General features: G+C 63.8%; 51 protein-coding genes, 3 tRNA genes and 2 rRNA genes (1 of these 56 running past the window's edge). 24 read left to right on the top strand and 32 right to left on the bottom strand.

What is annotated here, in order from left to right; all coding sequences use genetic code 11:
• The first annotated feature begins 523 nt into the window (after positions 1 to 523).
• The gene (locus BLT42_RS13250; RefSeq protein ID WP_091771566.1) at positions 524 to 1,624 is read left to right on the top strand and encodes an NADH:flavin oxidoreductase; all 1,101 of its coding nucleotides are present in this window, start codon (positions 524 to 526) and stop codon (positions 1,622 to 1,624) included.
• A gap of 165 nt (positions 1,625 to 1,789) precedes the next feature.
• On the top strand, positions 1,790 to 3,895 hold the full coding sequence (locus BLT42_RS13245; protein ID WP_091771564.1) for an ATP-binding protein: 2,106 nt from the start codon (positions 1,790 to 1,792) through the stop codon (positions 3,893 to 3,895).
• 172 nt (positions 3,896 to 4,067) lie between these two features.
• Here the strand turns inward: BLT42_RS13245 and BLT42_RS13240 are convergent.
• From BLT42_RS13240 to murA, 9 genes are all read right to left on the bottom strand, one after another.
• Positions 4,068 to 4,143: transfer RNA gene (locus tag BLT42_RS13240), tRNA-Phe, on the bottom strand.
• A gap of 126 nt (positions 4,144 to 4,269) precedes the next feature.
• Positions 4,270 to 4,455, bottom strand: a complete 186-nt coding sequence (locus BLT42_RS13235; RefSeq protein WP_091771578.1) for a DNA gyrase inhibitor YacG — start codon at positions 4,453 to 4,455, stop codon at positions 4,270 to 4,272.
• The gene (locus tag BLT42_RS13230) at positions 4,452 to 5,522 is read right to left on the bottom strand and encodes a ribonuclease E/G (RefSeq protein ID WP_091771563.1); all 1,071 of its coding nucleotides are present in this window, start codon (positions 5,520 to 5,522) and stop codon (positions 4,452 to 4,454) included. The genes BLT42_RS13235 and BLT42_RS13230 overlap by 4 nt, the downstream gene beginning before the upstream one ends.
• Entirely contained in the window at positions 5,519 to 6,127 is a 609-nt protein-coding gene (locus tag BLT42_RS13225; RefSeq protein WP_091771576.1) for a Maf family nucleotide pyrophosphatase, read from the bottom strand. The genes BLT42_RS13230 and BLT42_RS13225 overlap by 4 nt, the downstream gene beginning before the upstream one ends.
• A gap of 38 nt (positions 6,128 to 6,165) precedes the next feature.
• Complete coding sequence (infA, locus tag BLT42_RS13220; RefSeq protein WP_019961978.1) at positions 6,166 to 6,384, bottom strand: translation initiation factor IF-1; 219 nt, start codon at positions 6,382 to 6,384, stop codon at positions 6,166 to 6,168.
• Positions 6,385 to 6,498: 114 nt separating this feature from the next.
• Positions 6,499 to 6,933, bottom strand: a complete 435-nt coding sequence (locus BLT42_RS13215) for an arsenate-mycothiol transferase ArsC (protein WP_091771561.1) — start codon at positions 6,931 to 6,933, stop codon at positions 6,499 to 6,501.
• Complete coding sequence (locus BLT42_RS13210; RefSeq protein ID WP_091771559.1) at positions 6,930 to 7,433, bottom strand: UPF0262 family protein; 504 nt, start codon at positions 7,431 to 7,433, stop codon at positions 6,930 to 6,932. Before BLT42_RS13210 ends, BLT42_RS13215 begins: the two co-directional genes overlap by 4 nt.
• Positions 7,430 to 7,870: a DUF2948 family protein gene (locus BLT42_RS13205; RefSeq protein WP_091771557.1), complete on the bottom strand. Its 441-nt coding sequence runs from the start codon at positions 7,868 to 7,870 to the stop codon at positions 7,430 to 7,432. The genes BLT42_RS13210 and BLT42_RS13205 overlap by 4 nt, the downstream gene beginning before the upstream one ends.
• Before the next feature lie 11 nt (positions 7,871 to 7,881).
• A complete protein-coding gene (murA, locus tag BLT42_RS13200) occupies positions 7,882 to 9,147 on the bottom strand; it encodes a UDP-N-acetylglucosamine 1-carboxyvinyltransferase (RefSeq protein WP_091771555.1) in 1,266 nt (421 codons plus the stop codon).
• Positions 9,148 to 9,541: 394 nt separating this feature from the next.
• Between murA and BLT42_RS13190 the strand changes: the two genes are divergently transcribed.
• Positions 9,542 to 9,616, top strand: a tRNA-Thr gene (locus tag BLT42_RS13190).
• Between the two features lie 47 nt (positions 9,617 to 9,663).
• Here the strand turns inward: BLT42_RS13190 and BLT42_RS13185 are convergent.
• Positions 9,664 to 10,557, bottom strand: coding sequence for a CPBP family intramembrane glutamic endopeptidase (locus BLT42_RS13185; RefSeq protein ID WP_091771551.1), 894 nt, complete (start codon positions 10,555 to 10,557; stop codon positions 9,664 to 9,666).
• A 373-nt stretch (positions 10,558 to 10,930) separates the two neighbouring features.
• Here BLT42_RS13185 and BLT42_RS13180 point away from each other — a divergent pair, with 373 nt between their 5' ends.
• Together BLT42_RS13180 and pip are read left to right on the top strand one after the other, a co-directional pair.
• The gene (locus tag BLT42_RS13180; RefSeq protein WP_091771549.1) at positions 10,931 to 11,404 is read left to right on the top strand and encodes a hypothetical protein; all 474 of its coding nucleotides are present in this window, start codon (positions 10,931 to 10,933) and stop codon (positions 11,402 to 11,404) included.
• 79 nt (positions 11,405 to 11,483) lie between these two features.
• On the top strand, positions 11,484 to 12,494 hold the full coding sequence (pip, locus tag BLT42_RS13175) for a prolyl aminopeptidase (protein ID WP_091771547.1): 1,011 nt from the start codon (positions 11,484 to 11,486) through the stop codon (positions 12,492 to 12,494).
• 74 nt (positions 12,495 to 12,568) lie between these two features.
• Here pip and BLT42_RS13170 read toward each other — a convergent pair whose 3' ends face one another.
• Positions 12,569 to 13,291: a DUF2793 domain-containing protein gene (locus BLT42_RS13170; protein ID WP_233342498.1), complete on the bottom strand. Its 723-nt coding sequence runs from the start codon at positions 13,289 to 13,291 to the stop codon at positions 12,569 to 12,571.
• A 160-nt stretch (positions 13,292 to 13,451) separates the two neighbouring features.
• Between BLT42_RS13170 and BLT42_RS13165 the strand changes: the two genes are divergently transcribed.
• From BLT42_RS13165 to BLT42_RS13155, 3 genes are read left to right on the top strand one after another with little or no spacing between them, the layout of a single operon-like run.
• Positions 13,452 to 14,885, top strand: coding sequence for a methylmalonyl-CoA mutase family protein (locus BLT42_RS13165; protein ID WP_091771545.1), 1,434 nt, complete (start codon positions 13,452 to 13,454; stop codon positions 14,883 to 14,885).
• Positions 14,882 to 17,035, top strand: a complete 2,154-nt coding sequence (scpA, locus tag BLT42_RS13160; RefSeq protein WP_091771543.1) for a methylmalonyl-CoA mutase — start codon at positions 14,882 to 14,884, stop codon at positions 17,033 to 17,035. Before BLT42_RS13165 ends, scpA begins: the two co-directional genes overlap by 4 nt.
• 38 nt (positions 17,036 to 17,073) lie before the next feature.
• Positions 17,074 to 17,556 carry a CC0125/CC1285 family lipoprotein gene (locus BLT42_RS13155; protein WP_091771541.1) on the top strand — a complete coding sequence of 161 codons (483 nt, stop codon included), beginning with the start codon at positions 17,074 to 17,076 and terminating at the stop codon, positions 17,554 to 17,556.
• Between the two features lie 12 nt (positions 17,557 to 17,568).
• Here BLT42_RS13155 and BLT42_RS13150 read toward each other — a convergent pair whose 3' ends face one another.
• On the bottom strand, positions 17,569 to 18,204 hold the full coding sequence (locus BLT42_RS13150) for a hypothetical protein (protein ID WP_091771539.1): 636 nt from the start codon (positions 18,202 to 18,204) through the stop codon (positions 17,569 to 17,571).
• A 3-nt stretch (positions 18,205 to 18,207) separates the two neighbouring features.
• Positions 18,208 to 19,242 carry a hypothetical protein gene (locus BLT42_RS13145; RefSeq protein WP_143024154.1) on the bottom strand — a complete coding sequence of 345 codons (1,035 nt, stop codon included), beginning with the start codon at positions 19,240 to 19,242 and terminating at the stop codon, positions 18,208 to 18,210.
• Here BLT42_RS13145 and BLT42_RS15275 point away from each other — a divergent pair.
• Complete coding sequence (locus tag BLT42_RS15275; protein ID WP_233342497.1) at positions 19,241 to 19,492, top strand: hypothetical protein; 252 nt, start codon at positions 19,241 to 19,243, stop codon at positions 19,490 to 19,492. The two genes, BLT42_RS13145 and BLT42_RS15275, sit on opposite strands and share 2 nt — an antisense overlap.
• Here the strand turns inward: BLT42_RS15275 and BLT42_RS13140 are convergent.
• Positions 19,489 to 22,035: a TonB-dependent receptor gene (locus BLT42_RS13140; protein WP_176780363.1), complete on the bottom strand. Its 2,547-nt coding sequence runs from the start codon at positions 22,033 to 22,035 to the stop codon at positions 19,489 to 19,491. The genes BLT42_RS15275 and BLT42_RS13140 overlap by 4 nt on opposite strands.
• A gap of 268 nt (positions 22,036 to 22,303) precedes the next feature.
• On the opposite strand from BLT42_RS13140, the gene BLT42_RS13135 reads away from it, so the two are divergent.
• Positions 22,304 to 24,352 (top strand): S9 family peptidase, encoded by a 2,049-nt coding sequence (locus BLT42_RS13135; protein WP_233342496.1) that lies wholly within the window; start codon positions 22,304 to 22,306, stop codon positions 24,350 to 24,352.
• Positions 24,349 to 25,281, top strand: coding sequence for a carbon-nitrogen hydrolase family protein (locus BLT42_RS13130; protein ID WP_091771533.1), 933 nt, complete (start codon positions 24,349 to 24,351; stop codon positions 25,279 to 25,281). Before BLT42_RS13135 ends, BLT42_RS13130 begins: the two co-directional genes overlap by 4 nt.
• On the opposite strand, the gene BLT42_RS13125 is transcribed toward BLT42_RS13130, so the two are convergent.
• Complete coding sequence (locus BLT42_RS13125) at positions 25,278 to 25,907, bottom strand: glutathione S-transferase family protein (RefSeq protein ID WP_091771530.1); 630 nt, start codon at positions 25,905 to 25,907, stop codon at positions 25,278 to 25,280. The two genes, BLT42_RS13130 and BLT42_RS13125, sit on opposite strands and share 4 nt — an antisense overlap.
• Before the next feature lie 344 nt (positions 25,908 to 26,251).
• Between BLT42_RS13125 and BLT42_RS13120 the strand changes: the two genes are divergently transcribed.
• The 4 genes from BLT42_RS13120 to BLT42_RS13105 all read left to right on the top strand — a co-directional run bounded on the left by BLT42_RS13120 (position 26,252) and on the right by BLT42_RS13105 (position 29,196).
• Positions 26,252 to 27,127, top strand: a complete 876-nt coding sequence (locus tag BLT42_RS13120; protein WP_091771528.1) for a hypothetical protein — start codon at positions 26,252 to 26,254, stop codon at positions 27,125 to 27,127.
• A 62-nt stretch (positions 27,128 to 27,189) separates the two neighbouring features.
• On the top strand, positions 27,190 to 27,978 hold the full coding sequence (locus tag BLT42_RS13115; RefSeq protein WP_091771526.1) for a hypothetical protein: 789 nt from the start codon (positions 27,190 to 27,192) through the stop codon (positions 27,976 to 27,978).
• Between the two features lie 103 nt (positions 27,979 to 28,081).
• Complete coding sequence (locus BLT42_RS13110) at positions 28,082 to 28,453, top strand: hypothetical protein (protein WP_091771524.1); 372 nt, start codon at positions 28,082 to 28,084, stop codon at positions 28,451 to 28,453.
• A gap of 71 nt (positions 28,454 to 28,524) precedes the next feature.
• Positions 28,525 to 29,196, top strand: coding sequence for a glutathione S-transferase (locus BLT42_RS13105; RefSeq protein WP_091771522.1), 672 nt, complete (start codon positions 28,525 to 28,527; stop codon positions 29,194 to 29,196).
• Positions 29,197 to 29,205: 9 nt separating this feature from the next.
• On the opposite strand, the gene BLT42_RS13100 is transcribed toward BLT42_RS13105, so the two are convergent.
• From BLT42_RS13100 to BLT42_RS13050, 11 genes are all read right to left on the bottom strand, one after another.
• Positions 29,206 to 29,499 carry a type II toxin-antitoxin system RelE/ParE family toxin gene (locus tag BLT42_RS13100; RefSeq protein WP_091771520.1) on the bottom strand — a complete coding sequence of 98 codons (294 nt, stop codon included), beginning with the start codon at positions 29,497 to 29,499 and terminating at the stop codon, positions 29,206 to 29,208.
• Entirely contained in the window at positions 29,486 to 29,743 is a 258-nt protein-coding gene (locus BLT42_RS13095) for a type II toxin-antitoxin system ParD family antitoxin (RefSeq protein WP_091771518.1), read from the bottom strand. Before BLT42_RS13095 ends, BLT42_RS13100 begins: the two co-directional genes overlap by 14 nt.
• A gap of 79 nt (positions 29,744 to 29,822) precedes the next feature.
• Complete coding sequence (locus BLT42_RS13090; RefSeq protein WP_091771517.1) at positions 29,823 to 31,535, bottom strand: NfrA family protein; 1,713 nt, start codon at positions 31,533 to 31,535, stop codon at positions 29,823 to 29,825.
• Positions 31,536 to 31,553: 18 nt separating this feature from the next.
• Entirely contained in the window at positions 31,554 to 33,650 is a 2,097-nt protein-coding gene (locus BLT42_RS13085) for a glycosyl transferase family protein (RefSeq protein WP_143024152.1), read from the bottom strand.
• Positions 33,651 to 33,753: 103 nt separating this feature from the next.
• Positions 33,754 to 34,956 (bottom strand): non-hydrolyzing UDP-N-acetylglucosamine 2-epimerase, encoded by a 1,203-nt coding sequence (wecB, locus tag BLT42_RS13080; RefSeq protein ID WP_091771513.1) that lies wholly within the window; start codon positions 34,954 to 34,956, stop codon positions 33,754 to 33,756.
• Positions 34,957 to 35,147: 191 nt separating this feature from the next.
• Entirely contained in the window at positions 35,148 to 35,888 is a 741-nt protein-coding gene (locus tag BLT42_RS13075) for a PepSY domain-containing protein (RefSeq protein ID WP_143024151.1), read from the bottom strand.
• Between the two features lie 29 nt (positions 35,889 to 35,917).
• Positions 35,918 to 36,691 carry a copper resistance protein B gene (locus tag BLT42_RS13070; protein WP_233342495.1) on the bottom strand — a complete coding sequence of 258 codons (774 nt, stop codon included), beginning with the start codon at positions 36,689 to 36,691 and terminating at the stop codon, positions 35,918 to 35,920.
• The gene (locus BLT42_RS13065; RefSeq protein ID WP_091771509.1) at positions 36,678 to 38,606 is read right to left on the bottom strand and encodes a copper resistance system multicopper oxidase; all 1,929 of its coding nucleotides are present in this window, start codon (positions 38,604 to 38,606) and stop codon (positions 36,678 to 36,680) included. The genes BLT42_RS13070 and BLT42_RS13065 overlap by 14 nt, the downstream gene beginning before the upstream one ends.
• A gap of 40 nt (positions 38,607 to 38,646) precedes the next feature.
• Positions 38,647 to 41,010, bottom strand: a complete 2,364-nt coding sequence (locus BLT42_RS13060) for a heavy metal translocating P-type ATPase (protein ID WP_091771507.1) — start codon at positions 41,008 to 41,010, stop codon at positions 38,647 to 38,649.
• A gap of 67 nt (positions 41,011 to 41,077) precedes the next feature.
• A complete protein-coding gene (gene cueR, locus BLT42_RS13055; protein ID WP_091771506.1) occupies positions 41,078 to 41,509 on the bottom strand; it encodes a Cu(I)-responsive transcriptional regulator in 432 nt (143 codons plus the stop codon).
• Positions 41,510 to 41,612: 103 nt separating this feature from the next.
• Complete coding sequence (locus tag BLT42_RS13050; protein WP_091771504.1) at positions 41,613 to 43,040, bottom strand: M20/M25/M40 family metallo-hydrolase; 1,428 nt, start codon at positions 43,038 to 43,040, stop codon at positions 41,613 to 41,615.
• A gap of 94 nt (positions 43,041 to 43,134) precedes the next feature.
• Here BLT42_RS13050 and BLT42_RS13045 point away from each other — a divergent pair, with 94 nt between their 5' ends.
• Positions 43,135 to 44,028 (top strand): pirin family protein, encoded by an 894-nt coding sequence (locus tag BLT42_RS13045; RefSeq protein WP_091771568.1) that lies wholly within the window; start codon positions 43,135 to 43,137, stop codon positions 44,026 to 44,028.
• On the opposite strand, the gene BLT42_RS13040 is transcribed toward BLT42_RS13045, so the two are convergent.
• The gene (locus BLT42_RS13040) at positions 44,029 to 45,168 is read right to left on the bottom strand and encodes a DUF2891 domain-containing protein (protein ID WP_091771502.1); all 1,140 of its coding nucleotides are present in this window, start codon (positions 45,166 to 45,168) and stop codon (positions 44,029 to 44,031) included.
• 231 nt (positions 45,169 to 45,399) lie between these two features.
• On the opposite strand from BLT42_RS13040, the gene BLT42_RS13035 reads away from it, so the two are divergent.
• From BLT42_RS13035 to thrC, 5 genes are all read left to right on the top strand, one after another.
• Positions 45,400 to 47,025, top strand: a complete 1,626-nt coding sequence (locus tag BLT42_RS13035) for a phosphoenolpyruvate carboxykinase (RefSeq protein WP_091771500.1) — start codon at positions 45,400 to 45,402, stop codon at positions 47,023 to 47,025.
• 227 nt (positions 47,026 to 47,252) lie between these two features.
• Entirely contained in the window at positions 47,253 to 47,399 is a 147-nt protein-coding gene (locus BLT42_RS15270) for a hypothetical protein (protein ID WP_233342490.1), read from the top strand.
• 93 nt (positions 47,400 to 47,492) lie between these two features.
• Positions 47,493 to 49,280, top strand: a complete 1,788-nt coding sequence (locus BLT42_RS13025; protein WP_233342488.1) for a homoserine dehydrogenase — start codon at positions 47,493 to 47,495, stop codon at positions 49,278 to 49,280.
• Positions 49,277 to 50,221 (top strand): homoserine kinase, encoded by a 945-nt coding sequence (locus BLT42_RS13020; protein WP_091771494.1) that lies wholly within the window; start codon positions 49,277 to 49,279, stop codon positions 50,219 to 50,221. Before BLT42_RS13025 ends, BLT42_RS13020 begins: the two co-directional genes overlap by 4 nt.
• Entirely contained in the window at positions 50,218 to 51,513 is a 1,296-nt protein-coding gene (gene thrC / locus BLT42_RS13015; protein WP_091771492.1) for a threonine synthase, read from the top strand. The genes BLT42_RS13020 and thrC overlap by 4 nt, the downstream gene beginning before the upstream one ends.
• 96 nt (positions 51,514 to 51,609) lie before the next feature.
• On the opposite strand, the gene BLT42_RS13010 is transcribed toward thrC, so the two are convergent.
• Complete coding sequence (locus BLT42_RS13010; RefSeq protein WP_091771490.1) at positions 51,610 to 52,113, bottom strand: hypothetical protein; 504 nt, start codon at positions 52,111 to 52,113, stop codon at positions 51,610 to 51,612.
• Positions 52,114 to 52,306: 193 nt separating this feature from the next.
• Here BLT42_RS13010 and BLT42_RS13005 point away from each other — a divergent pair, with 193 nt between their 5' ends.
• Complete coding sequence (locus BLT42_RS13005) at positions 52,307 to 52,783, top strand: GNAT family N-acetyltransferase (RefSeq protein WP_091771488.1); 477 nt, start codon at positions 52,307 to 52,309, stop codon at positions 52,781 to 52,783.
• Between the two features lie 40 nt (positions 52,784 to 52,823).
• Here the strand turns inward: BLT42_RS13005 and BLT42_RS13000 are convergent, their stop codons facing one another.
• Positions 52,824 to 53,087, bottom strand: a complete 264-nt coding sequence (locus tag BLT42_RS13000) for a DksA/TraR family C4-type zinc finger protein (protein WP_091771486.1) — start codon at positions 53,085 to 53,087, stop codon at positions 52,824 to 52,826.
• Between the two features lie 198 nt (positions 53,088 to 53,285).
• On the opposite strand from BLT42_RS13000, the gene BLT42_RS12995 reads away from it, so the two are divergent.
• Positions 53,286 to 54,002 (top strand): DUF6946 family protein, encoded by a 717-nt coding sequence (locus BLT42_RS12995; RefSeq protein ID WP_143024149.1) that lies wholly within the window; start codon positions 53,286 to 53,288, stop codon positions 54,000 to 54,002.
• A 93-nt stretch (positions 54,003 to 54,095) separates the two neighbouring features.
• On the opposite strand, the gene BLT42_RS12990 is transcribed toward BLT42_RS12995, so the two are convergent.
• A tRNA-Met gene (locus tag BLT42_RS12990) sits at positions 54,096 to 54,172 on the bottom strand.
• Positions 54,173 to 54,291: 119 nt separating this feature from the next.
• Here BLT42_RS12990 and BLT42_RS12985 point away from each other — a divergent pair.
• Positions 54,292 to 55,542 (top strand): prolyl hydroxylase family protein, encoded by a 1,251-nt coding sequence (locus tag BLT42_RS12985; protein WP_176780361.1) that lies wholly within the window; start codon positions 54,292 to 54,294, stop codon positions 55,540 to 55,542.
• Positions 55,543 to 55,745: 203 nt separating this feature from the next.
• Here BLT42_RS12985 and rrf read toward each other — a convergent pair.
• Positions 55,746 to 55,860, bottom strand: a 5S ribosomal RNA gene (rrf, locus tag BLT42_RS12980).
• A gap of 91 nt (positions 55,861 to 55,951) precedes the next feature.
• Positions 55,952 to 56,461, bottom strand: a 23S ribosomal RNA gene (locus tag BLT42_RS12975); it runs 2,285 nt beyond the window's last position.

Genomic DNA, 56,461 nt, shown 5'->3' with positions numbered 1-56,461 from the left:
GACGTCCCGCACGTGCAGTTTTCCCGTGGCGTCTCCACCGCCGTTTCCAATCCAGAAAGGTATTCAGGTCGGTCGTTTAGTGCCGTCAGACCTTAATGGACGCCCTGCCAGCGCTCAGGTTGTCACCCCTTCGCCCGGACAGGCTGCACGCTCCCGACCGCCGCGACTGACTGAGCTCGTGCCTCCCGTGCGACCGGAACGCTGTGAGCATAAGCGCAGGTCGAGGGGGTGGGGATAACATCGCCAGATTATCGTCATCGCGCCCCCCGCCTGCGCGGGGGTGAACTCCAGTCAGGACCTCGATAGACCGGGCTGCGCACTTGTCACGTCGAGGTCCAGACTTGCGTCAGATGACGTGGGATCGGTGGCAGAGGGCGGGGATATCCGCCACTATCCCGGAGCGCACCCCGCCCGCCCAGGCTCCCATGCCGCCCGGCGTATGGCCGAAATACATACCCGAGGGTCGATTTCTGGAAAAACCACCTTACCTGTGGGCACAGTTTTCATTTCCAAGGATACCCGGATGACCTCGACCGACGCCCTGTTCAAGCCCTTCTCGCTCGGCTCGCTGCAGCTGCCCAACCGTATCGTGATGGCCCCGATGACTCGCTCCAAAAGCCCGGGCGGCGTTCCGGGCCAGCCTGTGGCCGATTATTATCGCCGCCGCGCCGAGAACGCGGTCGGCCTGATCATCACCGAAGGAACCACAGTCGACCGGCCCGGTGCCAGTTTCGATCCGGCCATACCCAATTTTCATGAATCCGAATCCCTGGCCGGCTGGAAGAGTGTCGTCGACGCCGTCCATACCGCCGGCGGCAAGATCGCACCGCAGCTCTGGCATGTCGGCCTGGCTCGCAAGCCGGGCACTGGTCCGCACCCTGAAGCCAGGTCCGACAGCCCCTCCGGCATTATGCCCGGCGGCAAGACCGTCGGCGAAGCGATGAGTGCAGAAGACATTGCCGACACGATCGCCGCCTTCGCCAAGGCGGCCAAGGCCGCCGCAGACCTCGGCTTTGACGCGATCGAGCTGCACGGCGCCCATGGCTATCTGCTTGACCAGTTTTTCTGGGACGGCATGAATCAGCGCGATGACCGCTTCGGTGGCGGCCTCGTCGAGCGCACCACGATCGTCCAGGAAATCGTCAAGGCCGTGCGCGCGGAAATTCCCGCCGATCTGCCGCTCATCCTGCGTTACTCGCAATGGAAACAGCAGGACTACAACGCCCGGCTGGCCGAAACACCTGACGAACTCGCTGCCTTCCTTGGCCCGCTTTCCGACGCCGGGGTCGACATCTTCCACGCCTCGACGCGCCGTTTCTGGATCCCGGAGTTTGAAGGCTCGGATCTCAACCTGGCCGGCTGGACGCAAAAACTGACCGGCAAACCGGCCATCACGGTCGGCTCGGTCGGGCTCAACTCCGACTTCATCGGTGCCTTCATGGGCGAGAACTCGCCCGCCTCATCGCTTGACGGCCTGATCGAGCGGCTGGAGCGCGGCGAATTCGACCTCGTCGCCGTCGGCCGCGCTCTCATCTCCGACCCGGAATGGGCCGTGAAAGTGCGCGATGGACGGTTTGATGAACTGGCGGACTTCAACGCCGAAACGCTCAAGGAACTGGTGTAGTCCATCGCACCAGCCAGTGACACGGAAACGCCCGGCCGGCTGGTCGGGCGTTTTTGTTTCGGCGCGGCCGCGGACGGCTCGACGTCCACACTCTCCATCCAGTGGTGTTAAGCATATTTTTTGCTCTGACCGGCATTCTGGAAGGCGAAGCTTGAAGGTGGGCCCATGACGCAGGACAAGACCCGACAGGACCTCAATCAGATCAAGGTCCTGAGCCTGGACACCCTTGCCTGGCCCCTGCTCGTGCTGCTGGCTGGCCTGGTCAGCACTTACCTGCTGGCCGCCCGCGCCGAGACCGATCGGCTTGCCGCACTGCGTTTCGCAGTCGAGACACGGGCCGACGACCTCAGCGATCATCTGCAATACCAGATCGTCCAGGAAATGCTGGCAATCGACCGGCTGGGGCAGCGCTTTGCGGTGCAGCCGGAAGGTTTGCCCTATGAGGTCTGGGTGGCCGACGCCCGGGCCTATCTGGACGACAAGCCCTGGATGCAGGCGATCGAATGGGCTGATACCAGCTATCGCATCCGCTGGATCGAGCCCTTGATTGGCAATGAAGCGGCGCTTGATCTCGACCTGTTCAGCGTCGAGTGGCGCAGGATCGGGATCAGCAATGCGGTGCGCAACCGCGAGATGATGGTCACCAATAGTTTCCAGCTGGTACAGGGCGGGCGCGGTCTCGTCGCCTATTATCCCGTTCGCCATGATGATGCGCCGGGAGGCCTGATCATCGGCGTTTTTGCGGTAGAGCGTCTGATCGAGAACCTGCTGCAGATTGAACAGCTGAGCCAGTTTTCGATCGCCGTCGAGGAATTGGGAGAGACAATCTGGACCTCGCGAAACTTTGCCGCCGGGCCTCAAGGCACTGCCGCGACCTCGCTCGTCCAGTTCAACGGCGTGGAATGGACGTTGCGCGTGCAGCCAACCGCGGAATTGCTTGGCAGTTTCCGGCGTTACGCCGTGTCGGCGACCTGGACCATCGGTTTGCTGCTCAGCCTGTTGGCCACCAGCGTCACCGCCGTAACCCGTGTGGCCAACCGGCGGGCGAAGGCCCTGCGCGGCATGGTGAATACGCTCAATGCCCGTGAGGCCGAACTTGAGGAGGCCACGCGCCTGGCTCAAAGCGCCAACCAGCTCAAGAGTCAGTTCCTGGCCAATATGAGTCACGAAATCCGCACCCCGTTGAACGGTGTGCTCGGCATGGCGCAAGTGCTTCAGGAGACCGGCCTTGATGGCCACCAGCGCGACACGGTGAGGACGATCCGGGAATCGGGAGAATCATTGCTGGGCCTCATTGACGATATTCTCGACCTGTCAAAGATCGAGGCGAACATGCTGGCGGTCACCCACGCCCCCTTCCAGCTCGACGAATTGCTGAGCTCCGTGATCTCCGCCCACACACTCATGGCAACCCATCGCGGCCTTGCGCTCACGTTTGATATCGCCGAACCGGCACGTGGCAATTTTATTGGCGATGCCAACAGGCTGCGGCAGATATTCAATAATCTGATCGCCAATGCCCTGAAATTCACCGAGACCGGCAGCGTCACGGTGACTGCGAAGGTGCACCAGGGGGCACAGGGCGAAGAATTGGTGTTCGAAATATCCGATACCGGCATCGGCATGGACGCCGAGACCTGCGGCCGGCTGTTTGCCCCCTTCATGCAAGCCGATGCCTCGACATCGAGAAAATTCGGCGGCACCGGTCTCGGCCTGTCCATTTCCCGACGCCTCTGCGAGCTGATGGGCGGCTGGATCCGGGTCGAAAGCGAGCCCGGTCAGGGATCAGTGTTCAGCTTCGCCATTCCCGCCATCCGCAGCGAGACTGCCGACGGCCAGGTGACAGAGCCCGCGGCCACGCCCGATGCCGAGGCCGTGCTGGCCCGCACCACCATTCTCGTAGCCGAAGACGTGGCGACCAACCGGCTGGTCCTGCAGAGCCTGCTGGCGCCGCGCTGCCGCGAGATCACCCTGGTCGAGAATGGAGAGCAGGCCATCGAGGCCTGGAAGCGCCGGCGGCCCGATATCATCCTGATGGATATCCACATGCCGGTGATGGACGGCGCGGCGGCGATCCTGGCCTTGCGGGCGCTCGAGGCGGAGCAAAACCTGCCACGAACCCCGATCATCGCCCTGACCGCCAATACCATGGCCGACCAGATCGATGCCTATCTGCAGGCCGGAGCCGACGGCCACCTCGCCAAGCCCTACCGGCTCGAAAAACTGACAGCGATTATCGCCGAAACGCTCGCCGCCAGCAGGGCCGCCTGACACGCGCGGCACAGGCTGTATCTGGCGCCTGGTTCGGCAGGGTCCAAGGGATCAATCCGCCCGGCGGACCGCCCTCCGTCCCGGGTGCCCGTCACCGACATCCTGGATCAACAACAGGCCAGCCCACCGGAGCGACACCCCGGGGCAAAGCGATTGGCCATAAAGTGGAAAATGGTGCCCGGAGGCGGATTCGAACCACCGACACGCGGATTTTCAATCCGCTGCTCTACCAACTGAGCTATCCGGGCACCGGGCTCGCCAGGCAGCTTTGGGCCGCTGGCGAGAGCGCGGTTTATAAGGTGCGCGCTGGCCTCTGTCCACGATGCAGCGCTCTGGATCGCAGATTATTGCAGTGAAGCCGCCATGCGACCTGCCTAGCCATTGTCCGGCTCGGCCGGCGGGGTCTCGTCAGCCTGGTCAACAGGCTCGCCGGGAATGGCATAGGCACCGGTGAACCATTTGCCCAGATCGAGATCGGCGCAGCGTTTCGAGCAGAAGGGCTTGAAGGCCTCGACGGGCGGCTGTTTGCACATCGGGCAGGTAACGGGTTTGGACATCAGGATTTTACTCCGCATTCCTCGCGGCGGAACTCATCCTTCAGCGCGAGGGTGAAACGGGCACCGATTCGCTCGGCCAGGGCGGCATTCCAGCCGATTGTGTCGGCTTCCAGCCAGGCGTGGACTTCGGCCGGCACCTGCAGGATAAGCTTGCGCGAACGCTGGGCCTTCGCCTCGCCTTCCAGCCGCCTGATGGCGGCCAGGGCGCAGGTCTCAACGCTCGGGGCGCCGGTGTCATCAAGCTGGATTTCGGCCAGGGTACGGCCGCGGCGCTGACGCGCCAGCTCGCCGACGCAGAATTGCGAGAGCGGCGCGACATCGACCTTGGCGCGGTCCTTGCGGAAAGCCTGGCGCAGGGCCTGTTCGACCGCCTTGCGCTCGGGCTGACCGCGCATATGGACGAAATCAATCGCCGCAATACCGCCCAGGCCGCGCAAGCGGATCTGACGCGCCGCTTCCTTGGCGGCGGAGAGATTGAGTGCCTGGGCCAGCTGCAGCGGCGAGCCGGTGCCCTTGCGGCCCTCGGCATCGACATCGATGGTGACCATGGCGCGGGTCTGCTCGATGCAGAGCGAGCCGCCGCCGGGAATGGGAGCGACGGGGTCCATCGCCAGCTCAAAGGCTTCCTCGAGATCATAATCGGTCTCGTCGGCCCAGACGACATCGGCGCCCGAAAATATCTGCGCCAGGCGCTGGGCCAGGATCGGGGCCGGCTCGAGGCATTCCGGCGCATCACCGGCGGGGACTTCAACCAGGTTGAGCGTCGGGCCCTTGTCGGCAAAGGCTTCGCGCGACACACGCACGCCGATGGCCGCGCCTTCATGCAAGCCCTTGGGCCGTCCCGCTTTTCCGAACGGCATGAAGCCCTCCTCGCCAAGACCAAGATCGACAAAGGCGGCATTGAGCGCCGGTTCGACGCGGCGGACACGGCCGCGATAGAGCTCGCCCTCGACGGCACGCTGGCGCAGCTCCGACCAACGGTCGAGATGCAGCTCGACGATACGGCCGTTTTCGGCGACAGCGGCGCGGGTCTCGCCGATATTCTCTTCGATCAGGATCTGGCGGATCATGGGTTTTTCGCCTCGTTTCGGGCTTCGAAGACCGGATAGCCGCGCCCGGCCAACAGATTGACGGTCTCATACACAGGCAGGCCGACAACGCCGGTATAGGAGCCGATCAGCGAGATGACGAACGCACCGGCGCGGCCCTGTATGCCGTAACCGCCGGCCTTGCCGCGCCATTCGCCGCTGGCGATATAGTGTTCCACTTCCGGCCGGCTCAATCGCTTCAGCTTGACGCGGGTCTCGACCAGTTTTGCCGTCAGCTCACCATCGGGTGTCCGCAGGGCGATGCCGGTATAGACGCGGTGATTGCGCCCCGACAGCAGGGCAAGACAGGCGCGCGCCTGGGCCTCGGTCTCGGCCTTCGGCAGGACGCGGCGACCGACACCGACAACCGTGTCGGCGGCGAGCACGTAGGCCTCTGTGTCGCCGTGGGCCGAGGCCTTTTCGAGCGCAAGACGCTGCGCCAGAGGGCCAGGCAGCTCTCCGGGGATTTCGCTCTCGTCAATATCGGTGGGCTCAACGGCGTCCGGGACAAGGCCGACGCTGGCAAGCAGGTCCAGGCGGCGCGGTGAGGCGCTGGCCAGGATCAGGCGTGGGCGGGGCTCAGCCATGCGGGCATCCGTTTCGCGCATCCACGCCGCTTGCGATCTTATTTGAAGCGATAGGTGATCCGGCCCTTGGTCAGATCATAGGGCGTCATCTCGACCAGCACCTTGTCGCCGGCCAGAACGCGGATACGATTCTTGCGCATCTTGCCCGCTGTGTGGGCAATGATTTCATGGTCGTTTTCGAGCTTCACCCGGAAGGTCGCGTTCGGGAGCAATTCCGTCACTTCGCCGGGAAACTCCAATAATTCTTCTTTAGCCATGCGGCTCCTCATACTCGTCAATGCGGGACAAAAACTGAACAGATCAGCCCGACTCTCGGGCCGATAGCGCCCCGGCGCGCGTTATAGTCCCGCCTGCCCTATAAAGTCGAGGCTTCAGGCGCTTTTTCGCGGCAAGTGCCAATCGGCGATGCGGGCCTTGATGGCATCACGCGTTTGCCGGTAGGCGGAAAGGCGCTGTTCACGGCTGCCACCGGTCTCGCTGGGATCGGGAATCGGCCAGGCCTGGAACTCGGCTGACTTGTCCGCCGCGTATTGCCGGGCCAGCCGGTCAGCGGCGCTCGAGAGCGAGACGACAAGGGCGGCGGGCGGATCGGTAACGCCGCTCAGCGCCATCGGCGAAATGTCTTCCAGATCGCAGCCGAGCTCGGCCATCACCGCAACCATGAAGCCATCGGCAAAGGCAGCCGGGATCACGCCGCAGGAGCGCGCCTGCGCCGCGTCACCGAATTGCTGCCGCCACAAGGCAGCCGCCATTGGTGAGCGGATCGCATTGCGGCCGCACACGAACAGGACTGATGGCACACTCATGACGCGGCCCGCCGGTGCAGGGCACAGATCAGGGTGAAGAGGCGGCGCGATGTGTCGAAATCAACCTCGATCTTGCCCGTCAGGCGCTCGCGCAGCAGGGTCGAGCCTTCATTATGGACACCGCGACGTCCCATATCGATGGCCTCGATCTGGGCCAGGGGTGCATCGCGCACGGCCTCGTAATAGCTCTCACAGATCATGAAATAGTCTTTGACGATGCGGCGCAGCGGCCCCAGCGCGAAAACAAAGGCACGGACCGGTGTATCGTCTTCCAGCCGGACATCGAACAGGAGCCGGTCATGCTCGATCGCCAGGCGCAGGGCGTAGGGGCCGCTGGTATCGCCAACGGCATCGCTGACCGGGCGGAAGCTGTTGCCCTCGAGCAGATCGGCGATGGCCACACGGCGCTCATGATCGGCATTGACGTCTGTCGGGCCGATACTGGCCAGGTCGAGATCGATCCGGACAATCCGGTCCGGCAGGTTGGCATCGCCACTCATGACCCATCCAGTTCATGTTCAGGCCGCCGCGTGGCCGGCCAGGGTGCGCTGATATCGATCATCGCCGCGTCGAGACATTCGACATCGAGGCGCATCTCGCCGCCACCGGAGAAGACCAGCACGACCTCGCCCGACGGGGCCTCGCCCGGCACGAAGCTGATGGAGAGCAGATTAACGACCGCCTCGTCGGCACCCTTGCGCAGATTGTGCGAGCGCGCGGCTCGGACATGGCCGAATTGCAGCCCGCAGCGCACACGTTGCTTGCGGCCACCGGCCTCCCAGCGGAAGCGGTTGAAGGCAATGGTGAAGTTACGCTGACGGCTGGAGAATTCGAAATCGCCCAGCTGGGCCACGGCATCCTGCAAGGCAGCCGAAATCGCCTCCAGATCCGTCACATCCAGCGCCGTCAGGCGCAGCGGGGCTACAGCGCGTTTCACGTTATTCTCCGTCAGTCGGACCGGCGTTCGATGCGGGCACCGCAGCCGGACAATTTCGCTTCCAGTCGCTCGAAGCCACGATCGAGATGGTAGACCCGGTTGACCACGGTTTCACCCTCGGCGGCAAGCCCGGCAATGACCAGCGAGACCGAGGCGCGCAAATCGGTCGCCATCACCGGGGCTCCGCGCAGACGCGGCACACCGCGCACCACGGCCTCGCTGCCATGAACGCTGATATCGGCACCCAGCCGCGTCAGTTCGGGCGCATGCATGAAACGGTTCTCGAAAATGGTCTCGCGGATCACCGATGTGCCTTCGGCCAGCGTCATCAGCGCCATGAACTGCGCCTGGGCGTCGGTGGGAAAGCCCGGATAGGGCTGGGTCTCGATATCAACGGCCTGCAATCGCGCGCCATTGCGGGCCACCCGCACACCCTGGTCGGCCGGCTCGACGGTGACACCGGCATTGATCATTGCGCGCCAGAGCGCCTTGTTGTGAGCCCATTGCGCGCCATCAAGGATGCAGTCACCGCCGGTTGCGGCAACCGCCAGGGCATAGGTCGCCGTCTCGATACGGTCGCCGACGACATGGTGACGCACGCCCTTCAGCCGGTTCTGCCCCTGGATCCGGATCGTGCTGCTGCCGGCACCCTCAACCGGCGCCCCCATCGCTGTCAGCATGGCGGCAAGATCGGCTATCTCCGGTTCACAGGCGGCGTTCTCGATCACGGTTTCGCCACGCGCCAGGGCCGCCGCGAGCATGGCGTGTTCCGTCGCGCCAACCGAGGCGAAGGGCAGATCGATCTCGCCGCCGACCAGCCCGCCAGCCGGTGCCGTGGCGTCGACATAACCTTCGGAGACCTCAATGCGGGCCCCCAGCGCCTCGAGCGCCTTGAGATGCAGATCGACCGGTCGGGCGCCAATGGCACAGCCTCCGGGCAAGGACACGCGGGCACGGCCTTCACGGGCCAGCAGCGGCCCGAGAACATTGAAGGTGGCGCGCATTTTGCGCACCAGGTCATAGGGGGCATAGGTGTTGGCAATCGTCGCAGCGTGCAGGCGCAGCTCGGCGCCCTCGCCCTCCTCGACCGAAACACCCAGCTCGGCGAGCAAATGGCCCATGAACCGCGAATCGGCCAGGCGCGGCATATTGGCGAGCGTCACCGGCTCATCGGTCAGCAGCGCTGCCGCCATCAGTTTGAGCGCCGAATTCTTGGCACCGCTGATCGGGATACGGCCTTCAAGCCGCGCACCGCCCTGGATGATGATCCGGTCCATTCTCACTCCTCAATCCGTTGAACCTGCATGCAGCAGGTCGAACCCGGCGGGATTATGACCCATCCCGGGGAGATTTCGTGACAGGGATTGCAGAAGCTTGTGCAGTGCAGTCCTCACCGGCCTCATCGCCGGGATTATCCACGGCCGCATCTGCCGCGGGCACAGCTGCAGCACGCTCGGCCTTGCGGCGGCGCAGATTGGTGCGCAGGGCCGCAGCCAGCCTTGCCTCACGCGTGTCTGGGTTGCCGGCAGTCGGCGGCTTGCGCGGCGGGGTCGGTGTGTTGCTCATGTCATTGGTCATGTCGAACGCAGCTCGTCACGTCAAGACGCACTTGGCGGGAGGCCGACCATGTATTATACGCCCGGCTTCGCGTCGCGACTAAAGCGACCCGACGCCGCCATAGCTCAGGGGTAGAGCGCGTCATTGGTAATGACGAGGTCCACAGTTCAAATCTGTGTGGCGGCACCATTTCTCTCCACCCCCATTCTGTCTCCAGGCTTGTGGGCACCCTGCAGCTAGCCCGCCCCGGCTTGCGTCCGCGATTCGTGCTGAACCATGGCAGCCCCGCTGCCGGCTGGCCTGAACTGACCCCGACGGCGCGCGATCAACAGCAGAACAAAAACGGCCAGGCTCGAGACCACCAGCATGAGCACCGTATCCTCCGGCCCGGCCAGGCCGCCGGACATCCAGTCCGGGCCTCTGACTTCGCTGCGCAGCGGTGCCAGCTCGCGCCAGTCCTGCATGCCAGTCAGCGGCAGGCCGGTGGCGAAAATGGTGAAATTCCACAGAGCATGGTTGAGCATGACAGCCCACAAATTGCGGGTCAGCATATAGGTCAGCGTCCAGATCCCGCCAATCGTCACGCCGGTGGCAAAGGACAGCCAGCCGCCCCAGTGAGCGTTGAAAATATGGGCGGCGGAAAACACGACCGTGGGAACGAACAAGGCCGCCCAACTGCCGAAATGCCGCTCGACGATTCCGAATGCGATGCCACGAAACACCACTTCCTCGAACATCGCGGCCGCCAGAATCACCATTGCAACACCCGCCATGCCGCCGAATCCCCCCGTCCCGACCAGCTGGTAGTTTCCTGTGAGATAGAGGAAAGCTACCGGCAGGCCGATCAGGGCAGCGCCGCCCATCCCGGTGAGCAGGATTGTCCCCAGGGCTGGCGAGAGCTCAAACGCAGGGCGTTTCTCGACCCAACGGACATAGCCCCAATACCCCAGGGCGAAGGCCAGCAGCATCAGACCACGCCGCACATAGCTCAGAGCGTTATCGTCGAGATGCAGCAGGCCCTGCAGGGCCGGCAGGAGCGCAAGACGCGTCAGCGCGGCCATCACCGCAACTGCCAGCAGAGCGGCAATAATTTGGGCTGTGGCCCGGAACAAGGGGTTCAGTTTTGACATGCTCTGGCCTCGGTTTGCTGACTGGGAGGGTGGCTCAAAGAGAATGGAGACTCGCCTTCGGTGCCTGGCGCCCTTCGCGGCGCGTGCTCCGGACGCGGCAGGGCGCGGCGAGTCGCGGGATGCGGATCGACGGCCATCCGATCACCCAACCGTTTCGACCACGGCTTCGGCCCCGGCGCGAAGGCCGTGCATCCGACGAAGAAGAGGGTTTCGGCCATGGCGGTCTCTGTGCACTTTATTTATCCAACTAATTGTACAATTAGTTGGATAGTGTCTATCGGTCAACGCCCTCGCGCAATGCACTGAGGGCGCTGGACCGATCCGGGCGGTTTCAGTAGATTGCCCACTGCGCTTCCAAGGGGGCTGGGAGAGAATGAATTCCAACTGGCAACGCGCCCTGGTGGCGGTCCTGCTCGCAGCCTGTGTCGGCACTGGCCTGACCGCGCTTGCACCCCAGCTGCACGAGACCGGCAGTATCCCGGCGCCGCAAGCCGCGCCGGAGACCGAGCTGATCTATTCCATCGTCAACCTGACCGAGGATATGACCGCCCGGTCTGCCTGCCCGCTTGACCTGGACGCCGCGCGCGCGCGCGTCGAGGCCGGGCTGCGCGCCCATTCACTCAAGCCGGTCTTCAGCCCGATTGCCGAGGGCCCCGGCGTGCTGACCCAGGAAGTCGCTGCCCGGCGCCTTCCCGCCGGCAGCAACACGGTGTGCGGCTGGAGTGCCAACGCCTATTTCAATGGCCGACGCGGCCCGTTGCGGCGGGACCAGGACGGGCATTCCTATTCCAGCCTCGAAGCCGCCAGCCGCGATGTCGCGCCGCTCCTGCCGGCGCAGGTGCATTGACGCGGCCCTGGCGAGCGCTGACAGGTTGGGCCAGATTTTCACACGTCCCGGCCCCCGGCATTTTCTCCAAAGGTTTCCGATGAGCCCGCAATTTCCGCCCATCCACCCGTTTCGCAGCGGGCAACTCCCCGTCTCCGCCGGTCACGCCCTGTATTGGGAACAATGCGGGCGGGCAAACGGCATCCCCCTTCTGGTGCTGCACGGCGGCCCGGGCTCGGGCTGTTCGCCGCGGTTCCAGCGTATGTTCGACCCGGCGCGCTTCGAGATAACATTGATGGACCAGCGCGGCTGTGGCCGCTCAACGCCCCACTTGTCGCTCGACGCCAACACAACCGCCGACCTGATCGGTGATATCGAGGCGTTGCGGATGCATCTGGGGATTGAACGCTGGATCGTGTTCGGCCCGTCCTGGGGCTCGACCCTGGCCTTGGCCTATGCCCAGGCCTACCCGGAGCGCGTCAGCACGCTGGTGGTCGGTGCAATCTTCCTCAGCACGCGCGACGAGCTGGACTGGTGGCATGGCGAGGCCGGCGCGCCGCGCTTCTTCCCGGAAGCCTTCGCCGCTTTCATTGCCCCTGTGCCGCAGCACTATCGCACCACGCCGCGCACGATCATGGACTGGTGCTTTGAAGAGATGCAGCGCGAACAGGCCGATGGCCTTACGGTGCTGAACCGTCTGGCCGATCCGGCGGCGAGCCTGACCGAGCTGCGCCAATCAACCTTGTATCGCTGGACGGAATATGAGGACCGGCTGTCCTGGCTCGATCAATCGGCGCAAGCCACGCGCGACGGTCTGGCCGAACGCGGGCCCGGATTCGTCGCGGCCCATTCGCTGATCGAGGCGCATTATTTCCGCAATGCCTGTTTTCTCGAGCCGGACCAATTGATCGCCAATGCCGGACGGCTGGCTGATATACCGATGCATATCCTGCACAGCCGTTATGACATGGTCTGCCCACCGCGCGGAGCCCTGCGCCTGGCAGCCGCTTGCCCCCATGCGAGCTTGCACATGGTTCCGGTCAATGGTCATGCAATGACGGATACGGTGCAGGAACAGCTGAATGGGGTGATGGCGGGGCTCCAGGGCTAGCGGGGCCGCCAGGGGCTTTATGATCCTCACCCGGTCCGGGGCACGGGGGCTGAGGTTGACGAACGCGCCCTCCCCTAATCCGGCGCCACCGGCATCCAGGCATGGATGGCGAGACTGACCGAGCCGCCGGCGAAGCTGCCACCATTGGCCGTGAGGACGATGGGCGTGTCGCTATAGAAGGCCGTGGGGCCTATGACGCCGAGATTGCTCGCTCCCTCTGATATCCCCAGCGAACCACCGAATTTCGAGGTTTCGCCGGCTATGCCGCAATCGAAACTGCTGGCACCTGTGATGGCTTCATCGGTACGGACGGAGACACAGAAGACGATTGAACGTGCCGGGATGGTGATCGCGGTGACAACACTGGCGCCGGTCAAGCCGGTGACAGTGTCCGCGATGAGGATCGCCCGGGTTTTCGCGCCGCCGGGCGATTCGGCGAGGACTGTGTCGGCACCGGCCAAATGCCAGGCCGAACCGCCGAACACGACATCACGTGCCTCGTCGAGCACATGAACGCGCCAGCCGGATTTGGGCGTCACTTCGCTCCAGAAGCCGTCGCGCCAGATCGCCAGCGAGCCGGCCGTCATCGCAGTCCAGTCATCGCCACTGGCGCCAGCGGGGATTAGCCAGCATTGCCCGTCCCCGGGATCGCCGGGCTGCACAGCCAGGCTGCGGCTTTGCGCCTGGGCCTGAACCAGCGCATCAAGGCGCAGCAGGCTCTCATTCACAGGGACATGTTTTTGCGCCTGGGCCGGCATCACCAGCGGCAGGGCGAGATTGGGCGTAGTCTCGGACATCAGGGCCTCCATGGCTGCTCGCTTCGATTGTGATGCCGACCGCAGCACTGTGGGATAAGCAGAATCGCTGTCCATACTCGCCGCTCGTACTTGACGTACGGGCCCCGCGCGCCTTTTCTCCGGCCCGACACATTGATGGCCTTGCCGCGACAGGATTTCCATGACCGACACTATCCGCGATTTCGCCGGGGATTTCCCCGCCCAGACCGCCGCCAGCTGGCGCGTCCTGGCCGAAAAAGCCCTGCGCGGCGCCGATTTCGAAACCGCGGTGGACCGGCACACGGTTGACGGGCTCAAGCGTGGTCCGGTTTTCTTCGACCGTCCAGACGGCACAGGCGCCGTCGACACAGCGCCGCGCGACGGGCACCTGCCCTGGGGCATGCGCCAGTCGATCACCGAAGCCTGCCCGGCCGAAGCCAATGCCGTCGCGCTCGACGATCTGATGGGCGGCGTGTCGGAACTGGACTTGCGGCTCGACAGCACGGGTCGCTTTGGGCTCAAGGCCAATGAGATCGAGCTGCTGGATGCGGCGCTGACGGGCGTCGACCTCTCCCTCGCCCCGGTCCATCTCGACAGCCTCGATGGCCAGGGCCATCACGCCCATCTCCTGCTGACCCTGTTCGCCCGCCGCCGCCTCGATGGCGAGCATCTGCACGGCGGGCTCGGCCTGTCGCCGGTCGAACGGGCGGCGCGTCAGGGGATTGCGCTGGACGATCAATGCTTCCCCAAGGCGCGCGGCCTTGCCGAACTGGCCCAGGCCGCTTTCCCGCAGATCAGGATCTTCCGGGCCGATGCGGCGCTCGCCTTCGAAGCTGGCGGCAGCGAAGTGCAGGAGCTCGCCGTGCTGGCGGCATCCAGCGCCACCTATATCCGCGTCATGCTCGAGGCCGGCCTCTCCGCTGATGAGGCCGCGCAAGCCGTCGAGGCGCGGCTCGCCGCCGATACAGATATCCACCTGACCATTGCCAAGCTGCGCGCGGCACGGCGCATCTTCGCCCGCATCGCCCAGGGTTTCGGTGCCAGCGAGGCCGCGCAACGCCTGTCGCTGCAGGTCACGACATCGGGCCGGATGATGAGCGCCAAGGATCCGTGGACGAATATGATCCGCACCGCCTGCGCCGGCTTTGCTGCGGCCGCTGGCGGCGCCGACACCATCACCATCCGCCCCTTCACCGATGCGATCGGCCGCCCGACCGGGCTCGGCCGCCGCGTCGCGCGCAATCTCCATATCCTGCTGGCCGAAGAGAGCCATATCGGCAAGGTCACCGATCCCGCTGCCGGCTCCTATCTGCACGAGACCTTGAGTGATGAGCTGGCGCAATCTGCCTGGTCGCTGTTCCAGAAGATCGAACGGCGCGGCGGGCTGGTTGGCGCCTTTGCCGATGGCTGGCTGCAGAGCGAGATCGCGGCGGTGCGCGAGAAGCGTCTGCAACGACTAGCCGACGGCAAGGATGTCATTCTCGGTGTCACCCAACACCCCGACCCGCACCCCAAACCGGTGGAAACCAATGGCTCCTGGCCGGAACCTGACGCACCGGAGGGCGCCCTCACCGCCATCCGCCTGGCCACGCCATTCGAGGGAGCGAGCTCATGAGCCACACACCCGATTTCACCACACTCGACCTTGGCCCCGCCCTGCCCGCATCCGCGGCAAAGGGTGAGGACTGGACCCCGGCCGAAGGCATCGCCATCCACACCGCCTATGGTCCGGCCGATAGCGAGAGCGTCGACTTCATCCACACCGTCCCCGGCGCGGCGCCCTTCGTGCGCGGGCCCTATCCGACCATGTTCCTGCAACGCCCCTGGACGATCCGGCAATATGCCGGCTTCTCGACGGCCGAGGATTCCAACGCCTTCTACCGGCGCAATCTGGCGGCCGGGCAGAAGGGGCTTTCGGTCGCCTTCGATCTGGCGACACACCGCGGCTATGATTCAGATCACCCGCGCGTGGCCGGCGATGTCGGCATGGCCGGTGTGGCGATCGATTCCATCTATGACATGCGCACCCTGTTCGACGGCATTCCGCTCGACCAGATGAGCGTGTCGATGACGATGAATGGCGCCGTCCTGCCAATCCTGGCGCTGTATATCGTCGCCGCCGAAGAACAGGGCGTGAAGCCGGAACAGCTTTCCGGCACGATCCAGAACGACATCCTCAAGGAGTTCATGGTCCGCAATACCTATATCTATCCACCGGCCCCATCGATGCGGATCATCTCGGATATTTTCGACTACACCTCGAAACACATGCCGAAATACAATTCGATCTCGATCTCCGGCTACCACATGCAGGAGGCCGGTGCCCCGGCCGATCTCGAGCTCGCCTACACCATCGCTGACGGGCTGGAATATATCGCGACAGGCATTGAAGCCGGCATGGATGTCGACACTTTCGCGCCGCGCCTCTCCTTCTTCTTCGGCATCGGCATGAATGTCTTCATGGAGATCGCCAAACTGCGCGCCGCGCGCCTTTTGTGGGCCAAGCTGGTCAAGGAGCGCTTCAGTCCCAAGAGCGAAAAATCGATCTGTCTGCGCACCCATTGCCAGACCTCCGGCTGGTCACTGACCGCCCAGGACGTGTTCAACAATGTCGGCCGCACGGCGCTGGAGGCCATCGCCGCTGTCGATGGTCACACCCAGTCCCTGCACACCAATTCGCTCGACGAGGCGCTCGCCCTGCCGACCGATTTCTCCGCCCGCATCGCGCGCAATACCCAGATCCTTCTGGCCAGCGAAGCCCATGCCTGTGACGCGATCGATCCGTGGGGCGGCAGTCATTATGTCGAACGCCTGACCCATGATCTTGCCGCCCGGGCGATGGATCATATCGCCGAAATCGACGCGCTCGGCGGCATGGCGAAGGCCATCGAGGCCGGCGTGCCCAAATTGCGCATCGAAGAGGCAGCCGCGCGCACCCAGGCGCTCATTGACAGCGGCCAGCAGACGATTACCGGCATCAATAAATTCCTGCTCGACGAGGACGAGGATGTGCCGGTCCTCAAAGTCGATAATTATCTGGTGCGCAAACAGCAGATCGAAAAGCTCGAACGTCTGCGAGCCGAGCGTGATCCGGCCAGGGTCGAGGCCGCGCTTGAGGCGCTGGCGGCATCAGCGGCTTCGGGGCAAGGCAATCTGCTCGAACTGGCCGTTGATGCGGGCCGCGCCATGGCCACAGTCGGCGAAATTTCCGACGCCATGGAGCGCGCGTTCAAACGCCATGTCGCCGAGATCAAGGCTGTGACCGGTATTTACGGCCCTGCCGCCGGCGATGATGACAAGGTCCGCCGGGCGCGCGACAGCGCCGCCCGCTTCCTGGATCTCCATGGCCGCAAGCCGAAAATCCTGATCGCCAAGCTCGGCCAGGACGGCCATGATCGCGGCCAGAAAGTCGTCGCCTCGGCCTATGCCGATCTCGGCTGGGATGTGGTGATCGGACCGCTTTTCCAGACCCCGGACGAGGCCGCCACGCTGGCCATCGCCGAAGACGTTCACGCCGCAGCCGCCTCGTCACTTGCCGCCGGACATCTCACCCTGGTGCCGCAATTGCGCAGTGCGCTGTCGGAGCAGGGCCGTGAGGATATCCTGGTCATCGTCGGCGGGGTCATCCCGCCCGATGATGAACCGGTGCTGCGCCAGATGGGCGCTGCGGCCGTCTTCCCGCCCGGAACAGTGATCGCCGACAGCGCGCTGGTGATGCTGGAGCGGATGGGCATCGAAGAGGTGGTGGTCGAGAACGGTGAATGATCGTATCGTGGTGCACCCACACCTATGGAGCTGCCGCGATGACACGCATTCTTCCCCTGCTCGTCCTGCTTCCCGCCCTCGCGCTGACAGCCTGCGCCACCGCGGGGCCGACGCTCTACGCACCGGCGCAGGATAGCCGCTACGGCTATTCCGAACGGCAGATTGAGCAGGATCGTTTCATGATCCGCTTCGATGCCGGACCGGACGTCAGCATTCAGGAAACGGAAGACCTGGCTTTGCGCCGGGCAGCCGAATTTACGCTGGAACAGGGCGGCGACTGGTTTGTCGTTGTCCGCCGTGACCGCGATGGCAATGATCGCAATCCGGTCAGCCTCGGCACATCGGCAAGCTATTCAACCGGCTCGCGCGGCTATTCGGGCAGCGGCGTCGGACTGGGCATCCGCTTCGACGGCTCTGCCGGGCAGAAATCCGTTACGCTCGAAATCCTGGTGCGCACCGGCACGGTATCCGATGATGCCAATGCCTATGATGCCCGCAATGTGCTGGCCAATATGCCCTGAGGCAGGCCTGGGTCAGGCAGAAAGCTTTTTGGCCTGGCCGACCCAGTCGTCGCGGACAATGCGACCACGGCCATTGATGCGCTCATCCCAGCTGGCGATATCGGCCTCACTCCAGGCGGCGATCTGCGTCAGGCTGACGACACCAGCGGCCTTCAGGCTCGCCGCCGCTTTCGGGCCCAACCCCTTGATCACGGTCAGATCATCCTGCCGGCCGGCCTCCGTGGGTGCGGGCGCCACTGGCTTCGATGCCGCGGGTTTCGGTGCTGCAGGTTTCTCCGCCGCTGGCTTGGGCGGTGAGGACTTCTTTGCCGCCGGTTTTGGCGCCACCGACTTCGTGGACGCAGATTTGGGCTCTGCCGATGCGGCAGGCTTGGCCGAAACGGGCTGGGCCTTGCTTTCGGGCATGTCGGCATGGCCAGTCTTGACCGCCCCGGCCGGTTGCTGCCGGGCGGCAACCGCGCGCGTTTCCGCTTCGCCGAGGCGACGTGCGAGATTTTCGTTTTCCCGGCGCAGCGCGATGACATCGGCCAGCGCCTTGTCGGCCTCGGCGCTACGCGCCTCGCCGCTCCAGACTTTCCATCCGGTCAAAACCCCGAATCCGAACGCCGCCAAAATCAGGAACCCAATCTGCCAGACCAGCCAGAACATGCCTCAACCCTCAATCGATGAAATAGAAAATGTAAGTGCCTGCATCTGGTCATCAGCCAGCGCGACAATAATTCTCGACTCGCCAACGGCACCTCCCGCCAGCAGCGACCGCACCTGCTCGGCCCGCTCCCTGGCCAGCTCTGCGCCGCCATCGGCAATACTGACCCTGACAGAGAGCCGGGCACTGGCGGGGCAAGCGGCAAAGGTGCGTCCCAACCGGCGCAGGGCGATCTCTGTCAACGGGCTGGCGCCGGCACCGCCCGGCTCGAAACGCAGCTCATCCGTGCCCTGAGCCGCGCGGACTATGGCCGCGCAGGCGTCAATATCGGGCACATTCACAATCGGCGGCGCGCCAGCCGGTATCACGATCGAGGCGGCCCGGAAGGGTGCAGGCATGGTCTGCAGCGTATTCGCAACCGAGCGGGCGATTTGCGGGTTCTCGGCCTCGCCATAGAGGCCGCCCTGCTGGCCGCTGAGCACGATGGCACCGCGCTCGAGACGCGCCAGCTGACCGAGCAGGCGTTTGGCCGCCTCCTCCCACTCCGCCGCGGGCGCACCGCCAGGGATGAGTGTCAAATCGGAATCGGCACCATTGGGGAAATTCGCCGTTGCAAAACGGGCAATCGCATCACGTGCGGCCGCGTCGCTGGCATCGCCACGTATCAGTACTCGCCCGCTGAACGCCACGTCGGCACGGAAGGCAAAGCCGCGGTCAATGCGGGCATCCGTGGTTTCGTCGATCACGCGGGACACGCCGCCGGCGATATTGCCGCCTGACCAGGTCGATCCCGCCACAACTTCAAGCGCGATTTCCCGGGCCGTGTCATTGGGCGCCGCGCCGCTGAGGATGGCCTCCTGACCGCGCATACGGACATGGGCCCAATCCATCTCGCGCCGGGCCAGCGCGTCGCGGGCATTGGTCTCGAGCCGCGCCTGCAAACTGGTGACGGAAAACGGTCCGACGGCCAGCAACAGGCCGGTCACGACCAGCAGGCCGGCCAGGGCGATCAGCAATATATTTCGGGCGCGCAGCGTCATGGCAAAAATCATCAATGTTTTGATCAGCGGAAAGCCGAATCATATGGGCTTCTTTGATCATGATATCGCGGCCAATTCAGGGCAGGCACCCCAAAGCGGATCGCGTGGTGAATATTGTGCAGTCGCCCCGGCGCCAGGCCCCGGAACAGAACCTTTCCCCCTGCCTACACCAGCAGATTGGCCGGAGCAAAAAAGAAGGGCCGGGCGTTGCCGCCCGGCCCTTCCCTTCGTCATGCATATGCCGGATTAGCGGCGGGCGCGGAGCGTGATGCCCCAGGACCGCGGCGTACCGAGGAAGCCATTGAACGAACCAGGCTGGAAAGGTCCGTCGAAGCCAACCTGAAGATAATCTTCATCCGTCAGGTTGCGGCCCCACAATTCCAGCGACCAGGTTTCGTCGGCAGCGCCGATACCAACACGCCCGTTGAACAGGGTGTAGGCCTCCTGGATCTTTTCAGGATCAAGGTCAGAACCCGTATTCTGCTCGGACATGTAGCGGGCATCAAGGTGAGCCAGCCAGGTCATGTTTTCGCCAAAGGTGCCGTTATAGGTCACCGAGCTGGACGCATACCATTCCGGAGCCAGCGAGAAGTTGCGGCCGGACAGGACGTCAACATCTGGCGTGCCGGTCGGTGCGAACTCGTCATAGCTCGCATCAGCATAGGTGATGCCGCCCTGCATGGTCAGACCAGGCATGGATTCCGGCAGCCACAACAATTCCATCTCGGCACCCTGGGTCGACGCGCCATCGATCGAGGTCACGAAGAAGGCAATGCCGTTGAAGGTATTGAGCTGGTAGGTGTCGAACTGTGACTGGAACAGGTAGAAGTTGGCCAGAAGGCTGTCATTCGCCCATTCGGTCTTGATACCGATTTCAAAGCTGTCGACGGTTTCCGGATCAAAACGAGCCGGATAGGAAGACGGGCTGGCCAGCACCGAGGTGAAGTTCACAGCGCTGTCACCGGCTTGCGTGAAGCGGTCGAGGTTGAAACCGCCCGCCTTGTAGCCATGCGAATAGGTACCGTACATCAACAGGTCGTCATTGAAGCGGTGCGACAGCGAGAGCAGTCCGGAGAACTCGTTCTCCTCAAGCGTTTGCGTATTGTCGATCCGGGCAAACACGTCGCGCGAGAATGGCAGACAGGTGAAAGTCCCGAACTGCGCCAGATCCGCAACCGAAACGCCGGATGCGCCCGAGAACGCGCTGAGCAGAGCCTGATTGCCCGCTGTCGAGAAGTCCAGGGCATCACCGAAGGCATGTTCCCAGACATCACAGGCCGGAACGGAGCTTTCGCCGAAATCGAAGGTCGCCGTCTTCTGCGTCGTGGTGTGACGCAGACCGAAGGAGATGTCCGTCGAGTCCGTCAGATGCCAGGTGTTGTGGGTGAAGAAGCTCAGGCTTTCACCATCCTGGCCGAAGGTATCACCGAGCGGATTGCCACCACCGAGCGGAGCGCCCTGGGTCGGGAAGAGCGGCACATAACCTGGAACCGGATTGCCGAGGAAGGCTGAAAGCCCTGCCAGACCGTTGGCAAGATCGACAACCGTCGAGATCGACGCCCCGCCTGAACCGAGCAGCGAGAGATAGGTGTCAAAGTGAGCGCCCATCTGGATCGCGTCCCGGCGGACCAGGTCTTCGCTTGAATAATACGACCCGAACATCCAGTCGACATTCTCGGTCGCGCCGGAGAAGCGCAGTTCGAACGTCGTATTGCCGAAGTCGAACGTATTATTGCTGATGTCGCGGAACACGATGTCCGCACCGGTAAAGTCCGTGTCCTGACCGGAACGAAGCTCATAGGTCCGATCCGACAGGATGGCTGTCATGTCGAAATTATCGAACTCCCAGTTCAGCTGAGCGCTGAAGCCCTGGTCGGTGATTTCCTGACCGTTGGAACGGTTGGCCTGAAGCGTCCGGCTGAACGGATCTTCGCTGCCCGGCATCGGCCGGCCACCGGGAACCAGGGCATTGATGATGCCTGCGGTCGCACCGGAAGTGATGCTCGGCGCACCGCAACAATTTTCGTCGCGCTCGGTGATGTCGGCGCTGAGCAGAAGATTCACGTGGTCCGTGAAGTCGATCAGGACCTGGCCACGGAAGGTGAAGAAGTTCTGATCACCGTCCTCGGTCTGGGTGCGCGGTCCGCCAAAGGGCTCGACGGTCTGATAGCCGTCACGCTGGCGGGTTGCACCATAGACGCGCGCTGCAATGCGGTCCGTGATCGGGCCGGTGATGCTGGCAGCAGCGCCCCAGCCGGAAGTATCGCCACCAACATAGGTCAGCTCGGTATTATAGCCGAACTCGAATTCCGGACGTTTGGTGACGACATTGATGATACCGGCGGTGGTGTTGGCACCGAACAGCGTGCCCTGAGGGCCGCGCAGGACTTCGATGCGTTCGAGCTCACCAAGATCGTTGAAACCGACACCATTACGGGCGCGCGGCACGCCATCGATCACGATCCCGACGGAGGATTCCAGTCCCGGATTGTCACCAACCGTACCGATGCCACGAATCCGTGCGGTCGTAACGAATTCACTGGTGGTCGAGGTGACATTGAGGCCGGGCGAGATAATCGCCAGATCCTTCAGGTCGTGCACGCCGGCATTCGTCAACTGGGTTTCGCCATAGGCGGTCACCGCAACAGGCACATCCTGGATTCCCTGTTCGCGCTTTTGCGCGGTCACCGTGATGATGTCCACGCTGCGGCTCTCCTGGGCCACTGCCTGGGCACCGGTCAATGCGATAACCGAGGCTGCTGCGAACAGAATCGTTCTCTTGGTCGATGGCATAGTCTTTAACTCCCTCCCGAGCGCTGGCGATTTTCCGCTCAGCTGATTACATAAAACGCTTTGCGCGTTCTCCGTGTACATTGCGGGAGTTTGACGACGAGGTGAAGCGAAATCTCAACGTCAAAACGCCGCATCCACCGATATCGTACCGTAAAATCGAAATTCCCGTGCACTGTTGCAGGGCAGTCACATTGCCGCCCGCGACATTGCGGCTTGGCCTACCGGGGAAAACCGGCTCAGATACGACCAACATCTGAGGAGAGTGATTGTGTTCAAGACCCTGCTGGCCGCCCTGGTATGCGCGGCAACCGGAAGCGCACTGGCGCAGCCAATACAGCCGCTGCAGCCACGCGACATCTTCGCCCTTGAGGCCGCGTCTGACCCTCAGATATCTCCGGACGGGCAATACATCGCCTATGTCCGCCGCTCCAATGACATCGCGACCGACCAGAGCCTGTCGGCGATCTGGTTGATCAATCCGGACGGTAGCGATCATCGCGCCCTGCCCGCCGCGTCCGGCTCGAGCCATACGCCGCGCTGGTCTCCGGACAGCCAGAAACTGGCCTATATTCAACCCGGCGCCGACCATGTCAGCATTCGCGTCCTGACGCTGGCCAGCGGAGTGGACCGCGAAGTCGCGCAGGTTCGGGGCGGCGCGGCCGGCCTTGGCTGGTCGCCTGATGGCGATCGCCTGGCCTATGCGGGCTTTGTCGGTGAGGCCGGTATGGCGGCAGCGGATTTGCCCGAACGCGAGGACGATATGACCTGGGCGGCGGGTGCCCAGATCGAGAACCGGCTGGCCTTCCGCTTCGACGGGATCGGCGCCCTGCCGATCGGCCGGCAGCAATTATTCGTGGTCGACATCGCGAGCGGCGAGCCGCGCGCCGTGACGTCCGACACGCTCGGCGCCAGCGGCGATCTGGCCTGGGCCGCCGACGGCCAGTCCATCCTGTTTGCCGCCGACCGGCGTCCCGATCGCGAAACCCTGGCGCCGGATAGCGAGATATTCCGGGTCGGGCTGGTCGACTCAACGCCGCAACCCCTGACCAGCCGGGTCGGCCCCGACATGGCGCCTCGTCCCTCACCCGACGGGAGCCTGCTCGCCTATCTCGGCTATGACGACCACCGGATGGGCTATGACAATATCCGCCTCTATGTCGCCCATGCCGATGGCAGCGATCCGCGCGCCCTGTCGGAAACGCTCGACCGGTCCGTCAGCAATCCACAATGGAGCAGCGATGGCGAGGCGATCTATGTCCAGTACGAGGACCATGGCGAGACCCTGATCGCGCTGATCGGTCTGGACGGCAGTATCGAAACGCTCGCCCGCGGCCTGGGTGGTCCGGATTTCGGCCGCCCCTATACCGGCGGCGAATTCACCGTCTCGCAGCAGGGGCGGTTCGCCGCGACTATCAGCACGCCCCGGCGGCCGGCCGAACTCGCGACGGGCACGCGCGGCGAAGCGCTGCACGCACTCACCCGACTGAATGCCGACCTGCTCGACAATCGTTCGCTCTCGGATGCCGAGACCGTGCACTGGTCCTCGCCGTTTGACGGCCGCGAGATTGAGGGATGGGTGTTATATCCGCCCGAATTCGATCCGACGCAGCAATACCCGCTCATCCTGGAGATCCATGGCGGCCCCTTCACGGCCTACGGCCCGGCCTTCTCGGCGGAACTCCAGCTGATGGCCGCAGCGGGCTATGTGGTGATCTATACCAACCCGCGCGGCTCAACGAGTTACGGTTATGAATTCGCCAATCTGATCCATCATGACTATCCGGGAAATGATTATGACGACCTGATCGGGGCGGTGGAGATGATGCTCGATCGCGGCTTCATCGATTCCGACCGGCTCTTCGTGACCGGCGGGTCGGGCGGCGGCGTGCTGACGGCCTGGATTATCGGCAATACGAACCGCTTCGCCGCGGCCGCTGTGGTCAAGCCCGTCATCAACTGGTCGAGCTTCGTGCTCTATTCCGACCTGCCGCAATTCTTCTACCGCTACTGGTTCGCCAGCGCGCCCTGGGAAGATCCGGCCGAGTACTGGCGCCGTTCGCCGCTCTCGCTGGTTGGCAATGTCGACACCCCGACCCTGGTCATGGTGGGCAGTGCCGATGCGCGCACGCCGCGGGGCGAGAGCGAGCAATATTATTCGGCCCTGCGTCTGCGCGGCATTCCCAGCCGACTGGTCGTGATCCCCGACGCCTATCACGGCATCTCGAATTCCCGGCCCAGCCGTTTGCTGACCAAGGTCGCGGAAATCCTGCGCTGGTTCGAAACCCATGATCCCGGCCTGGAGGCAGTCGAGCCATGAGCCCGATCCGGCTCGCCGCCATCCAGGCAGCTCCGGTCTATTTCGACAAGGCCGCCTCCCTGGACAAGGCGTGCGGCCTGATCGCCGAGGCGGGCCGGCGGGGCGCCACGATTGCCGCCTTCGGCGAGACCTGGCTGCCGGGCTATCCATTTTTCATCGAGGCGCCGCTGAGCGATCTCTGGTGGGAGGCCGCGGCGCTCTATCTGGAAAATGCCATCACCCTGCCCGGCCCGGAAACCGATGCGCTGTGCGCGGCGGCAAGGGCCGCCGGGATCGATGTCGTGATCGGAATTGCTGAACGGGACGGCGCCACCGGCGGCAGTATTTATGCCAGCCTAGTCTTCATCAGCCGCGACGGCACCATTCTTGGCCGTCACCGCAAGCTCAAGCCCACCCATCACGAGCGTTCGATCTGGGCCGATGGCGACGCCAAGGGCCTGCAGGTCTATCAACGCGATTATGGCCGCCTGTCCGGGCTCAATTGCTGGGAGCACAACATCGTCCTGCCCGGCTATGCCCTGATGTGCCAGGGCACGCAGATCCACGTCGCCGCCTGGCCCGGCCACGAGCCGGTCACCGCGCCCAACGATCCCGTCTGGTCGCGTCAACTTCTGCTGTCGCGCGCCTTCGCCAGCCAAGCCGGCGCCTATGTCATTGCCGCCGCCGGTCTGCGCCTTGAGGCGCATGTGCCCGAACGCTTCAAATCACTCAGCGCCTTCGAGCACACCGGTCAGAGCTTCATCATCGACCCGCGCGGCGAGATCATCGCCGGCCCGGCCGAGGGCGAGACCATATTGATTGCAGACGGCGATCTGGCCGAGGTGCGCAAGGCCAAGCTCGCCTGCGATCCGGCGGGGCATTACGCCCGGCCGGACCTGTTCGAGCTCAAACTGCAGGGCCGCACCCTCTATCCGCCGCACAGCGATTAGGCCGAGGCGGACGGCCGTTTGGAAATCGCCTCGCGCCAATTGGCGAGATGTTCCAGCTCCGGCCCCGGCTTGAGCTTCACCCAGGCCGCGAAGTCGACAAAGGCATAGCCGGCAATATCGGCGGCGCTGAACGCGTCGCCGGCGAGATAATTGGCCTCGGCCAGGCGTTGGTCCATCACGGCAATGAAGGCCTCGGCGCGCTGCCGGCCGCGCTGCGCCAGCGCCGGGATCTGCTCATAGCGCTGTGGCCCGGGAATGGCCGAATCCTTGAAGAAGTCAGACGTGTTGCGCAGGGCTTCGGCGACCCCCATGAATCCCTCCCACTCGACCCGGCCCAGCCATTCGGCGACCAGCGCCTTCTCCACCGGGTCTCGGCCCAGCAGCGGCGGTTCGGGACAAATTTCCTCGAGATAGCGGGCGATCGAGGCATTATCACACAGCACAACACCATCATCGAGCGCCAGCGCCGGCACCGTGCAGCGCGGATTGACCGCACGATAGGCCGGATCGAACTGGGCCTTGGCGCCCAGATCGACCTGGATGGTCTCGATATCGAGACCTTTTTCAGCGATAAACATCCGGGCGCGGCGCGGGCTTGGTGCCGCCTTGTAATCATAGAACTTCATCGAAAATCTCATCCCCTGTCGGAAGGCTGGCCGTTCTGGAAGGCCGGAGCTTGTTCGGCGGCGTGGGCGGCCATTGCGTGGGTCATCAAGCGATCACGGCGCGATACAGGCCCGGCGGCCAGAGTGTTTCGCCCCATAGATCCGGCATGAGCCTGCCGTGTACGCCCGAATACGGCAAGAGGCCGCGAAACCGGCCTCGCCTCAATTGATCCACAAATCGCCGGTTTATGCCCCATTGGCTGCCACAATTCACAATTAACCATAGGGTCAGTGTCAAACCGGCGCGCAAAATGAAGGGGGAGGCCATGCCCTTAGATAACCGTACAGATCCCGGCTTTGGGAGAATGACCGATCTGCCGCCCGATCTCGCAGAATTCCGCGATGTGCGCTCACCATCTGAAATGATCGCGCTGGGCCGCACCATCTCGCTGGCATCAGCGCGCCACGAAGACCTGCTGAAATTTCGCCGCACCTGGGGCGGCGCCATCGATGACGCGAGCCTCTCGGCAGAGACCGATATCAAGCCGATCGACCGTGCCGCGATCTATCCCAAATCCCATATCCTGCACTTTTCTGTGCTCGCCTCGCTGGTGCTGTTCGAAGGCCTGGCGAACGCCTATTTCTTCTCAACCGGTTCCGATCTGGGCCTGTTGGGCGGCTGGCTGCAAGCCATCACCGTCTCCTTCACCAATGTGATCGCCGCCTTCTTCCTGGTCGGCTTTCTCGGACTTCGGCACATGTCGAACCCGCACAAGCGCGTCCATAGCGGCCTCGCCGCTGTCGGTGTCGGGATTGGCGTCGTCACCCTGCTGGCGCTCAATCTGAGCGCAGCCCATTTCCGTGACCTGCTCGAATTCAACGCTGCAACGCTGGCTGTCGGCGCCGGTGATGTGACCGGTCTCGTGCTGACACCCGTCACCGCGGCGCTGTCGGACCCATTCGGCATCCAGACCCTGGAAGCCCTGCTTCTGCTGGTTCTGGGCACGACCTTCGCCGTGATTGCCGCCTTCAAGGGCCGCACATTCGACGACGCGATCCCCGGCTATGGTGGGGTCACCCGCCGCCTGGAAACCGCCGCCGGCGATCTGGAAAAGGCCCTGGAGGCCGGCTGGAAAGACGCCAAGAAACTGAGCCAGCACGAACTCGAACAACTCGTCGAAGCCAAGGAATTGCATGACGAGATCTGCCGCGATCTGGCGGGACCGAGCAACCACCGATAAGCTGCTAGCGGAGGCGGGCCCCCAAGCGGGCCCGCCACACTCATTAGTGGCGGGGGGCCCTTATGACCGGACGCGATATACTCGGAATATTCAATCTACTGATTGTAGCAGGCGTATTGGGCGCCATCAGCTATGCTGCCTTCGTACTCAAACCACCCGTCTATGACAGCCAGACCCTCTGCCTGGCGGGCACGGTGCCGCCGCACACGGTCGTGGTGATCGACAAGACCGACCTCTATTCCCCCGAACAGGCCGAGGCGATCGGAGCGCTGATTCTGTCCCAGCGCGACCAGCTCGCGGTCGGCGAACGCCTCTCGCTCTACGAACTCAATGAGAGCGGCCAGCTGCGCAATACCAATAGCTTCTCGCTGTGCAATCCGGGCGCCGGTGAACAGGTCAATCCGCTCTATCGCAATCCCGACCGGGTGCAGGCGCGCTATGACGCTCTGTTCGCCGAACCACTGGATCGCGCCCTCGCCGATCTCGTTCTGCCGAAGGACGCGCCCAACAGCCCGATTATCGAAGCGCTGGCCCGGCTCGGTCAGGATCCCGGTTTCGACCGCACCGTGCCGTCGCGCCAGATCGTGCTCGTCTCCGACATGCTGCAGAACTCAGAAGTCTTCACGGTCTATCGCCGCCGGTTGGGCAGTCTGGAGCACCGCGTCCCCGATCCCGCCATCGTCGCCGATGCGATTCGCGAAACCTATGGCGACAGCCTGCGCGGCGCCCGGCTCGATATCCGCCTCATTCCGCGCGGCAATTGGGAAGCCGAACAGCATGGCGACCTGATGCAATACTGGGACACGGTCTTCGCCATGCTCGGCGTTCAGGCGAGCTGGAACGCACTTTAACCCCACTCAAAGCCACGGCACCGGACAAGCCGCCTGTTTTCCACAGGCCAGCGCGGTCGCTCATAGCTTATGAATATCCGCCAGCGCCAAACCCACCCACTGTATGTTGTGGCACCCCGCCACCGACACGCAACCGGTTGAGGTTTCCATGGCCGCGCCTGCCCGACACCACGATGCTGACTGGATGGCATCGAGCGAACAGCTCAATCCGGTCCTCGACGAGGACATTCTGAGCTTTTGTGTCCGCTCACCGCAGCTGGTGGAGCTGGCCTTCACCCTCGCCGATCATGGGCATACCCATGTCGGCCATGTCGCGCGATTGACCGAGTTCACCCTGGTCGATCTGGCCAATGGCGATCCCTCGCTGGCCCGCGATCTGTGCCGGCGCCTGCACAAATGCGGCCTCGACACGGCGATGGAGCTGCCAGGCTGGCATGCGCCACTGAATGAGGCGCATGCGGGCCAATTCGACTAGCGCGCTGTTGCGTTTGCGACCAGCTGGCGTATTTCCTCTGACTGGTTTTGTTAAACGCCAGGGGCTGCCCGATGATCACCGTCCACCACCTCAATAATTCGCGCTCGCAGCGCATTCTCTGGCTGCTCGAGGAACTCGGCCTCGAATACGAGATCAAGAAATATATGCGCGATGCGACCACCATGCGCGCGCCGGCCGATCTCAAGGCGGTTCATCCGCTCGGCAAATCGCCGGTCATCACCGATGGCGATATCACCGTCGCCGAGTCCGGCGCGATCATCGAATACCTGGTCGACACCTACGGCCCGGCCCTGAAGCCCGACGCCGGCACCGAGGCCTATCGGCGCTATGTCTACTGGCTGCATTTCTCCGAGGGTTCGCTGATGCCGCCCCTGCTGATGAAATTGCTGATGAACCAGATCAAGTCGGCCCCGGCGCCCTTCTTCGTCAAACCAATCGCCAAACAAATCGCCAAGCGCGTCGACGACAATTTCATCGCCCCGGAACTGGTCAAGCTCTTCACCTATATCGAAGCCGAGCTGACCGCGCATGACTGGTTCGCCGGCGATGCCTTCAGCGGCGCCGATATCGCGATGAGCTTCCCGCTCGAAGCCTCCGCCGCGCGCGGCGGGCTCGACAAGCGCATGGTCAGGCTACAAGGCTTCGTCGATCGCATCCACGCCCGCCCCGCCTATCAGCGCGCGCTCGAACGCGGCGGTGAGTACGGGATTGTCGGGAATTAGGCTGGGCGTTCAGAGGTGCCTCAACGGGTCTTGCCATTGGCCGAGTATGCGCAGGATCTGCACATCGCCATCATCCAGCCGGCTGTAATAAATCGAATGCCTGGCCTGCTCGAACCGGCGCAGGCCGGGCGTGATGTCCCCGTAATCATGGCCGAGGCCTGGATATCTAGCCAGCAGGGCGAAGCGATCAAATAGCGAGTCGAAATACGTGCTCGCCCGCTCCAGCCCGAAATTCAGGATCGAATACTCGTATATCGCCTCGACATCGGCCTCGGCCCTGATCGTGAGCCTATAGCCGGCCATCGGCCTTCAACCGGTTTTCGACCCGCGCCTTGATTTCGGCGGGACCGCTGTCGCTGATCCCGCTCTGCAGGCTTTCCTGAACGATATCGCGCAGTTGGTTCTCGGCAGCATGGCGTTCCTGATCGCGGCGGATCAGATCGCGCATATACTCGCTGTCATTGGCGTAATGGCCCGATTTAATCCGGATTTTGATCCAGCTTTCCATCGCATCCGGGATAGTGATTGTCTTGCGCAGCATCGTCATGGGTGCGGCTCCTCTCGACAGAGATTACCACGCCCCGCCGTATGACCAAAATCATACTATGAGCGCATTTCGCCAGCCCCTAGAAGCTGAACACCACCCGCGCCATCAGCGCATCGCCACCGGTATCGAAATCATAGAGATATTCGACGTCGAAATCGACGCGGCGACGATAGGCATGATAATCATCACTGTCGAACCAGTGCGAAACCGAAATCCCCGGCCCGGCTTCGAACCGGTCCTGGCTGCCATACTGGTCGTCGGAATACTGGGCAATGGCGGTGACATAGGGCGTGACGGTCCAGCCTTCGGCGGTGCGGAAACGGCGGCCCTGGCGCACTTGCGCATAGGCGCCGAAATATTCGTTATCGCCGGGGATATAGGCGAGATCGGCATAGACGCTGGTATAATTCCAGCTCGCCGCTTCGGGCCGCCAGTCATAGCCATTGGTCCAGCCATAGCTGGCGCGCAAGAGCCAGTCATCGCGGGCATTATCCCCCAGCGCCACGAGACGCTCACCGGACAGGTTGAAATCGACCGACTGGAAGGGCTTCCAGCGGGCGCCAAATCCGAGCTGGCCGCTATCACTATCGAGGCTGTAACTGCCCGGCTCCATGCCGGCATAACCGCGCGCGAACAGAGTGATGCCGCGGCCGTTTTCATACAGCGCGTCGGGGCGCCAGGTGAATTCGGCGCCGATCGAGGACGAGCTGACACTGTCCTGCAGCCCACCCGAGAGGCTCACGCCCTCATTGCGATAGCTGGTGTAAATAAAGCCCGATGTGCGGCGTTCCAGTTCAGTGACTTCGCGGCGGACGCGGTAGAGATGTTCGGCATCGCCGCCCTGGGCCTGGAGAAGGTCGATCACGCCGATGAAGGCCGCAGCGGCCTCAGCCTCCTGACCGGCATCCTTATAGGCATAGGCCTGGTCCTCGAGAATGCCGGCATTGCCGGGCTGGAGCGCGATCACCTGACCGAAATGATCCGCCGCCTCGGCATTGGCGCCAATGCCGCGCAGCGCATAGGCCAGCGAGAGCCGGACATCGGTATTGGCCGGGTCCTGCGCCAGAACGGCGCGGAACTCACCGATCGCGGCGCGCGGTTCACCGGCGGCCTGCAACATCAAACCATGATCGAAACGGCGCCATGTCTGGTCATCAATCGCGATGGCGCGCGCCATGTATTGCGCCGCCATGCCCGGCTGGCTTTCGCGCAGCACCTGGGCTTGTTCGTCGTAATATTGAGCCAGCTGCAGGCCCTGGAATTCACCCGGGCGCACTTGCCACAGGCGGGACTGGGCATCGCCGATACGGCCGCTGAGACGAGCGGCGCGCGCGGCCTGCAGCTTATCCGACGGCGCATTGCTCAATTGGGCGGCATAATCCCAGCCGATCAGGGAGCGGTCCCAATCGCCTTGCGCTTCGGCCTGATACCCCAGCGAACGCAGCGCGAAGAGTTGTTGCCCGGTGTCGAGTTGATCGCGGCGGCGGACCACCTCCCACAAATCGCTGACGGCACGGGCGCTGTCGCCGGTTTCGATGGCGCAATTGGCGGCATCGAGATAGTCGCTGGCGCGGCCGAGCACGGAACCGAGCTCTTCCCAGATCGGCATGGCTTCGCTGCACCGCCCCTGCGCGTTGAGCTGGAAGGCATGATCGCGGGCCGAAGCAATCTCTTCAGGGCTCAGATCAGCTCCCGCCGTCGTGACCCAGCCGAGCGCGGCAGCCGAAGCCCCGAGCAGCATGGCGGTACGGGTAAAGCGGCCGCGGCCTCTGGATTTCATTTTGGCAGACATGACATGCTTCCTTTCCGCTCAGGGCGCGATGGCGCCGGAAGCGAGTTCCGGTTGGCTGTCGACGAGGATCTTCCAATCCGCATCCGACACTATGCCCGATTCCCGGGCTATTCTGATGAAATCGAACGGAGCCTCGCCCGCCGCGCTGACCCGGCGAATCCCCATCCAGATGGCCGCAATCTGTTCGTCATCGGCCAGGGCCAGGCGCTTCAGGATTCGCGCCGCGCGCAGATCAGGTTCCAGCGCGGTCCGGTCCCAGGCAAAACGCAGGCCGAAAGTCACATCGCTGGCCGGCGCGACCACGAAGCTGAGATCGGGCTTGAGCGCCGTCCGGAGCGCGGCCTCGGCGGCCTCGTCCAGCGGTTCGGCGAGCGCCAGTTTGAGACCGGCACGCGACGAGGCAAGCGGGAAGACGCCGAATTTGCGGGCCAGAGCGAGATCGATGCTGTCACGCACATCCTCGGCGACCTGCAAGGGGTCGAAGGCTTCGACCGGATAGCGCGAAACCTCGCTCCAGGCCGTGGCGATTTCCTCTTCGGTCGCGTGACCGGCCTTGACCAGCACCGTCGCCAGACCAATGCCGGCAGCGGAAGCTTCGGCTTCGGCCGCGACGAGCGTGGCGTCATTGATGATGCCGTAGAATTTAAGCGCGTCGCCGAGCGTATTGCCCTGTCCGCTGATCTCCGCCATCGACGGATAGGCATGCATCGTCTTGTCCCAGGTGATGCGCTCGCCGGTGACCATATGGACGGCGAAGCGGCGCGCGGCGCGCATCGAGGCGAGGAAGCCGACATAATTGCCGACCACCATGCGGATCGGCGACAGGATGGCGTGTTTGAGACCATGAGCCGATGCCGTGAATATCACACGATGAACGACGCGATTGATCAGGAAGAGGAAGTTGATCATCACCAGCGTCCAGACCCAGCTATTCGGATCGATCAGCGGAGGCAAAGTCCCCACCGATGGCACCAGCTTGGTGACAATCCAGTAGAGCGCCCACTGGAAGACAATCGCATAGGCCAGCATGCCGGTCGGTGCGGTCCAGATCGCCTTGCGGTCGCGATACAGGAAATAGCGGTGGGAGAAGGGTCCGATCCAGCCCAGCTGTTTCCAGCCGAGATAGGAAATCCCCAGCATCCAGCGCGATTTCTGCTTCACCGAGACCGACAGATTATCCGGGAAATATTCCCGCGTGCCGACCAGTTCGCGGCGATAGATCGTGCGCATCCCACTGCCATGGCGGCGCTTGATCTCGCCGACCGGGACTTTGGCCCAGAAGCGGACGAATTCCGATTTCAGCCCGGCCTGGAACAGACGGTGGCCGACATCATAGTCTTCGGTCAGGCTGTCAGTGTTGAAGGGCTGGTTGTCGCGCTCCTGGCATAACAGTTCGATACACCAGCGCGAGAACGAGGTCGCGACGCCGGCCGAGGGCACAAGCCGCGTCATCGCCGAGCGCGCGATCAGGTCCTTGCCATGCCATTCGGCAAACTCGTCCATGTAATGGCAGGGGATCAGCTCATTCCATTTGCGCGGCATGGAGAGCACGGGCAGCTGCACCATGTCGGAACGGTCGAGATAGGCATTGACCACCTTGAAGGAGAGCGGGTGGATGACGTCTTCGGAATCCTGCATCGCGAAAGCGTCGTAATGCACGCCGGCCTTCTTCTCATGCGCGAAGATGTTCTGGATCATCCAGTTGAGACAATCGGCCTTCGAGGTCGGCCCGGGATGGCCAACCATGGCGCGCACGACCTGTTTGTGCTGGCGCGCGATGCGGTCGACTTCCTCGATCGTGTCGGGGTCATTGGGATAGCAGCCGACAAAGATGTCGTAATTGCTGTATTCCAGCGAGGTCAGCGTATTCATCAACATGCGCGCGATGACATCACTCTCCTGCCAGGCTGGCACCATGATGGCGAGGCGCTTTTCCGGTGCCTCCATGATGGTCTTGGTGCTGGGCACAAAGCGGAAGGGCCGCGTCAGGACGCGCTGGCCCTGCAGAACCCAGAAATACAGGTCGAGAAAGGCGTCATCGGTCGAGGATATGAAGATCGCAATGGCGGCATAGATCGTCGCCCAGCTCAGGCCGGTCCAGTAGATTCGGGCCATTGTGGCGCCATCCAGCCCCAGCGCCCAGTCGGCCACAGACAGCCAGGTGCTTGCCCCGAAAGCCTGGATTGCCGCTAGTATTTCGCCCCAGCCCTCCACGAACTCAAGCCTCGACCTTGACGCGTGTCGCGTCCTGGACCGGGAGCACCGCCGATCTCAGCGCTTGCAGACCGGAGGCGGCTTGCGGCGCGTCCGGCTTGCGGCCAGCGCCGAGGAAAACCGAGACGAGCTGCGCGATGCGGCGGCCGGCATGGCCGTCACCAAAGGGATTGGCGGCGCGCGACATACGGCGATAGGCACGCGGATTGTCGAGCAATTGCCGGGCATTGGTCAGAATGGTTTCGGTGTGTGAGCCGACCAGACGGGCAACGCCGGCCTTGACGGCTTCGCCGCGTTCCGTCTTGTCGCGCAGCACCAGTACGGGGACACCAAAGCTCGGCGCTTCTTCCTGGACACCGCCACTATCAGACAGGATGAGATGCGAGCGCTTCATCACCGCGACGAATGCGGGATAGGCGAGCGGCTCGACCAGGTCGATGCGTTCCTCATCGCCCAGCAGGGCTTCAATCGGGCCGCGCACGCGCGGATTGAGATGCACCGGGATGACGAAGCGCAAATCCGGATATTGATTGCGCAGCAGCTTGATCGCCGTACAGACGCCGGCCACGCCATCATCCCAATTCTCGCGCCGGTGCAGGGTGACCAGCACGAGGCGTTCCTCGGGACGCAAGCGGTCAAGCGCCTGCGGGTGGATTTCCATCGAACCGACCATCTGGACCGCGTCGATCACCGTATTGCCGGTCATGCGAACCTTCTCGCTGGCGATCCCCTCATCGGTCAGGTTCCTGGCGGCGGCCCGGGTCGGCGCGAAATGCAGATCGGCGATCGGGGAGATGAGTTTGCGAAAGCCTTCCTCTGGGAAAGGGTGGCGCAGATCGCCGGAGCGAAGCCCGGCCTCGACATGGCCGACGGGAATGTCATTGAGAAAGGCGGCCATCGCGCCTGAAAAGGCCGAGGCCGTATCACCCTGGACGAGAACGAAATCGGGCCGGCTGGCGGCGAATTGCTCGCCGAGATCGCGGATCAACGCGCTCGTCAGACTGCTCAGCGCCTTGCCATTCCAGTCCAGCTCCAGCCGCGCATCAGGCGTAACGCCGAAGACCTGCAGGGCCTGGTCCGCCAGGGAACCATGCTGGCCAGTGGCAATCCACTCCGGCTCGAGATTGGCCGTATTCAGGAGTGCGGCGCGAACCGGCGCCAGTTTGATAACTTCCGGACGCGTGCCCGCAACGATTGAAACTTTCATGACCCCAGCCCCAGCTGTCCCGGCGCTTCGATCGGCAGAAGCACCATCATCATCCCCGGTGCTCCGGAGACACTTCGCTTATCGTTTGGAAGTGGGGTCGAAACCGCGCCGGGTTACGGCGATTTAAGGATCAATTAAGGTTATTCCGTCCGGCATGGGGCCATTGCGGGGCACAGCTGGTCATCGGGCATTCATGTTGGCGTTTTCGCCTGTTCCTGCCGCAGCGCGACTAGCAGGCTGCGCCGCATCTTGATGAAGAGAAGGAGCAGACCGGCGAAGACGGTCACAAGGCTGAACAGGGCGAAGGCCTGCAGCCAGATTGTGTTGAAATCATCGCGGTCCTGATAGCCCATGATGTGGAGCATCCAGAAGAAGTCGAACAGCCGCCACTCATCATTGCGACGGCTGGTGAGCATGCCGGTATTGACGGCGTAGTAGAGGCTGGTGCCGTCGCCATCGTCGAAATTGACCCGCCAGGCGGGCAGGTCCGCACCACGATATTCGGTCGTTGACGCCTCGAGCAATTCGGCCGAGGACGCCGGCAGGTCTCCGAGATGGAATTGCTCGGCCAGCGCGATTGCTGTGGCTTCTGAGATCGGGGTCAGTCGTTCCCCACTATGGGCATCGATCAGGTGGCGGGTGCCGAAATAATCCTCGACCTGATACACGGCACGCCCCAGCCAGGGCATCAACTCCACGCGCTTCACCACGCCGGACAGCCCGGCGAGACCGGCCGCCTCGGCCGGCGATATCGCACTCGCCAGCTCAAGATCGATGACCGGGACCGGCGCCACATTCTGGTCGCCATGCACATTATCAATGTCCAGCAGGCTCATCACCGCACCGCCGGCGACCCAGAGTACGATCTGGATGCCGACCAGAAGCGCCAGCCATTTATGGATCCGTGCGGTCCAACGCAAAACTGACGTCATGAAATACCCTCGCCTGGCCGAAGCCGGAGTTAAAACCAGAAGCGGATGCCGACGGCAATAACGCGGTCACTGGCCGCCTCGCCGTGCAAACGCGCCAGATCGGCCGTATCGCCCTGCAAATCATGCCATTCGATCCCGATATAGGGCGCGAATTCGCGGCGAATTTCATAGCGCAGACGCAGGCCGAACTCGGTTTCTGTCAGTCCGGAACCGAGATCATGTTCGTCGATCTCGCCAGCCGCGAAATGAAATTCGGCGCGCGATTGCAGCACAAGACGCTGGGTGATGAGAAGCTCATATTCGGCCTCTATGCGTGCCGTCATATCGCCGGCATCGCTGAGGAAAGCCGCCGCATCGACCTCGAACCAGTAGGGTGCCAGCCCCTGCAGACCGAGGACGGCATAGCTGGTCGACGGGCCAGGCTCGAAATCATGGCGCAGACCGAATTGAAGATCGAAATTGGGCGAAATGGCGCGGCCATAGAGGGCCTGCAGCTGGACCGATTCAAATTCCGATGCATCGACAGAATATTCGCCCTCGGTCTTGATCCAGAACTTGCGCTCATCGCCGCCGATCCAGCCCTGTGCATCCCACAGGATGGCGTCATCGCCGCCGCCGCTGAGATGCTCGAACCGGTCGACCAGCACCATGGAATGCGTGGCCTCCATGCCATGAAACATATGGGCTCGGGCCGCCGCCATTCGCGCCGGATCGGCATCGACAGGATTGCCCTGACGCGCCTGCGCAGCGGGCAGGATTGCGAGGGCCAGAAGCGCCGCAGCGAGAAGCCTAGATATGATCATGATGTCCTCCATGACCGGGGCGGACCGAAACGACCTGCATCATGCCGGCATGCATGTGGAAGAGAAGATGGCAATGAAACGCCCACTCCCCCAGCGCATCGGCGGTGACATCAACAGACAGCCGTTCGGCCGGTTTGACGATAATGGTGTGCTTGCGTGGCTTGTAGGCGTCCTCGCCGGTGACGACGTCGAAGAACATGCCGTGCAGATGGATCGGGTGCGGCATCATCGTGTCATTCACCAGCGTCAGGCGCAGGCGTTCATTGTGCCGGAAGACGATCGGCTCGACGACCGGCGAAAAGGCCGCCCCGTCGAAGGACCACATATAGCGTTCCATATTCGAGGTCAGATGCACCTCGACCTCGCGCCCGGGCGGCCGCCGGTCCGGATTGGGCTCCAGGCTCTTGAGCTGGGTATAGACCAGCACCCGGTGCGGCTCGTCCGCCAGACCAATCCCGCGCTCACCCAACCGGTCGAACACCATGGCCGGCATCATCGCGACGCCCGGGCCTGCGGGATGATCATGAGTGAGCGGCGCCTCCATCCCGGCCATCGGCACGGCGCCATGCCCCATAGCCGCATGATCCATCGCCGGCGCAGGAGCGGGTGTGCCATGACCCATGGCGGCATGGTCCATGGGTGCTGCGGGCGCTGGCATCGCATGGCCCATGGCCGCGTGATCCATCGGGGCAGCGGCCTCCGGCATCGCATGCCCCATCGCGGCGTGATCCATGGTGGAATGATCAACGGGCGCCGGCATATCATGGCCCATCGCGGCGTGCTCGCCGCCCATGGCGGAATGATCCATTCCCATATCACGCATGCTGAGCAGCGGCCGCTCGCGCAGCGGCGGCACGTCTGCCTGCATGCCGGCGCGCGGTGCCAGGGTGGCGCGGACATAGCCGCTGCGATCAATGCTCTCGGCCATCACCGTATAGGCCTCATCGCGCGGCTCGACGATGACGTCATAGGTTTCCGCAACCCCGATCTGGAACTCATCGGTCTCAACCGGCTGGACCGGCAGACCGTCAGCCTGAACCACGGTCATCGGCAGGCCGGGAATGCGCAGATTGAAGATCGTCATCGCCGAGGCATTGATAATACGCAGCCGAACGCGCTCGCCGGGATGGAAGAGACCGGTCCAGTTATCCTGCGGGCCATGGCCATTGATCAGATAAGTATAGGCCGCCGCCGTGACGTCTGAGATGTCGGTCATGCTCATCCGCATCCGCGCCCACATCGCCCGTTCGGCGACGGCCTGGTCGAGACCTTCGCGGCGGGCATCACGGAAGAAATCCACCAGGGTACGGCGCTGGGCATTGTAAACGTCCGGCACCTGTTTGAGCCGGTTGAAGACGGTGTGAGCGCCGTCAAAGGTCCAGTCGCCCAGCATCAGCACGTATTCACGGTCGTAACTGATCGGGTCTTCGCCGGCCGGGTCGATGATGATCGGGCCGTAATGGCCCATCTGTTCCTGCAGGCCGGAATGGGAGTGATACCAGTAAGTGCCCGACTGCCTGACCGGGAAGCGGTACTGGAAGGTCTCCCCCGGTGCGATGCCGGGGAAGGTCACGCCCGGCACACCATCCATCTGGAAGGGCAGCAAGAGGCCGTGCCAGTGAATCGAACTGTCCTCATCCAGCCCGTTGGTGACATTGAGCGTGAGCTCATCACCCTCGCGCCAGCGCAACACAGGGGCCGGCATATGCCCGTTCACCGTTACCGCCCGGCTGCCGCGGCCATCAATGGTCACCGGCGTGCGTCCGATATTGAGGTCAAAGCGCGTGCCCGAAAGCGCGGGCAGGCCGGCGCTGGTCAGCGGTGCCGCGCTCTGCGCCCAGGCCGGCAGGAGGGAGCTGGCCGCCGCGAAGCCGCCGGCCGCGATCGTGCTGGTGAGAAAGTCTCGCCGGTCCATGCGGATTACCTTGTGCTGGGGCGCCAATCGCAGGGCCCGATCAGAGTTTGACGCTGCGCAGACGCAACGCGTTGGAAATCACCGAAACCGATGAGAGGCTCATCGCTGCGGCGGCAAACATGGGCGAGATCAGCAGGCCGAACACCGGATAGAGAATACCCGCTGCGACCGGAACCCCGGCGGCATTATAGATCATCGCGAAAAACAGGTTCTGGCGGATATTACGCATCGTCGCCTTCGCCAGATGGCGGGCGCGCACAATGCCAGTCAGATCGCCCTTCACCAGGGTGATACCGGCGCTCTCGATCGCGACATCGGCGCCGGTGCCCATGGCGATACCGACATCGGCGCGGGCCAGCGCCGGAGCATCATTGACCCCGTCGCCCGCCATGGCGACGCGGTGGCCGGCGGCCTGGAGATCCTCGATCAGTTTCGCCTTGCCTGCCGGCATGACACCGGCGTGGAAATCTGTGATGCCGAGCTCGGCGGCGACGGCTTTCGCCGTCCGCTCATTATCGCCCGTCGCCATAATGACGTGGATGCCGGCAGCGGCGAGGTCCTTGAGCGCCGTTCGCGTTGTGTCCTTGATCGGATCAGCGACGGCCACGAAACCGGCGCAGGTCCCGTCGACCGCCAGGAACATCACCGTCTCACCCGCATCGCGTCGCGCATTGGCGGCGGCCATCAAGCCCGCCGGATCAGCCGCCATATCAGCCATCAGTGCGGCATTGCCGAGCGCCACCGACTGGCCATCGACACGCCCGGTGATGCCCTTGCCGGTGACGGACTGGAAGTCCTCGGCTGTCGGCAAGACAAGCCCCCTCGCCTTCGCCCCCTTCAGGATCGCCTCGGCAAGCGGGTGTTCCGAGCCCCGCTCCAGCGCTGCGGCCAGACCCAGCACTGTGTCGTCTGACTGGCCCGGCGCGCTCTCGACGCCGACCAGGCTGGGCTTGCCGAGGGTGAGTGTTCCGGTCTTGTCGACCAGCAGGATATCGACCTTTTCAAAGCGCTCGAGCGCCTCGGCGTCACGGATCAGCACGCCCGCCTGGGCACCGCGACCGGCCGCTGTCATGACCGACATTGGCGTGGCCAGCCCCAGCGCACAGGGACAGGCAATGATCAACACGGATACGGCGGCGATCAGGGCATGTGCCATGGCAGGCGGCGGCGCCCAGATCGACCAGCCGATGAAGGCGAGAATGGCGACACCGATCACGGCCGGGACGAACCATCCTGCAACCAGGTCGGCGAATTTCTGGATCGGGGCGCGGCTGCGCTGGGCCTTGGCGACCATGTCAACAATCTGGCTGAGCACGCTGTCAGCACCGACGCGGCGCGCCTCGACCACCAGCCCGCCGGAGCCATTGATGGTCGCTCCGGTGACACTGTCACCGGCCGTCTTTTCGACCGGCAGGGCTTCGCCCGTCAGCATGGATTCATCGACCGATGAATTGCCCGAGACAACCTGCCCGTCGACGGGGATTTTCTCGCCGGGACGGACCCGCAGATGATCGCCGGCCTTTACGCTCTCTAGCGCGACATCCGCGTCTGTGCCGTCTTCGCGGATGATGCGAGCCGTCTTCGGCGCCAGGTCCAGCAGGGCGCGGATCGCTGTGCCGGTGCGCTCACGGGCGCCCAGTTCGAGGATTTGTCCCAGCAGGACCAGGACGGTGATGACGGCTGCGGCTTCGAAATACACCGCAACATGACCGCCCGTATGGCGAAATTCCGCCGGAAAGATCGACGGGAAGAGCACGGCTGTCAGGCTGTAGAGATAGGCTGCGCTGACACCGAGCCCGATCAGGGTGAACATGTTGAGATGGCCGCTGCGCAGCGATTGCACAGCGCGTTGCAGGAAGGGCCAGCCGGCCCATATGACCACCGGCGTGGCGAGCGCGAGCTCAAGCCACAGGGCCCGGCCCTCGCCGACGAAATCGCGAATGAATCCAAGCCCGATCATCGGCCCCATCGCCAACAGGACCAGTGGCACAGTCAGCCAGCTGCTCCAGAAGAAACGGCGACGGAAATCAACCAGTTCGGGATTGGGACCGGCATCGCCGGCCGGCACGCCCATCGGTTCCAGTGCCATGCCGCAAATGGGACAGGTGCCCGGTCCGTCCTGGACGATTTCCGGGTCCATCGGACAGGTATATTGCGTGCCCGAGGGCGCCTGGGAGGCCGCCTGCCGGTGAGCGCCGCTGAGGACGTGTTCCGGGTCGGCGGCGAAACGCTCATGGCAGCGGGCCGAGCAGAAATGATAGGTCGCGCCGCCATGCTCGAACTGCGGTTTTCCGGCGGCAGTATCCACGCTCATGCCGCAGACCGGATCGATCGCGACCGCTTCGCCGCTGTGGTGCGATCCACCGCAACAGGCGGACGTTTTTCCCTGGTGACCGGTCGTCATGACCCATACCTTTCCGACGTGATGGCATGGGTTTAATCCTTCCAGTTACTGGAAGGTCAAGCAAAACCTAGTCCGCCGGCAAGGCCTTGCCCGATGCGGCATAATTGCCTGGCGCAAGCCCTGACAACTCATCCATGATCGGGCAATCGGGCCGGTCATTTCCCTGACAGGCGGAGGCCAGATTCTGGAGTGTGGCGCGCATCGCTTTCAGCTCGGAAATCTTGTCGCCGATCTGGCGAATATGTTGCTGCGCCAAGGCTTTGACCTCGCTGCTGGAGCGTGAGGCGTCGCTGTCCAGCGACAGCAAATGGCGGCAATCCTCGATCGAAAAACCCAGCGCCCGGGCGCGGGCGAGGAAGCCGAGCTTGTGCAGATCGGCATCGCGATAATCGCGATAGCCATTCCCGGCCCGCAGCGGTGATAGCAGGCCGATACTCTCATAATAACGGATGGTTTTGGCCGGCAGACCCGTGCGTGCGGCGGCATGCTTGATATTCACCGGTTAATCCCCTGCAGGCTGTCTGCAAACTGGCCGGCAGGCTTCCGCTAACTTGCCGGAAGCCTGCCATTCATTCAGTGCCCGTCCGAAAACGCGGCGCGACCTACTCCTCGGCCGCAGCCTCTTCGGCCGGCGTGCGGAATTCGACATCCATATTGGCGGCCAGATAGACCAGCGCGGCATAGGCGGCGACATTCTGGGCCAGCGCCTCCGGATCGATCTTGTCGAGCGTATCGTCCGGCGTGTGGTGCAGGTCGAAATAATCCATTCCGTCCTGGTTCAGCCGGACCGTCGGCACACCGGCCATGGCGAGCGGGATGATGTCGGGCCCGCCACCGGGGACATTGCTGCCGCCGCGCAGAATGCCGAGCGGCGCGATGATCTGGCCGACCGCGTCAATCGCCGGATTGGCGGCGGCATCGACATTGGAGACCAGTTGCCAGATGCGCCCGGCACCGAAATCGGACTCGGTCGCCAGCACGTGATTGCCCACTTCCTCGGCATGTTGCTGGGCATAGGCGCGCGCGCCGAGCAGACCAACTTCCTCGGCGCCGAACATGACGACGCGAATGGTGCGGCGTGGACGTTCGGGCAGACGGGCGATCAGCTCTGCGGCGGCAACGGTGATGGCAATGCCGGCACCGTCATCGATCGCGCCTGTACCCAGATCCCAGCTGTCGAGATGGCCGCCGATCAGCACGATTTCGTCAGGCAATTCGCTGCCGACAATATCCAGCACGACATTGCCGCTGGTCACATCACCATGCCAGCCGGCGGTGGCGCGGATCTGCATCGCCAAAGGCGCACCGGTATGGTGCAGGCGGCGCAAATGATCGGCGTCCGGATTGGAGATGGCGATGACGGGGATATTCGCCCACTCACCATCCATCGAGGAGATCATGCCGGTATGGGGATTGCGGTGGAAATCGGATCCGACCGAGCGCACGACGATGGCGTCGGCACCGGCCCGTTCGGCATGCTGCCAGCCAATGCGGCGGCGATTGTTCGCAGGGCCATAGCCGGCACCGGTCTGGGTCGCGACCATGGCATCGCCGTCAACGAAGACGATCTTGCCCTCGAGCGATCCGTCGGCGACGGCGGTGAGCGCATTGATATCGCGGAAATACACGACATCACTCTCGACCGGGCCGGAGCGCGGCGAGGCGCCGGAACCGCCAAGCGCGGAACCGTGCAGGGCCTGGGTATAGGGCGAGGTGATCGAAATCTCGAGTTCGCCGCGATCCCAGAAGGGCATGGTGAAAGGTTCGATCGTCACGCGGTCAAAGCTGAGCGATTGCCCCAGCGCTTCGCCCCAGGCGCGGGCGCGGACTTCCGCTTCACTGCCGGGCATGCGCGGGCCGACTTCGGTTGTCAGCGATTCGACGATGGACCAGGCGAGATCACTCTCGAGCGCCTCGGCGACCAGGGCCTCGGCGGTCGCGGCCTGCGCCGGATCGAGTTCGAAACTGTCCTGGGCAAAGGCATGGCCCGCCAGGATCAGGGCTGCGGCAGTTGCGATAATTGATTTCATGAAGACCTCCCCACACATTGATGCATGCACTATGGATATTGAAGCGCGCGGCGCAAGCGCCAGCCATCAGTCCAGCCAGGCGGGAGCCATCACAATGTCGACAGTTATCGATCGGAAAATAGAGGGGCGCACCCGCGACCTGGGCGGATTTGAAGTTCGCCGCGTCCTGCCGGCACCGCGCCAGCGCATGGTCGGCCCCTTCATTTTCTTCGACCAGATGGGACCGGCGGTCTTCGAGCCCGGCACCGGAATCGATGTCCGCGCCCACCCCCATATCGGGCTGGCAACCGTGACCTACCTGTTCGACGGCGCCCTGCGCCACCAGGACAGTCTGGGGATTGATGCCGTCATCCGTCCCGGCGATGTCAACTGGATGACGGCCGGCCGGGGCGTCGTTCATTCCGAACGCACACCGCCGCCGGAACGTGCCAATGGCCACCGCATTCACGGCATCCAGACCTGGGTCGCCCTGCCCGCCGGCCAGGAAGATGTCGCGCCGGCCTTTCACCACCATCCGGCGGCCAGCCTGCCGGAATTCTATCGCGGCTGCGCCCGCTTCCGGCTGATTCTCGGCACCGCCTGGGGCCAGGAGGCACCGGCTGATGTCTTCTCGCCGATCTTCTACCTGCACGGACGCCTGCCCGCCGGCACCGATGTCAAACTCGATATCGAACATGAGGAGCGCGCCATCTATCTGGTCAGCGGCCAGGCCGCCCTCGATGACGAAGCCCTGCAACCGGGCGAAATGGCCGTGCTCACGCCGGGCAGTGCGCCGCAATTGACCGCCGATGCGGACAGTATCGTGATGCTGTGCGGCGGCGCACCGCTCGGCAAGCGCGAGATTTTCTGGAATTTCGTCGCCAGCGATGCCGCCTTGCTGACCGACGCCAGGCGCGACTGGGTCGAGGCGGCCGCGGCCGGCTTCCCGGCGGAGGGGCGTTTCACCCTGCCCGCCGGAGAAACCGAACATATTCCCCTGCCGGAGTGATTACTCGGGCAGCGCGTCTTCAGGCAAGGCGCGCCAGGCCGGGGCGTCGACCCCGCGCCGGGTCACCAGATAGGTGGCGAAACTGGCCAGCCAGTGACCGCCCGCATAATCCTCGCCATTGACCGAGCGTGTCCCGACCTCTTCATGCGCCGCCGCAGCGGCGAGCAGGGATTCGCGGCGTGTATCTCCGGCCGGCAGGGCCTCGGCAATACCCTCCAGCGCCCAGGCCCGTGAGAGATTGACGCCATCAAGATGCACCAGCTTGCCATCACTGGCATCGAGCACGATTCCCGATGCGAGCCAGTCGGCCGATCCGTCGCGCGGGATATCCGGCAGAAAGGCGTCGAGCCAGGTCACATAATCCGCCGCCGGCATGACACGCCGCATGAGATCGGCTTCCATCAGGCAGGGCGAGAGGAAATCCTCCCCGGACGGCTCATAGCCGATCGGGCAATTGCGGTCTTCGGCATGAAATTCCATCGCCTTGGCGATGATCAGGCCTTCCAGATCCACATCCCCGGCCTCGCGCGCCCAGTCGAGCCCCAGGCCCAGCGCAAAGGCAGACTGGTTATGGGTGCCGATCCGGATTGGATAGGCGAGATTGGGCAGCCAGCTCCTGTACCGGTCTGACACGATCTGTTCGAGCGGCGCAATCGCCGCGCCCCAGCGCCGGGCGCGCGGATCGTCCCATTCACGCAATTCAGCGCCCAGCTGCAGCAGCCAGGCCAGACCATAGGGCCGTTCAAAGGCGGCGCGGCCCTCGGCCTCGAAATAGGCGACCTCACCGGCAATATTTTCAGGCGTCAGATTGCTGTCCAGCGCTGCGGTGGCGGCCTCGCTCATGGCGCCCTCCGGCATGGTGCGCAACAGGCGAACCAGCAGCCAATGGCCATGCACAGACGAATGCCAGTCGAAACAGCCATAAAAGGCCGGATGCAGCTCGTGCGGCGCTTGCGCGTCGGCATCCGAAGCCAGCACATGGCTGATCTTGTTAGGGTATTCCCGCTGAACACAATCGAGTGCCATGGTCATGAAACGCGCTTCAAGCTCAGGCATAGTTTGCCTGTCCTCAGCCTGCGCGGAAGCAGCGCTGGCGAGGATGGCAGACACTGCACAGGAGATTATTGATTTCGATAGCATGGCGATTTCCGGTTTCGTTTTCGATTTCTTGCGTGCCTTTTGGGCTTTTCTGGATCAAGCTGATCTGGTACCGCGACATTTCATGACGGTTCGCCGGAACTGGCAAGACACTTGCGTTCTCCGGAGAAATGAGCGCGTCGCGCCGGACAAGTGGGGAAACCCCGCGGCGTGCTGCAGGCAATGACGGTTACCTCTCCGACAGATGAGGGGGCCACAGGGGATTAAGAGATCATGTCGACATCCGAACGTCACGATGGCGGCCTCGCGGCCATGGGTATCCAGGCCGGGACCGTCCATCTCAACTGGAATGAGGCCCGGCTCTACGAAGCCGCCGTGCAGGGCAAGGAAGCCGAAGTCGCCGAGGGCGGTGCCCTGGTCGTCAAGACCGGCATCCATACCGGCCGCTCTGCCAAGGACAAGTTCACCGTTCGCGATACCGATACCGAAGACCAGGTCTGGTGGGACAATAACGCCGCCATCGACCCCGCCCATTTCGACACGCTGTGGCAGGATTTCCGCAGCCATATGGCCGGCAAGGACTTGTATGTGCAGCAGTTGTTTGGCGGCGCCGACAAGGATCATCGCCTGTCCGTGCGCGTCATCAATGACCTGGCCTGGCACTCGCTCTTCATCCGCCATTTGCTGCGCCTGCCGACCGAAGACGAATACCGGGATTTCCAGGCCGAATTCACCATTATCAACCTGCCCGATTTCAAGGCCGATCCAGCGCGTCATGGCTGCCGGTCGGAAACCGTGATCGGTGTCGACTTCACCCGCAAACTGGTTCTGATCGGCGGCACATCCTATGCCGGTGAAACCAAGAAATCCGTCTTCACCATCCTCAATTATCTCCTGCCAGCCAAGGGCGTGATGCCGATGCATTGCTCGGTCAATGTCGGCAAGGATGACGACGCCGCGATCTTTTTCGGTCTCTCCGGCACCGGCAAGACGACCCTGTCGGCCGATGCCAGCCGCACCCTTGTCGGCGATGACGAGCATGGCTGGTCGCCCAATGGCTTGTTCAATTTCGAAGGCGGTTGCTACGCCAAGATGATCAAGCTCTCGGCCGAGGCCGAGCCGGAGATCCATGCCACCACCAAGATGTGGGGCACCGTGCTTGAAAACGTCGTGATGGACCCGGTCACCCGCGTACTCGACCTCGACGACGCCTCACTGGCCGAGAACAGCCGCGGCGCCTATCCGCTCAGCGCCATCCACAATGCCAGCGAATCCGGCACTTGTGGCCATCCGAAGAACCTGGTCATGCTGACCTGCGACGCCTTCGGCATCATGCCACCGATTGCCCGCCTCACCCCGGCCCAGGCCATGTATCACTTCCTGTCGGGCTATACGGCCAAGGTCGCCGGCACCGAGAAGGGCGTCACCGAGCCAAGCGCCACCTTCTCCGCCTGTTTCGGCGCGCCTTTCATGCCGCGTCATCCGGCTGAATATGGTGCCCTGCTGCGTGAACTGATCGCGACGCACAATGTCGATTGCTGGCTGGTCAATACCGGCTGGACCGGCGGCGCCTATGGCACCGGCAAGCGCATGCCGATCAAGGCCACGCGCGGCCTGCTGAATGCCGCCCTCGACGGCTCGCTGAAAACCGCCGCCTTCCGCGAGGACCCGAATTTCGGCTTCATGGTTCCGATTGCCGTCGATGGTGTCGATTCTTCAGTCCTCGACCCGCGCTCGACCTGGCATGACCAGGCGGCCTATGACGCCCAGGCAAGCAAGCTGGTCGGCATGTTCATCGAGAATTTCAAAACCTTTGAGAACCATGTCGCCCCCTATGTCCGCGCGGCCGCTCCAAGACTGGAAAATGCCGGCAAGACACTGGAAACAGCCGCCGAATAAGCATCGGCATGGCCACGCATGATCAAGCCCCGGCCCAATCCGGCCGGGGCTTTTTACTGTCTGAAATCCGGGTGATCGGGAAACGCGACCCGTGACATTTTGGCTCGCTTGATGCGTCAAATGCAGTTTTGCGACAAAAAATGTTTGACCTGCGGCATGGGCTGGGCCTTTCTTGCAAAAGAATTTCGCTGCGCCCGCTTTTGGGCACGGCCTTGCCTGACCGGATAATGATGCCCTTTTCTGCCGTAACCCGCTCTGACATCCTGCGCCGCACCGCCTGCGGCGACGGCGTCCTTGCGACGTCCGGCTCGACCATGTCCATGACCATTACCATGACCACCTCGGGTATGAGGGGGCAGGTTGGCGTGGACTAGCGATTTTTCAAATCCGTCCGATACCCGACCCGCTCCCACCCGGAAGCGGGTTTTTTCATGCCTGAAATCCAGATCACCCAAAGGACCCGTTCAGTGACCTCTCCAGCCAGCCCAGCCCCCGCCCCCAAGCTCAGCATCCTCAAATTCGGCAGTTCAGTCCTGCTCTCGCCGGATGACTATGCCCGCGCCGCGCATGAAATCTATCGCCATACGCGGGCTGGCGAAAAAGTCGTCGCCGTTGTCTCGGCGCTTGATGGCGAGACCGACGCCCTGTTCGAGGTCGGTGCCGCGGTCGGGCAAAGCGCCCATGATGCGATGCTGGCGCGCCTGGTGCGCTGCGGCGAGCTCAAATCAGCCGCCCTGATGGGGCTGGCCCTGCAGCGCTCGGGCGTCAGCGCGGTGGTCCTCGATCCACATGAAATGTGTCTCAAGGCCGAAGGTTCGTCGCTGGATGCGAACCTGACCGGTCTCGACGCGGCGCGCGTTCTGGCGCATTTCGAACAGGCCGATGTCATTGTGGCCCCGGGCTTCTTCGGCGAAGGTCCGGACGGGCCGGTAACACTGGGCCGCGGCGGTACAGATCTGACGGCCGTGATGTTTGCCCACTGGCTCGGCGCCAGCCGGGCGCGCCTGATCAAGGATGTCGACGGGGTCTATACCGATGATCCGGCGCGGGTGCCCGACGCCCATCGTTTCGACCAGCTCGATTATGCCGAGGCTGCACGGGTCAGCCGCGGCCTGGTGCAGGACAAGGCCATCCAGGCCGCCCAGGCGCTCGGTGTCGTGATCGAGGTCGCCGCCCTGGGCAAGGCCTTCGCAACGCGGATCGGACCGGTGGCGCCGAAGATCGGCGCCCGTCACCGCGTCCGTCCCCTGCGCGTCGCCCTGCTCGGCCATGGCTCGGTCGGCGCCGGTGTCTGCCGGCATCTGCTCGCCCATCCCGGCCGTTTCAGGCTCAACCCCGTCCTGGTCCGTGACGCCGCGCAACATGCGGCCACCGGCGCACCGGGTGTCCGCTTCACCGAAGATCTGGCCGAAGCGCTGGAAGACCAGCCCGATCTGGTGGTCGAGACGATGGGCGGCACCGGCGTGGCGCGCGCTCTCAGTCAGTCCGTCCTGCGTGATGGCCTGCATCTGGTGACCGCCAACAAGGCCGTCATCGCACTCGATTTCGACCGCCTGCACGAGCTGGCCGCGGATTCCGGCCGGCATTTGCGCTATTCCGCCGCTGTCGGTGGCGGCGCGCCCATCCTGGAAACCCTCGACCGGGTCAGCCAGAGCGGCGCTGTGCTCTCGGTCGAGGGGGTGATGAACGGGACCTGTAATTTCATCCTCGGCCGGCTGGACGACGGTGCCCTGCTCGCCGACGCGATCGCCGAGGCCCAGGCGCTCGGCTTTGCCGAGGCCGATCCGCGCGGCGATATTGATGGCGATGATGCCGCCGACAAACTCTCCATCATCATCCGCCACGCCTTCGGCATCCGCCTCGACCCGGCCGATATCGCCAAGGAGAGCCTGTCCGGGCTGACGCCGGAGCGCCTGCAGGCCGCGGCGGACCAGAACCAGGTGATCAAACAGGTCGGACATTGCAGCGCCGGCGGTGATGGCCGCCTGGTGGCCCGCATCGAACTGCGTGCCCTGGAGCGCGACAATCCGCTGGCAAAACTGCGCAATGAGGAAAATGGCTTCCTCGTTCAGCTGCCACACCAATCCCTTTATGTGCAGGGCAAGGGCGCGGGCCGCTGGCCGACCGCCGAAGCGGTGTTTGCCGATATTGTCGACATTCAGCGCCTGCTCGATAACACTCTGGCCGTACCGGCTACGTCCAAGCCGGAGCGCTCCGCGCAAGCGGCACGAATGCCGGGGGAAGACAGCGCATGACATCTCCAGCCCGTTCCGCCCGCGCCTCGGCGCCGGCCAGTATCGGTAATGTCGGCGTCGGCTTTGACGTGCTCGGCCTCGCCTTCGATGCCGTGCGCGACAGCGTCACCGCGCACCGCGAGCGCGAGCCCGGCGTGCGCCTCGGCACGGTCTGCGGCCTGGTCGACAGCCTGCCCGCCGAAGTCGGGCGCAATTGCGCCCTCGCTGCGGCCAGCGCCGTGCTCGACGCCGCCGGCGCCTCATTCGGGGTTCGCATCGATATCGACAAGGGCGTGCCGCTGAGTGCCGGCATGGGCGGGTCTGCGGCCTCGGCCGTGGCGGCGGCCGGGGCCGTCAATGCCCTGCTGGACACGCCCTTTCAGACGCTCGATCTCCTGCTGCCGGCCATGCAGGGCGAGCGCGTTTCGGCGGATCCACCGCCCTGGGACAATGTCATGGCATCCCTGCTCGGCGGTCTGGTGATCGCCGCCCGGCTCGACCCGCCACTGATCCGCCGCCTGCCCCTGCCGGACGGGATTGCCTGCATCCTGTTTCACCCCGATCGCAAGATCGAGACCCGCCGCGCCCGCGACCTTCTCGCGGATCATATCGCCAAGGACATCGCCGTCGAGCATGCCCGCAATATCGCCAGCTTCGTCGCCGGTTGTGCCGGCAATGATCTGGAACTGATCGCCAGTGGCCTGCGCGATGTCTTCATCGAGCCACAGCGCCTTCCGCTTCTGCCCGAGCTCGCCCCGGTCCAGGCCGCCGCCCTCGAGGCCGGCGCGCTGGGCTGTTCCTTCTCCGGCTCCGGCCCGTCCGTCTTCGCCTGGGTGCCCGAAGCGCAGGCCGATGCCTGCCGCGCGGCCATGGCCGCAGCCTTCGCCGCGGCTGATTGCGGCGCGACGCCTTATCATGCGGCCCTGATCTCGGATGGCTTGCGGCTGGAGGCGGTGAGATGAGATATCGCAGCACACGCGGCCATGCCCCGCTCGTCAGCGCCGACCAGGCCTTGCGCGCCGGTGTCGCGCCTGATGGCGGTCTCTACCTGCCGCAGACCCTGCCGCAATTCGAGCCCAACGCTTTTGCCGAGGACCAGGATCTCGGCGCCCTCGCCGGCCGTCTGCTGCGCCCCTTCTTCGCCGACTCTGCCCTGGCCGACAGCCTGCCCGGGATTTGCGCCTCGGCCTTCGACTTTCCATTGCCGCTGGTCACCCCTGACCCCGCCGAGCCGGGCTTGCAGGTCCTCGAGCTGTTTCATGGCCCGACCGGAGCCTTCAAGGATTTCGGTGCGCGCTTCCTGTTTCGTGCCTTCGACGCCATCGCCAATCCCGACAACCCGATCACCGTGCTCGCCGCCACATCGGGTGATACCGGCGGTGCGGTCGGCTGTGCTGCCGAGGGGGCGCGTCATGCCCGCGCCGTGATCCTGTTTCCCAAGGGCCGGATCTCGGCCTTCCAGGAACGCCAATTATGCTGCTGGCGCGATCCGGTGACAGCCTTGCGGGTGAACGATGATTTCGATGCCTGCCAGCGCCTCGTCAAAACCGCCTTCGCCGACAAAGCGCTCAGCGCCCGGCATGGTCTGAGCTCGGCCAATTCCATCAGTATCGGTCGGTTATTGCCGCAAATGGCCTATTGGGCCCAGGCCAGTCTTGAAATTTTCGCCCGCACCGGCACCCGGCCCGGCCTGGTCGTGCCAACCGGCAATCTGGGCAATGGCTTTGCCGCCCTGCTGGCGCGCGCCTGCGGCCTGCCGATCGGCCCGGTCGTGCTGGCGACGAATGCCAATGCAACGCTGAGCGACTGGCATGCGAGCGGCCAGTACACGGCGCGCCAGTCGATCGCGACCCTGGCCAATGCCATGGATGTCGGCGCGCCGAGCAATTTCGAACGCCTGTCGGGGTTTGGAGCGGATCTGGTTGAGGATGTCGTGCGCGTCGATGATGCGGCGATCCGCCAGCGCATCGTGTCGACGCATGCGGCGAGTGGCTATATCGCCTGTCCGCACACCGCCACGGCGCTGGAGGCCTATGCCCGCATGGCGCCGGCCCGGCGCGCCGAGCGGGTCTGGATCGCCGCCGCTACGGCGCATCCCTGCAAGTTTGCTGATGCGGTGGAGCCCCTGATCGGCCAGAGACTGACACCGCCGCCAAGCCTGGCCGAGGTGTTGCAGCGCCCGGTCCGGCTCACCGATATCGCGGCCCGTCTGGACGAATTGGCGGCACAGCTGGAACCCGGCAGGGCGGGCTGATCAAGGCCGAACCGGACACGACACAACAGGACAGGACGGGACAGGACAGGACAGGCCGCTGCACCGCACGGGATGCGGGCAGCGGCGCCTCATGGCCTACCAGCCGAAGCTGATGATGATATCGGCATTGCCATTTCCGACTTGCGTATAGGTCTGGTTCTGGCCATTGCCGACCTGGATCACGCCGAGAACATTGTTATTGCCCTCCTGCACCGTATTGACGGTACTGCCTTCACCGACCTGGGCGACGGCGACGATATTGCCATTGCCGTTCTGGTAGAGACTGGCGGAGAGATCATTGCCGTATTGCTGCAGCGACATCGTGCCATTGCGGCCGTTCTGATACAGCGAGGCGCCGTTATTGCGGCCATGCTGGTCGACCGAAACACCCTGCTGCAGCCCGCGCCGCATATCCTGATAGATATTCAGCACCGGCGAAGAGCCGCGCGAATTGGTTTCCATGGTCGCAGAGCGATGATTGCGCATCGCCTCGCGCGCTTCGGCGCTATTGCGGAATCGCGACTGGGCATCGGCGGTACCGCTGACGGCGGCGAGGGAAGCCAGCGCCAGACCGGCCATAAAGAAGCGACGAAGTGACATGGGTCTTCCTCCTGTTTGCCGCCGGGCGGAATGTCCGGGGCCGTTGTTGCAGGGAGATTGACCCAACGCCCCTGAGCGAAGCCTGAGTGGGGTGTTCATCCTGGCGACAGGCGCAGCCCGGCCGGGCTGCCGCGCAAATTGACGCCCCCGGCCAAGCCTGTAGCATCGCAGCTCACGCTGGAGACGTCGCCCCTTGGCCCCGACCGCCATCCATCTTCGCAAACACATTGACCCGGCTGAACACTATGAGCCGTGCTGGCCGCAGGGCGTCCGGCCCACCAGGTTTGACCCGCACCACCATGCCCGCGCCGCGCGTGCCTTGCTCAATATCGCCTACACGCCGGGCGGCGGCGATGTCATCGCCTTCCAGGACTGGTGGCCGGCACTGACAGCCGATCCGGAATACCGTCCCGATCTCTGCTTCATCGCGCTGGATGCCGCCACCGGCGAGCCGGCCGGCTTTGCCCAGTGCTGGAGCCTGGGCTTCGTCAAGGATATTGCGGTTACGGCCCGCTGGCGCGGCCGCGGCCTGGGACGCGCCCTCATGCTGCAGGTCTTCGCCACGTTCCAGGCACGCGGAATTTATGAGATCGACCTGAAAGTCGCCGCCGACAACCCGTCCGGCGCGGCGCGATTCTATGCGGGACTGGGGATGGTGGAGCCGGGGTGATCGCGCCGTCGGGACCGGTCCCGCGCCCCCCCTTCCCCGCCTATTTGAGCTGACTGTCCTTGCTGCCGCGGCGATTGAAACCGGCAGCGGCGCGCTGACCATCGCGTTCTGACTGGCAGAGAATACAGGTCTGGACACCCTGCACGGCCAGCCGGCGGGGCTCGGGGATATCATCGCCGCACTCGACACAGAATTCCGCACTCGCCCCCGTCGGCAGAGCGCTGCGCGCATGCGTCACCGCATCGAGGATGGTGTCATCAATCTGATCCTGTATCGCCCCGTCCCGGGTCCAGCCGCCGGCCATGATTCGTCCTCAACGTGATGATCCGCAAGTCCATCAAGTGGCGTCCTGCCCGGAAAAATCAAGGGCGCGCACGCGCCGGGGCATGGCAGGCGGCAAGGGGCGACGGGCGGGCGAGTGGTGAGGTTAATGGAGGATTGGGTGCCTTTCGCAGCTTGTTCCGATAGATTACCGGGCCCGCGACCTCTCAGAAATTGTGAGATGGCGGCCGGGCAATCTCTCCGCACTCGAGGATACCAATTCATGCCGCCGATTTACAGACGATCCTCGGGTCCGGAAGACTGGAAGCAATTTCTCGCCGCGCCGGACCGGCATTGGAAGACCGGGCATTCTGCTAAATCAATGGCCTATTCCTGGGAAGAGGCAGATGGCCTTCCCCTGGAAGTTTCCGCCACGATCACCGACGCGATTGGCGACATACCCGAACCGCTCATCATTATCCCCGAATACAAGGTCGCATTGCCCGGCGGGATTACCGACAGCCAGAATGATGCCTTCCTGCTCTGCCGAATTGGGTCGCAAACCGCGGTTGTGATGATCGAAGGCAAGGTGGATGAACCATTCGGGCCGAGTGTCGGGGAATGGTTCCGGAATGCGAGTCCCGGCAAGGTGCAGCGATTGCAGCATCTGTGTGCAATCCTTGGTCTCAGCTACCCGCCCTCGCCGCAGCTGCGCTATCAACTCTTCCACCGGTGTGCGTCTGCGATCATTGAAGCGGAGCGTTTCAAGACCGACCTGGCGCTGATGATCGTTCACTCCTTTTCGCAAGAACGGGTCTGGCACGATGACTTCTCGGAATTCGCCACCGAAATCGGTGCGAGGTCCACACCAGGCGAGTTGTCGCGGTCGAACACGGTGCCCGGACGGCCGTTCTACCTGGGCTGGGTAACCGGAGAGGCTCAATACCTCACCCGCTAGCCCAAAGCGTCCCGCCCCCACCACGCACACCGAAACCCCCTCTCGTCCAGATACAAAAAACCCGCCAACTCATTGAGTTGACGGGTCTTTCTTTGGGTGCGGGGATAGGATTTGAACCTATGACCTTCAGGTTATGAGCCTGACGAGCTACCGGACTGCTCCACCCCGCATCAGGATGGCTTCCGCGGCGCGCCGGGGAAGGAGCGCGTATGTAGGCTGGCTGCGCGGGTGCGTCAAGGCGATAGCTGCGCTTTACCTCGGGGCCGGAAAATGGCCTAAACTGGTGGGCATGACTGATAACCGGCAAACCCCATCCGATCCCTTCGACCGCGCCCTGGCCGACTGGCATGGCGGCCGTTTCGAGGCGGCCCTGTCCGGCTTGCGCGCGGCGACGAGGAGCGGCGATGCGGGCTGTGCGAGCCTTCTCCTGCAAATGAGCGCTGACCCGTCGGCCCCGGGCGGCGCCCGCGCCGCCGCAGCGGAGGCCCTGCTGAGCGCGCCCGATCAGCCCCTGATGCGCCGCCATGCCGGTTTCATCCGCGCCAGCGGATATGGCATGACGGCCGATCCCGCCGCGGCCCTGTCGCAACGGATTGACGAGGCGCGCGGCGGCGATACGCAGGCGATGGCCGAGATTGGCCTTCTGTCCTGCCTGTCTGGTGCGAATGATCGGGCCCTGCCTGTGCTGGAAGCCGCAGCGGCCGCCGGCAGCGCGGCAGCCGTTGCGGCGCTTCTGCGGCTGGCGATCGAGGCCGGGCAATCAAGCCCCGACATCCGCCGCCATGCCGCCGCACTGGCCCGTTCCGGTCATCCACTGGCCGCATCACTGGTGCCGGCCGCGAACGCCCTGCCCGATCGGCCAGTGCCAGCGAGCCGGGACGATGCCGACCTTGCCTGGCCCGACGCCAAGGCCTTGCTGGCCACGATCGAGGCCCTGCCCGCACAGCCCAGCGACACCCTGAATGAACAGCCGCTCGTCGCGCGCCGGGCGGGCTTCATGCCCTCCGTGCTGTGCGATTATCTTGCGGCCCAGGCCGCGCCGCTGCTGCGGCCGGCGCAGATCTTTGATGGCGCCACGGGACAGACACGCCCCGATCCCCACCGCCAGTCGATGACCGCCGCCCTGCCAGACGGGGCGATGGACCTTGTCCTGTGGGCGGTCAAACGGCGCATGGCTGGCCTGGCCGGCGGCGATTTCGAGCAGGGCGAGCCCCTGGCGGTTCTGCTTTACCGGCCCGGTGAACAATACCGGCCGCATGTCGATTTTCTCAGCGAGGATGGCCATGCCGCCTCGGCCGACCTGGCCCGGCGCGGCCAGCGGGTCGCGACCTCTCTGGTGCGGCTCAACCAGGAATTTACCGGCGGGGATACGGTGTTTCCGCGCCTCGACATCCGCTGGACCGGCCAGCGCGGCGATGCCTTGAGCTTTGCCAATATCAATCCGGCCGGCCGGGGCGACCCGATGACGCTGCATGCGGGCGAACCGGTCCAGACGGGCCTGAAAATCCTCGCCAGCCTGTGGCTGCGCGAACGCGTCTGACCGCGCCAGGGCCAAAGCACGCGACGTGCAGGCGCCTGGGTCGGCCACAGAGCCGCCCGGCGAGGGCTGATGCGCCGCTCCGTGCAGGCGATATCGGCGAAATTCAGGGTAAATGTCCGGAATCCAGACACAAAAAAACCGCGCCGAAGCGCGGTTGATTTGATTGAAATTGCTTGTGGAGGATCATGAAATCTAACGTGCAGACCGGGCGGCGTCCTACTCTCCCACACCTTGAGATGCAGTACCATCGGCGCTAGGGGTCTTAACGGTCGTGTTCGGGATGGGAACGGGTGCGATCCCCCCGCAATAACCACCCGGTCAGCGCGTTAGATTTCATGTTTGAAGAGACAATCCTGTTTATGAGGTGCTTGATGCACAGGCGAAGCAATCGCCGTGCATGAACATCGTTGAGATCAAGCCAATCGAGTTATTAGTACCAGTCAGCTTCATGCGTCACCGCACTTCCACATCTGGCCTATCAACGAGGTGGTCTTCCTCGACTCTCAAGGGAAAACTAGTTTTGAGGGAGGCTTCCCGCTTAGATGCATTCAGCGGTTATCCCGTCCGTATATAGCTACCCTGCTATGCTGCTGGCGCAACAACAGGTCCACCAGAGATACGTCCACCCCGGTCCTCTCGTACTAGGGGCAGCTCCTCTCAATTTTCCGACACCCACGGCAGATAGGGACCGAACTGTCTCACGACGTTCTAAACCCAGCTCACGTACCGCTTTAATTGGCGAACAGCCAAACCCTTGGGACCTGCTCCAGCCCCAGGATGCGATGAGCCGACATCGAGGTGCCAAACAATGCCGTCGATATGGACTCTTGGGCATCATCAGCCTGTTATCCCCGGCGTACCTTTTATCCGTTGAGCGATGGCCCTTCCACTCGGGACCACCGGATCACTATGGCCGTCT

The organism is Maricaulis salignorans (genome assembly GCF_900103475.1).
Lineage (GTDB): Bacteria > Pseudomonadota > Alphaproteobacteria > Caulobacterales > Maricaulaceae > Maricaulis > Maricaulis salignorans.
The sequence above is the reverse complement of the archived record's forward strand: the minus strand, read 5'-3'. Positions and strand labels throughout refer to the sequence as shown.

Coding starts and splice junctions, on each gene's coding strand:
- BLT42_RS13250 (WP_091771566.1), top strand. CDS start 524: ATGACCTCGACCGACGCCCTGTTCAAGCCCTTCTCGCTCGGCTCGCTG.
- BLT42_RS13245 (WP_091771564.1), top strand. CDS start 1,790: ATGACGCAGGACAAGACCCGACAGGACCTCAATCAGATCAAGGTCCTG.
- BLT42_RS13230 (WP_091771563.1), bottom strand. CDS start 5,522: ATGATCCGCCAGATCCTGATCGAAGAGAATATCGGCGAGACCCGCGCC.
- BLT42_RS13225 (WP_091771576.1), bottom strand. CDS start 6,127: ATGGCTGAGCCCCGCCCACGCCTGATCCTGGCCAGCGCCTCACCGCGC.
- infA (WP_019961978.1), bottom strand. CDS start 6,384: ATGGCTAAAGAAGAATTATTGGAGTTTCCCGGCGAAGTGACGGAATTG.
- BLT42_RS13215 (WP_091771561.1), bottom strand. CDS start 6,933: ATGAGTGTGCCATCAGTCCTGTTCGTGTGCGGCCGCAATGCGATCCGC.
- BLT42_RS13210 (WP_091771559.1), bottom strand. CDS start 7,433: ATGAGTGGCGATGCCAACCTGCCGGACCGGATTGTCCGGATCGATCTC.
- murA (WP_091771555.1), bottom strand. CDS start 9,147: ATGGACCGGATCATCATCCAGGGCGGTGCGCGGCTTGAAGGCCGTATC.
- BLT42_RS13185 (WP_091771551.1), bottom strand. CDS start 10,557: ATGTCAAAACTGAACCCCTTGTTCCGGGCCACAGCCCAAATTATTGCC.
- BLT42_RS13180 (WP_091771549.1), top strand. CDS start 10,931: ATGAATTCCAACTGGCAACGCGCCCTGGTGGCGGTCCTGCTCGCAGCC.
- pip (WP_091771547.1), top strand. CDS start 11,484: ATGAGCCCGCAATTTCCGCCCATCCACCCGTTTCGCAGCGGGCAACTC.
- BLT42_RS13170 (WP_233342498.1), bottom strand. CDS start 13,291: ATGTCCGAGACTACGCCCAATCTCGCCCTGCCGCTGGTGATGCCGGCC.
- BLT42_RS13165 (WP_091771545.1), top strand. CDS start 13,452: ATGACCGACACTATCCGCGATTTCGCCGGGGATTTCCCCGCCCAGACC.
- scpA (WP_091771543.1), top strand. CDS start 14,882: ATGAGCCACACACCCGATTTCACCACACTCGACCTTGGCCCCGCCCTG.
- BLT42_RS13155 (WP_091771541.1), top strand. CDS start 17,074: ATGACACGCATTCTTCCCCTGCTCGTCCTGCTTCCCGCCCTCGCGCTG.
- BLT42_RS13150 (WP_091771539.1), bottom strand. CDS start 18,204: ATGTTCTGGCTGGTCTGGCAGATTGGGTTCCTGATTTTGGCGGCGTTC.
- BLT42_RS15275 (WP_233342497.1), top strand. CDS start 19,241: ATGGCAAAAATCATCAATGTTTTGATCAGCGGAAAGCCGAATCATATG.
- BLT42_RS13145 (WP_143024154.1), bottom strand. CDS start 19,242: ATGACGCTGCGCGCCCGAAATATATTGCTGATCGCCCTGGCCGGCCTG.
- BLT42_RS13140 (WP_176780363.1), bottom strand. CDS start 22,035: ATGCCATCGACCAAGAGAACGATTCTGTTCGCAGCAGCCTCGGTTATC.
- BLT42_RS13130 (WP_091771533.1), top strand. CDS start 24,349: ATGAGCCCGATCCGGCTCGCCGCCATCCAGGCAGCTCCGGTCTATTTC.
- BLT42_RS13125 (WP_091771530.1), bottom strand. CDS start 25,907: ATGAAGTTCTATGATTACAAGGCGGCACCAAGCCCGCGCCGCGCCCGG.
- BLT42_RS13120 (WP_091771528.1), top strand. CDS start 26,252: ATGACCGATCTGCCGCCCGATCTCGCAGAATTCCGCGATGTGCGCTCA.
- BLT42_RS13115 (WP_091771526.1), top strand. CDS start 27,190: ATGACCGGACGCGATATACTCGGAATATTCAATCTACTGATTGTAGCA.
- BLT42_RS13110 (WP_091771524.1), top strand. CDS start 28,082: ATGTTGTGGCACCCCGCCACCGACACGCAACCGGTTGAGGTTTCCATG.
- BLT42_RS13105 (WP_091771522.1), top strand. CDS start 28,525: ATGATCACCGTCCACCACCTCAATAATTCGCGCTCGCAGCGCATTCTC.
- BLT42_RS13100 (WP_091771520.1), bottom strand. CDS start 29,499: ATGGCCGGCTATAGGCTCACGATCAGGGCCGAGGCCGATGTCGAGGCG.
- BLT42_RS13095 (WP_091771518.1), bottom strand. CDS start 29,743: ATGACGATGCTGCGCAAGACAATCACTATCCCGGATGCGATGGAAAGC.
- BLT42_RS13090 (WP_091771517.1), bottom strand. CDS start 31,535: ATGTCTGCCAAAATGAAATCCAGAGGCCGCGGCCGCTTTACCCGTACC.
- BLT42_RS13085 (WP_143024152.1), bottom strand. CDS start 33,650: ATGGCCCGAATCTACTGGACCGGCCTGAGCTGGGCGACGATCTATGCC.
- wecB (WP_091771513.1), bottom strand. CDS start 34,956: ATGAAAGTTTCAATCGTTGCGGGCACGCGTCCGGAAGTTATCAAACTG.
- BLT42_RS13075 (WP_143024151.1), bottom strand. CDS start 35,888: ATGACGTCAGTTTTGCGTTGGACCGCACGGATCCATAAATGGCTGGCG.
- BLT42_RS13070 (WP_233342495.1), bottom strand. CDS start 36,691: ATGATCATATCTAGGCTTCTCGCTGCGGCGCTTCTGGCCCTCGCAATC.
- BLT42_RS13065 (WP_091771509.1), bottom strand. CDS start 38,606: ATGGACCGGCGAGACTTTCTCACCAGCACGATCGCGGCCGGCGGCTTC.
- BLT42_RS13060 (WP_091771507.1), bottom strand. CDS start 41,010: ATGACGACCGGTCACCAGGGAAAAACGTCCGCCTGTTGCGGTGGATCG.
- BLT42_RS13050 (WP_091771504.1), bottom strand. CDS start 43,040: ATGAAATCAATTATCGCAACTGCCGCAGCCCTGATCCTGGCGGGCCAT.
- BLT42_RS13045 (WP_091771568.1), top strand. CDS start 43,135: ATGTCGACAGTTATCGATCGGAAAATAGAGGGGCGCACCCGCGACCTG.
- BLT42_RS13040 (WP_091771502.1), bottom strand. CDS start 45,168: ATGCTATCGAAATCAATAATCTCCTGTGCAGTGTCTGCCATCCTCGCC.
- BLT42_RS13035 (WP_091771500.1), top strand. CDS start 45,400: ATGTCGACATCCGAACGTCACGATGGCGGCCTCGCGGCCATGGGTATC.
- BLT42_RS15270 (WP_233342490.1), top strand. CDS start 47,253: ATGATGCCCTTTTCTGCCGTAACCCGCTCTGACATCCTGCGCCGCACC.
- BLT42_RS13020 (WP_091771494.1), top strand. CDS start 49,277: ATGACATCTCCAGCCCGTTCCGCCCGCGCCTCGGCGCCGGCCAGTATC.
- thrC (WP_091771492.1), top strand. CDS start 50,218: ATGAGATATCGCAGCACACGCGGCCATGCCCCGCTCGTCAGCGCCGAC.
- BLT42_RS13010 (WP_091771490.1), bottom strand. CDS start 52,113: ATGTCACTTCGTCGCTTCTTTATGGCCGGTCTGGCGCTGGCTTCCCTC.
- BLT42_RS13000 (WP_091771486.1), bottom strand. CDS start 53,087: ATGGCCGGCGGCTGGACCCGGGACGGGGCGATACAGGATCAGATTGAT.
- BLT42_RS12995 (WP_143024149.1), top strand. CDS start 53,286: ATGGCGGCCGGGCAATCTCTCCGCACTCGAGGATACCAATTCATGCCG.
- BLT42_RS12985 (WP_176780361.1), top strand. CDS start 54,292: ATGACTGATAACCGGCAAACCCCATCCGATCCCTTCGACCGCGCCCTG.